Origin of the sequence: Bacillus sp. PSXD-155, assembly GCF_049310765.1 — a bacterium.
In the GTDB taxonomy this organism is placed as follows: Bacteria; Bacillota; Bacilli; order Bacillales; family Bacillaceae_G; genus Bacillus_A; species Bacillus_A cereus.
The window spans coordinates 57672-114903 of the sequence record NZ_JBMOWC010000016.1 but is presented as its reverse complement, the minus strand read 5'-3'; the positions used below and the strand labels follow the sequence as shown (position 1 = coordinate 114903).

The window sequence follows — 57232 nt, the reverse complement described above, 5'->3', positions numbered from 1 at the left end:
TGAAGTGAGGTATTCGGATTTGAAAAGAAAGAAATTAGTAATTGGTAGCATTTTAATGGGGATGACGTTATCTTTATCTGCATGTGGTTCATCAGATAATATTGTAACTACAAAATCAGGAAGCATTTCAGAAAGTGATTTTAACAAAAAATTAAAAGAAAACTATGGTAAACAGAATTTATCTGAAATGGTAGTAGAGAAAGTATTAAATGATAAGTATAAAGTTACGGATGAAGAGGTAACGAAACAACTGAAAGAATTAAAAGACAAGATGGGCGATAATTTTAATACATATATGGAATCTAATGGTGTGAAAAATGAAGATCAATTGAAAGAGAAATTAAAGCTTACTTTCGCTTTTGAAAAAGCTATTAAAGCAACCGTAACGGAAAAAGATATTAAAGATCACTATAAGCCAAAGCTTCAAGTTAGCCATATTTTAGTGAAAGATGAAAAGACAGCAAAAGAAATTAAAGAAAAATTAAATAGTGGCGAAGATTTCGCGGCATTGGCTAAACAATATTCAGAGGATCCAGGTTCTAAAGAAAAAGGTGGAGAACTATCTGAATTTGGACCAGGTATGATGGTGAAAGAATTTGAGGATGCTGCATATAAGTTAGAAGTTGGTCAATTGAGTGAACCTGTTAAATCTTCTTTCGGATATCATATTATTAAGTTAACGGATAAAAAAGAGCTTAAACCATATGAGGAAGAGAAAGAGAATATTCGTAAAGAATTAGAACAACAACGTATACAAGATCCTCAATTCCATCAACAAGTTACTAGAGATCTGCTTAAAAATGCAGATATAAAGGTATCTGATAAAGACTTGAAAGATACCTTTAAAGAGTTAGAAAAATAATAAATGGAATGTAAGACAATCGATAGAAATATCGGTTGTCTTTTTCTCTATTTTTCCGGCTATTTGCCGGGCAGTAAGACCCCAAAACTCAAAATTCAGCGGAAGCAAAGAAGTTAGGTGTGGGCCCCGCTGCCCGTAAACGCCCGATTGGTGAGGGCTCACTTTATATAGAAGCTGGGAGTGGGAAAATACTTTCACACCTGTATTGAATTTTACTTAACAAGAAATCTTTGAGTTTCTCAACTATTATATAAAAATAAAACTGAATTTTCAGTTATTTTGTTATATAGTAAAAGAGAACGAATAAGGGGAGGGAACATTTTGAGTAAAAAGAAAATGGCAATTACACTGTCAGCAATGCTATCTGCAACAATTATACCTAGCTTTACTATGGATGTGCATGCAGAGAAGAAAGAAGAGACTAAAAATACGAAAATTGAATTAGAAAATGGGATGACAAAGCCGATTTATTCTCTCGATGAAGCTATTATCGAAAATTTATATGTAGAGACAGAAGTTGATAGTGATCGCGACGGTAAGAAAGACAGAGTATCGATAAAAGTTATGCGTCCAAAGACAGATTCGAATGTGAAGGTTCCTGTTATTTATGAAATGAGTCCATATCGATCTGGATTAAAAGATGTTCCTGTATATAATGTAGATGAAGAATTGTATGCGTATGAAGGAAAACCGTATGGAGCGGTTAATCTTGGTTCGTATGGGAACTATTACGTGCCAAGAGGTTATGCAGTTATTCTAGGCGAAAGTATCGGTACTGGAAAATCAGATGGATGCCCTACAACTGGAGATGAACAAGAAATACTCGGTACAAAGTCTGTTATTGATTGGGTAAACGGTCGCGCGAAAGCATTTACAGAACAGGGTGAGGAAGTTCAGGCAAATTGGTCTACAGGAAATGTAGGTATGACTGGAGTTTCTTATAATGGTACACTACCAAATGCTGTTGCGACTACTGGAGTTGAAGGTTTAAAAACAATTATTCCAATCGCAGCAATTAGTAGTTGGTATGATTATTATCGTGCAAATGGTGCAGTAATTGCGCCAGGCGGATATCAAGGAGAAGATACAGATAATATGGCAGAAGCAGTACTGACAAGGGAAAATCCTGAAGTTTGCGGACAAGTTATAAAAGAGTTAACGGCTGGACAAGACCGAAAAACGGGTAATTATAATGATTTTTGGGATAAACGCAATTATGTAAAAGATGCTAAAAATGTAAAAGCAAGCGTATTTGTTGTTCATGGTTTAAATGATTGGAATGTTAAGACGAAGCAGTTCGCGCAATGGTGGGATGCACTCGGAGAAAATAATGTTCCTCGTAAAATGTGGCTACACCAAGGTGGTCATGGTGGGACATCAAGTAATAACTGGCAGCAAACACAAAATAAATGGTTAGATTATTGGTTGTACGGAATTGAAAATGGAATTATGGATGAACCAATGGTTGATGTGCAAAGAGAAAATAAATCGTGGCAAAAGATAAAAAATTGGCCAGATCCAGCGGCTGTACCTTCAAAAATCCGTATGTATTTAAGTAATAAATCAGTCAATTTTCCACTACGTATGGGATCGGCTAATAAAGTTTTCTCATTCTTAGATGATGCACAAATGAAATCAAATCAATTAGTAGCAAACCCAGAATTAGAAGTAGCCAATCGATTAGTATATACAATGCCTGTACTTCAAAAAGATACACGCATAAGTGGTACACCAAAGATTTCAATTACAGGAAATATTGATCGATCTGTATCAAATTTAACAGCATTACTTGTTGACTATGAAGGAACGAAGCCGGAAATCGTAACGAGAGGCTGGATGGATCCACAAAACTTAAATAATATAGAAGATTCAACAGCGATTCAACCGGGCAAAGATTATACATTCACATGGGACATGCAGCCAGATGATTATGTCTTTAAAGCTGGACATCAAATAGGGGTCGTTTTAATTGCTAGCGACTATGATTATACAATTAGACCGAAAGCGGGCACGAAACTTACAGTGAAATTAAGTGAAGTGACATTGCCGATTGTGAAATAAATATTTTTTCCAAAGAGCTTACTAAAGTAAGCTTTTTGATTTATAGTCTGAATTTTTAATTTTATATTTCAAATTGGAAGGTTATAGAATACAATATCATTATATTCTATGGAAAGTGAGTGATATATTATGACAGTCAGCTCTTTCGAAAGCGCATTAAAATTAGAGGTACGAGAAGATTAGTTGAATTGGAATCTTCCGTACGTAAAAGCGGAGGAGAAAATAAATGTTTAGTTTTTATAGTACACTTTGTACGGAACTGTATGATTACACAAAACCAGTCGGTTATTCTTTAAATGGTGATATTGATTATTACAAAGAACGTTTAAAAGATTGTAGAGGTAGAATTCTCGAAGCTGCAGTAGGTTCAGGGCGTGTCATCATTCCGCTTCTAGAGGCTGGTTTTAAAGTGGATGGGATAGATTATTCACCTGAAATGCTTGATTCTTGCCGTAAGCGGTGTAAAGAGAGAGGCTTACATCCTAATTTATATGAAGGAAGCTTGCAACAATTTTCACTTCCGCATAAATATGAGGCAATTATCATTCCTACTGGATCTTTTTGTTTAATTGAAAATCGTGTGGATTCTATAAACGCATTGAAATGTTTTTATGAACATCTTAATCCAGGCGGACGATTAATCGTAGATATTATGCTTCCGCATGACTGGAAGACTGGGGAAATTCATACATCGACTTTTTCTTTGCCGAGTGGAGACGGAATCACATTAGAAAATAAATCAATTGAAATAGATTGGCTGAACCAAGTTACTGTATCATATTTGAAATATGAAAAGTGGAGTAAAGGACAGCTAGTACAAACAGAGTTACAACGTTTTGCGCTGCGCTGGTATGGAATAGTAGAGTTTAAACTCCTTTTAGAAAGTATAGGTTTCTCTAACATTACTTGCTCTGCTGAATATGTTTATGAAAAAGAACCGTCAAATGCAAATCAAATGATTACTTTTGAAGCTCTGCGAAACGAAAAATAGAGAACTATCTATGGAAACAAGGCAGTCAATACAAAATCGACTGTCTTGTTTCCATTGTCCAAGCATTCTCCTACTAACTACATATACTATTTATGTTAAAATCGGTCACTATTTTAAACAGGACTGCTATTTTAATATATATAACTATTTAGGCAAGAGGGGAGAATAAATTTGGAAAACGAAGAACAAGGTAGAATTGAAAATCAAGTGTATTCAAATCGTGTAGTAAGATCAGAATTTGATGCGAATTGGGAAACTTGTATATCAAAGAGTGGTTATGTAATTTATATAGCAACAAGTAATAATGCTGAAGTAATAGTACTTCTTGCAGATGGTTCAAGTAAATTATTAATTTTCGAAAAAGGTGGTAAAGTAGTAGTAGGTGGCGGTGGAACAAGTCATTACAGTAAGCCACATATTGCAAGAAATATTTAAGGTAAAACATGTTAATTGAGAAGAAGCTGAAAGACGGTTAGTCATTCATATTTAGAGAATGACTAACCGTTTTTAAATGTAGTTTTTGAAGAATTATATATGTTATAGTATAATAGTGTTTTAAAACAATGTTATTTTAATATATTTCAAATTTTGTTATGTATTATTTTTATATTAAATTAGCACCTAAAGTATTTTTTTATATAAGGAGTAGTAATTAGAGAAATGAAAAATATAGACTTTATACTAGAAAGTGATGAGGCATTAAAACCGTCTGAACGATTAGTACTATTATTATTAGAGAAGCATAGAATGTTATATACGAACGATCTATTGGCATTATCAAATTTATCATATAAAACATTAACAGATTCATTAACGGCGCTTGTTTTAAAATCGTATGTGTTAAAGGAAACAGGTAAGGGAAGAAGACAGAATTGCTATAGATTAGTATGATAAGGCAGCTGTTTTAGAGATTTTTACATATGTTTTTTAATCGTAAGGCGAAAATGTGTTTTTGGTTTTCAAACGAAAAACTTACTATAAGAGGGGCTAAGATAGTAGTATTTCATTTTTGTAAGTGTAATTATTTCGTCATTGAAAATGCAAAAATAAAATAAACCGCATAAAACAGAAATAAAAAAAACAATCCATTTTTAAATGGATTGTTTTTTTATTGGAATAATATTATTTGATATGTTGAAAGCATGAATAGCAGAATAAACATTACCTGTTTTAGTTCATGCAACTGAACGACAATTAAAAAAACTATACACATAGTTTTTTTAATTGCTTTTTTCAGTAACTCTAATGAAATCATAGTCTTTATTGTTTAAAGGTATTATTTTAAACATTATTGCTATTAAACATTAAGTACAAAAGTGATTTATAATATTATTATGTAAACTTAAGTTTTTAAAAGGAAAATGTAATAATTAATAGAACATGTAGAAGGGGATGCTTAAATATTTTGAAGGATAGGAGATTATTATGGAGCATTTACAATCAATAGCACAAGCTGTTTTAAGTGGTCATAAGGAAAAAGTAGTGGAGTTTATAAAGGCGAGTCCAAGTATTGTTAACGAATGTAGTGAAGATGGATGGACACCACTTCATTTAGCAGCTTATTTTGGACAGAAAGAAATAGCGAGTTTTCTTTTAGAAAGCGGTGCAGATATACATAGTAGAGCGAAAAACGAAAATGAAAATACGCCTTTGCAAGCAGCAATTGCGAACAAGCAAAGTGAACTTGTTGCTTTCTTAATTGAAAAAGGATCAGATGTAAATATTATGCAAAGTGGTGGCTGGACAGGACTTCACGAAGCGGCATTATTAGGAAATGAAGAAATAATTATGTTACTCCTTAAAAATGGAGCTAATAAGATGATAAAGAAAAATGATGGGAAAACAGCGTATGATATTGCATTAGAAAAAGGATATGATCATCTATTACATCATTTGAAACAGGAAGTGAACTTATGATGAATAAATGGAGTGTTGGTATATTTTTATTTAATGAAGTAGAAGTGTTAGACTTTGCAGGGCCATTTGAAGTTTTTTCTGTAACTGAGGTGAATGAAGAAAAACCATTTACTGTTTATACAGTTAGCGAGAATGGGGAAATGATTACAGCAAGGAACGGATTGAAGGTACAGCCAGATTATAGTATTGAAAATTTACCACCAGTGGATATTTTAATAATTCCGGGTGGGCTAGGTGCTAGAGAATATGAAATAAAAAATGAAATAGTAATAAAATGGATTCGCCAACAAATGAAAGAAGTAAAGCTGATGACTTCAGTTTGTACAGGAGCGCTATTACTGGCGAAAGCAGGTTTACTGGAAGGTTTAAAAGCAACAACACATTGGGATAGTATTGAAAAGTTTAAAAATGAGTTTCAAAATGTTGAAGTTATAGAAAATGTAAAGTTTGTAGATGAAGGACATATTATAACATCTGCCGGAATTTCAGCTGGAATTAATATGGCATTTCATATTGTGAAAAACTTGTTAGGTATGCATGTTGCGGAGGACACAGCGAAGCGAATGGAGTATGATATTAGTTTGCCAAATTAAAAAGCTCGGATTGGGCTTTTTATATTGAATGAATATAGTTAAGCTCTTCATCACTTAAAATAGGGCGAACAGATGCATTTGCATTTTCTTGTGCTTGCATTCCGGTTTTGGCACCAGGAATTACAACACTTACTGCCGGATGAGAGAGTACATAGCGAAGTGCAAGTTGCCCTAGGGTCTGATTTTTATTTGAGAGCAACCGAAGTTTCTCTACGGTTTGTAAGTCTTCTTGAAACCAAGTTTCATTTGGCCAATCTTTGCGTAAATCTCCATCTGGAAAAATTGTTTTATTTGTGAATTTTCCAGTTAAAATGCCCATTTTTAATGGACCACGAATAATAGCTCCTAGATTTTTCTCTTGTAAGAATGGTAATATATCTTTTTCAGGTTTTCGATTTAATATATTGTAATCAAGTTGTACGATATCAATTTCGTTGTTGTTATTGAAATGATGAATGTATTGTAAATCATGAGTCGAAACACCGACTGCCCTTACTTTTCCATCACGTTTTAATATGTCAAATGCACGTAGAAATGCTTCTGTTTCTCTACGATTATGCCACCAAATATGACAAAAATAAAGATCAATATAATCTGTTTGAAGACGTTGTAAACTTGTTTCAAATACGGCGATGATTTTTTCGGGAGTATCATATACAGGAACTCCATTAGGATCGTAGTGGTGTCCGATTAAACCACCTTTCGTTGATAGGATAATATCATTACGATGTCCTTTAATCGCGGTAGCCACCAACTTTTCACTATGTCCTAAACCATACACATCCGCAGTATCAATAAAATTCACACCACACTCAATTGCTTTTTTTATAGCAGTTATAGATTGTTTATCGTTAACAGGTCCCCATTCATCACCACCGATTGCCCATGCCCCAAAACCTATTTCAGAAACAGTTATTCCAGTTTTACCTAATGTGCGGTAATGCATATTTCCCCTCCTTGTAAGCATGTTATAACATGGATATGTGGGGTAAGAATTTTGTGTGTGAAAAAACTCTTCTACAATAGTAGAAAAAGAATTACAGAAACTACTATTTTATAGCAGCATGTATAAAAAAAAACGGTGTAAATGTAGAAATGTCGTCGAATGCTATCTTTAATTGGTTAATTTATGGGATATTTTTGTGAAGGAGTTTATTTTATAAGAATAGAATTTAGTTTAGTAAGAAAACGTGCCGATGGTAGTGAAAAATATGGGTTAGGGGGATTTGAATGAGGAAACTCAAACGAGTAAATGTTCCTAATATACCAGAACAATCATCACAACCTAGTGACAAGCGTAAGATAAATAAAAAGAAGTTAAGGCGTCTTATTTTAATGGTCCTTTTTATTGCGGCAACTACTCTGTACGTTCAATATATTTTAACGAAACAACAAGAAGTAATTGATAAAAAGAAAGATACGATTACGGATCAAAAGAAACAATTAGTATCTTTAAAGAAAGATAAAGGTTCTTTAAAGACTAACATAGAAAATTTAACAGACGATGAAGAAGAAATTTTGAAGTTTGCGAGAAAAGAGTATCAATTTTCTAAGTCAAATGAAACTATATTTGTGATGCCAAAGTAGTAAAAAAACAGCTAGCCATTGAACTGCACCTCCAATTGTTAGACACCGTCTAACAATTGGAGGTGCAGTTTTTTATGTATGAATGTCATGGTACAAGGAACAATCACATATTGTAAAAATGAAGAGTTTAAGCTATTTGCATAAATATGGAATATGCACTAAAATAAATGTTGTTAAAATTCTGTCAATTATATTATAATACAAGGTAAGCGGATACATTTTTTAATCAACGTTGAGTTCCTCGCTCATACGACTATTAAGAAACCCGTTATCCTCGTATAAGAAAGGAAGATAGCTGTGTACGCTTCAAATACAATTTATATCGTAGGGGATGCGAAAGCACCTCAAAATAATCCCATTACTGAAAAGTTTAAAAGCTATTTCGTAGCATTTGTACTTGTTAAGGATACAGGGGAAATTGTAGATGCAGACTGCTCAGCGACAATTGCATTAACATCTCAATTTGTTAAATATTTATTTCTACATAAAAATATAAATGACCCGGCGTTAGTAATGGAAGTAAAGAACCGATATTTCGGCTCTTCTCAAAAAGCGTTACTTGTAGCGCTAAAAGATGCACAGAAAAAATATAATCAGATTGCTGCTTTGTCTACTCAATCATAGACAAAATCCAGCCGTAAGAATCATTCTTATGGCTGGATTTTTTTATTTCACATTATCGTTCTACATCAAAAGTAAACGAAAACAAAGTAGAGTGATAGAAGAGTAAATGCCCAATAAGTTTACCTAATAATTCGTGGGTATAAATCTCCGGTGGATTAAGATTTCACTTCATTGGAGAACGAAAGGATGAACAAAATGAAAATTACAGATGTAAAAGTAAATCGTAGACGTGTAAAACTTCATACACCGTTTAAAACCGCGCTTCGTACTGTAACAGAAATTGAAAGTATAGATGTTTATATTCATACAGACGAAGGAGTGATTGGTAAGGGGGCTGCAGCCGCAACGCCAGTTATTACGGGTGATTTCACCAGTGGAATGGAAGATGCGATTTTAGGACCGATGCGTTCATGTTTAATTGGTCAAGATATCATTCAGTTTCAGCAGTTACTACAGCGCATTCAAATGAGTTGTATTGGAAATTCAAGTGCGAAAGCAGCGGTAGATATCGCTCTATATGATGTATATTGCCAATATCAAAATGTGCCGTTATATGCATTGTTAGGCGGGAAGAAAGAAATTTATACCGATATTACAGTGAGTGTGGATGAGCCTGTATTAATGGCAAAAGAAGCGAAGAAACATATAGAAAAAGGATTTCAAACATTAAAGATTAAAGTGGGTAAGGAGGCGCATTTAGATTTGGAACGTATTGAGGCAATTCGAAATGTAGTACCAAGAAATACGACATTACGTTTAGATGCGAATCAAGGTTGGAGTCCAAAAGAAGCGATCTCTATCATTCAAGAGATGGAAAATCGTAATTTAAATATAGAATTTATTGAACAACCAGTACACGCGAAAGATTGGGATGGGTTAAAGTACGTCAAAGATCGTGTGCAAACGCTAATTATGGCCGATGAAAGTATATTTTCAGCAAGTGATGCATTAAAGCTCGTTCAAGGAAGATACGCAGACTTAATTAATATTAAATTAATGAAATGTGGTGGCATACGTGAAGCATGGCGTATTGCAGATATCGCAGAAACGGCTGGTGTGAAGTGTATGGTGGGAAGCATGATGGAATCTTCACTTTCCGTTAGCGCTGTTGCACATTTAGCGGCAGCACATCCTAATATACATTATTTTGATCTTGATGCACCGCTTTGGTTAATGGAAGAGCCAGAAGGAATGACTTATTCTGGATCAAAGGTAAACCTTCAATCGACAGTGAATAGTAAGTCTTAGGAGAAGAGACTAGTAAACTATTTTTTTAAGGGGGATATATATGAAAAAAGTAGGAACTGCATTTTTAACAACTTTATTTATATTTTCATCGTTTACATCGGCAAATGCTGAAGAAAAGAAGGATAATAAAGCATTTATAGATGTATCTGCTGCAACGTTATGGACAGCACCTGATTCATTAAGGTCAATCGATACACCGAGTGCAACAAATCCAGTGGATCTTTGGAAATGGACGAAATCAATGACACTTGACGAGAAACTATGGTTAACAAATGCAAATAAATTAGAAACACAAGCGTTACTCGGTCAAGAAGTAACTGTTATTGATAAGAAAGGCGAGTGGGTGAAGGTATTAGTGCATGGACAGCCAACACCACGAAATGAAGAAGGTTATCCGGGCTGGATGCCTGAAAAGCAATTAACATATAATCAAGAATTTGCAGATAAAACAAATGAACCTTTTGTGTTAATAACAAAGCCAACAGCGATTTTATATATAAATCCTTCTGAAAAACATAAATCACTTGAAGTCAGTTATAATACAAGACTGCCGCTATTAAGTGAAGACACAATTTCATACCGTGTATTGTTGCCAAATGGTCAGAAAGCATGGCTACGAAAAAATGATGGAACAGTTTACCGTTCTCAAACTGATATTCCAAAACCGACAGCTGATGATTTAATTAACACAGGGAAAATGTTTTTAGGTTTACCGTATATATGGGCTGGTACAAGTGGTTTTGGATTTGATTGCTCTGGCTTCACGCATACGATCTATAAATCGCACGGCATTACAATTCCGCGAGATTCTGGACCGCAATCAAGAGCAGGAATTGCAGTTGATAAAGAAAACTTACAAAAGGGAGATTTAATTTTCTTTGCACATGATCAAGGGAAAGGTAGTGTCCATCACGTTGCAATGTATATTGGTGATGGCAATATGATTCACTCACCAAGAGCTGAAAGGTCGGTAGAGATTATACCGCTAAATACACCAGGATATATAGAAGAATACGCTGGTGCTCGTCGTTACTTACCTTAAAAATAGAGGGGGGTTTTTAAATGAAAAAAGTTGTTCGTTACTCATTAGTTAGTACTCTATTAGTTTCTTCATTTTTAGTTGGCTGCGCAAAAGAAAAAACTGCAACAAAGCCGAAAGATGAAAAGAAAGTATTACAGTTACTAGAAACGGGTGAAATTCCGTCGTTAAACTCAGGGAAAGTCACAGATGCAGTCTCGTTTAACGTTTTGAATAACGTAATGGAAGGACTATTCCGTCTATCGAAAAATGATGAAGTAATTGAGGCAGGCGCACAAAAATATGAAGTGAGTAAAGATGGAAAGACATATACATTTCATTTGCGTGATGCGAAATGGTCAAACGGAGATCCAGTAACCGCTCATGATTACGTATACGCTTGGAAGCAATTGATTAATCCAGATACCGCTTCTCAATATGCATACATTGCGTACGATGTGAAAAACGCTAAGAAGATAAATAAAAAACAACTAGGTCTAGATGAATTAGGAGTAAAAGCGAAGGATGATAAAACGTTCGTCGTAGAGCTAGAACATCCTGTACCGTATTTTACGAAATTATTAATTTTACCATCCTTCTATCCAATTAACGAAAAATATGCGAAAGAGCAAGGTGATAAATACGGATTAGAAGCAAATAAAGCGGTATATAATGGACCATTTACATTATCAGAGTGGAAGCATGAAGCTAGCTTTACAATGAAGAAAAACGATAAGTATTGGGATAAAAAAGAAGTGAAGTTAGATGAAGTAAACTATCAAATTGTAAAAGAAATTTCAACTGCGGTAAATTTATATGAAACAGATAAAGTTGATAGAGCTGTTATTTCTACAGAATTCGTGGATAAATATAAAAATAATAAAGAGCTAAAACAATATACAGATCCAGTTATGTACTTCTTCCGATTTAATGAAAATGTACCGATTCTTAAAAATAAAAATACACGTCTTGCGCTAAGTACAGTTTTTGATAAGAAAGGACTTGCGGATTCATTTTTAAATGATGGTTCGGTTGCTGCAAACTATTACGTACCAAAAGGATTTTTAAAGGGACCAGATAAAAAAGATTTTAGAAGTACGGCAGGTGAGTTTAATAAAACTGATGTAAAAAAAGCGAAAGAATATTGGGAAAAAGCAAAGCAAGAAACAGGTACAGATGAAGTGACGTTAGAACTATTAAATTATGACTTAGAAAACTTTAAAAAAGTTGGAGAGTACATTAAAGAGCAGCTTGAGAAAAATTTACCAGGTTTAAAAGTGAATGTGAAATTGCAACCACATACGCAAAAATTAGCACTAGAGAAGAAGAAAGAATATGAAATGTCGTTATCACGCTGGTTACCGGATTATCCAGATCCAATGACTTACTTAGAAGTATTCCTTTCTGGAAGCAGTGTTAATAATACAGAATATGCAAATCCAGAATATGATGCGTTAATTAAGAAGATTAAAACAGAATTAGGTAATGATGAAAAGGCTCGCTGGAAAGCAATGCAAGAAGCTGAAAAAATGCTACTTGATGATGCAGTAATTGCACCGGTATTCCAGCGCGGATTATCTTACTTACAAAAACCGTATGTGAAAGATTTATATGTACATCAATTTGGTCCAGCTACAAGTTTAAAATGGGCAGATGTACAAAAATAAAAGAATGGGGAAACAGACTTCACGTATGTGATAGTCTGTTTTTTTGTACAGTTCCGAATGAAATATAGACATTTCATATGTTTTTTTACGACTTAATAATAAAATTATTACTAAAATTCCAGTGTGAAATTTATGTAGAATCCTGTATAATTAACGTGTTTCTATGGAAACATTTTCTTGCGCTATTTATATAGGGCTTAATAGAACAAGTAAGGAAATACATACATGTATATAATAGATAAATAGAATGGAACATGTATAGAGAAAAAGGAGAGAAAAGATGACGTGTCAAAAACAAGGGTTACAATTTAATACCGATAGAAAGAGGGACAGCAGATGAAAATGAAGCATGCTTTTGGTCCGATAATTTTAGCGTGTGTGCTTTTTTTCATTATCATTCTAATCCCATCGAAAAGTTTAGTATCGCTTATTAGTGATAAGAAGGTAGAAGATGCGGCAACTTCTTTACAAAAAGAGAAATTACAAAGTGTTTTCTTACAGCAAAAAATGTTAGAGAATTCACAGTATTTACCGATGTACGGTTCATCAGAGTTTTTACGAATGGATGCATATCATCCGTCTAATTATTTCAAAGTAAATCCAGCTGGTTTTACACCGTTTTTAATTGGAACTGGCGGTACACAAAGTTTAGCTCATATTTTAAATATGACATCTACTATGGATGAATTAGAAGGTAAAAAAGTAGTCTTTGTTCTTTCACCACAATGGTTTACAAAGACTGGTGTTTCACAAGGGGATTTCACTAATAATTTCTCCAAACAACAAGCATATTATTTTATTTTTAATGATGAGATAAATCCAGAAATGAAGAAGCAAATCGCGAAACGGCTATTAGATTATAAAGTTGTTCAAGAAGATGATATATTAAAAAATTCATTAGAAGGTATTGTATATAATGATACGAAACATAACATTAAAGCAGGTTTAGCTAAACCACTTGCTTATATGCATCGAAATATTTTAGATCATAGAGATTTATTTAACTCTTTATTTAAAATCGAACCGATGAAAGAGAAAACAGATATCGGACTTCGTTCAATTTCTTGGGAAGATGCACGTAAACACGCGGAACAAGAAGGGAAAGCTGAGTCTACTACAAATACATTCGGAATTGAAAATCCTTATTATCATAAGAATAATCTGAAGAAAAAACTAAAAGGTTTAAAAAACTTTAGAGCAAATGAAACATATGATGAATCACCAGAATATGATGATTTGCAAATTATTTTAGATTTATTTAAAGAGAAAAATGTCAAACCACTCTTTATTTCTGTACCTGTAAATGGGCCTTGGTATGATTATACTGGCTTCCCGAAAGAACGCCGTGAAGTGTATTATAAAAAAATTCGAGAACAGGTTGAGAAAGCAGGATATCCAGTAGTTGATTTCTCTGGTCATGAATATGATAAGTATTTCTTAAAAGATACGATTCATTTAGGCTGGAAAGGTTGGATTTATTTTGATGAAGCAGTGCAGAAATTTTATTCTGAGAAATAAAGTATAGAAATCGGAATGGCTATGAGCCGTTCCGATTTTTTTAGTATAGAGGATTTTGGTGAGGGCAATTTGGGAATGCATGTATATCTTGAACCTGTCTATAATCATAATGTTTCATTGCGAACTGAGCTTGATAAAGGTATTCATACACATATAATTGTCCATCATGCGCTGAACATAATACACCTGAAGTTCCTTGCCCATTTATGAAGGAAATACCGATAGGGCGTCCAATCAGGTATGGTATTTTTTGCTGCCAATGCATAGGGGAATCACTCCTTTTTGAGATAATATACGAAAAGAATGATTGAATGGTTGCTTATCCATATAAATGTAGATGGAAAGGTGTTTATATAATTCCTGAAGATTAATTCATATATAAATAAAAAACCGCTATAATTTCGAATGAATTTATAGCGGTTTTTATTATATTCTTAAGCAAGATTTTTATGCTTTTTTGTCCATTTTTTTATAACGAAGTATAAAAGAATGAGTACGACGCCACCAATTGCGAATGATTTCACATACGGACCAGCAATATCGTTTATATTCTCCCAATTTTCACCTAGTTTTTCACCTAGATAAATGAAAATGATTGACCAAGGGATAATAGCAAGTGCTGTTAATGTAGTGAAACGTAGTAAAGGCATTTTTGTAATACCAGCAGGAATTGAAATCGCATGACGCACTACTGGAATGAAGCGTGCTGTAAAAATGACGCCAGTTCCGTAACGATTAAACCAATCTTCTGCAGCATCTATTTGTTTTTTATGTATGAAAATATATTTTCCATAACGTTCTAATATAGGTCGTCCGCCGTATCGTCCAAGCCAATAAATAAAGATTTGGGCAATAACACCGCCAATTGTACCGAATACAACAGCACCTATAAATGAGATACTTCCATTGAATACTAAGTATCCTGCATAAGCAAGGACAATTTCACTTGGGATAATCTCAATCATAAGTCCAAGCATAATGCCCCAATAACCTAATCCTTCAAAAAACGTTAATACTGAATGAATAAAACTACTTAACATTGTTGCACCTTCTAGTTTATGAATTTTTGAGTATAAGAACCTTTTATTTAATGACATAAAAGGTTCACTATATGTAGATTATACCTTATTTACATAGGGGATTGCTATTTCTATTCTTTTATGTCTCTCATAAGTATTATAGTAAAGGATATAAGCCACGTTTTCATGAAGGGTTAATGAAAAGGTTATTAAAAATTTCTCCTAAAAAAATAGAAGCATTTCTGCTCCTATATTTTAAGGTTTCACATCTAAGTTCTGTAAAAATAAAGTTGCTGTTACGTAACGCTTTGCTAACATTTGTACATAAGCGGTATGTACAGAAAGGGTCGCAATGATAATAGCGTTACGAATTGCTTCGCGTTGTTCGTTATTAATTTGATCGAACTTGCTTGCGATTTTATCAGCTTTTTCTTTTACGATGTTTTCAATTGTATGAACGGTATCTGTTGCATTTAATTGTAAGCAATTCCCTTGATTGAGTTCTTCAAATAGAGAAGAGTATGCTACATATAAATGAACAGGATTGATTAAATCATCACTTCGATCGGCTGGGTCATTAACGATAAGGCGTAATAGCTTACGAATTGATTCAAAATCAAGTGCTGTTTTTAAATCTTCGACAATGAACAGTAAGGCTGCTTGTTCAATCGAATATTTTTTCCCTTTTTGAGGAGAGCCAATCATTTCTTTTATATCTCGTTTCACCCAGTTTTGCATAGCAGTTACAGAGAAACTTGTGTTTTCAATCTGATTGCCAAGCGCAACTATTTCATTTAAAGAAAAACCGACATCAGTATCGTCAATTTTAATCAGCTTTTCAAAAATAGGTGAAAGTGCGGTAGTAATAAAAGCTGTAACGCTTTGTCCGCTTTCAATATCTTTTTTATGTGACTTTGCCCAAGCTTCTTGTAAAATACCGAGAGGCTTTTTCGTATTCCATCCTCTTAGTGATAGAAGAAGGGTAGCCATTTCGTTTCGTGTGAGATGAAATGTTTCCATCTTTTCACCTCCAAAATAATAAAAAGTTCTTATGAACTTATAATATGTTTTGTTTCATTTAAAGTCAATTCTGTTTTGCTTAATTTTTCCTTTGTCACCAAACTGTCGGAAGTAAATAATACTTGCATATTTCGACAAAAGTTCATATAATGAGTTCATAAGAACCTTTAAAATGTTCTTAAAAACAAATCTATCATTCTGAATTTACTAGAAAGATAGATTTCACATATATCTATATAAAAGGAGAATGGATATAATATGTTGAAAAAACTTGTAGCAGTAATGACAGCATTTATGGTTATCTTTGGGGCTAGCAGCTTTATGTTCGTAGATCATGCAGCAGCGAAAAGTTACAAATCTGGTAAAAAATCATTTACACCAAGTTCAGGTCAAAAGTCAAAAGTTGATTTAAACAAAAAAGACTCAAATGTAAATTCTCAAAAAACGACTCCAGATTCAAAAACGAAAGCAACAAACACAGCACCAAAAAGTAATAAAGGAAGCTTTATGAAAGGTTTATTACTAGGTGGTCTTGGTGGTTTACTAATGGGTAGCTTATTTGCAAATATGGGAGCTCTTGGTTCTGTATTAGCGTTTATGGTAAATATGTTAGTAATGGCTGGTATCGTAATGTTAGCAGTTCGTGCATTTAAATACTTCAAAGACCAACGTAAGAAGAAGGCAGATGAAGTAGCATGGAAACAATAAAAATTTCTGAACAAGAATTAATAAATGCGCTTTGCGTATATATAGCTGAAAAAAGACAAGTGGGTCCAGAAGAAGTGTTAGTTGAACTCATGTATGACGATGACTACGGTTTCTCTGCGGAAGTAGAGGTAAATGGTCGCCAGCAAATTTTAATTCAAGCAAACTTAATCGAAGCATTACGCTTATTGCTTGACAGAGAATATAATGTCAATTCATTCGCAGCGAGATTACAACTTGAATTAGATGATGAAGAAGGTATTTACGCATTAGCGAAATTTAATAACTTGGATGAGTAGAGAAAAGAGCTGTTGAGAATAATCTCAGCAGCTCTTTTTAGTATGTGCATATGTAGAAGAATAATCACGCCAAATTTCATTCATCTTTCGTCTACCGATATCTACCATCGGATTAAACTGAATTGCAGCTTTTTGACGAACAGAGTGAACGTTTTGAATGGCGTGATATAATTGTTGGTCGACTATATCATGTTTTTCACCTGCGTATTTAGCAATTGATAGACCTGCAACTGTTCCTTGCGCCATCGCAATTTTTCCGCTTTCAATGCCTGTAATATTGCCAGCTACAAATAAACCAGGAAGAGGGGTTTCCATTGTTTCGGAATGGAGAGGAACATGTCCGCCTAATTCTGAAATGTAATGGAAGGGACAACCAGCTACAGCTGCAAGTTCGGCAAGTGGATATAATCCCCCGGCAATACAAACAAAATCTGCTTCATATATTTTCTCTGATCCATTAATAACATTTCCTTTAGAGTCAATATTAGCAATACGTACACCTTCAACTTGATCTGTTCCGATAATTTCAAGAGCTGCTTTCCGAAGGTGAAGTGGCGTTCTGTTTATTTTCATTCCGCTGTTTGGATAGAATGTTAATCCAGCTTTTCGAATCCAATCATATTTCATAAAGTGGCTACCTATTCGTAAAATAGCAGAAGGAGCGAGATGTGCTGCATTTAAAAGAGAGTTTAAAACTTCTTCAGGTTCACCAGCTTTTTGACTTAACTCGCTTTTTTCAGGGAGTACAATATGATCTACTTTAATTCCCGCTAATTGCAATTCACTTAAAATGGCGAAAGACAAAATGTTAGCACCAATAATGATTCCTTTTTTTCCAACTTGCACGCGATGAACATTTGTCATAACTTGAGCTGCTCCAATTGACATCACTCCTGGAAGTGTCCAGCCTGGAAGGGGAATAGAATATTCCGCAGCACCAGTAGCAAGTAGTACGAACGGTGCTTCTAACGTACCGATATTAGTATGTACAAACCAATTGTTTTCATCTTTATCTAAATTATAGACCGAAACACCGCACCTAATATGTACTGAAAGTGATTCTGCTTCTTCATGAAGTCGCTTCGATTCTTCTATTCCGTTCCACCATTCTCCAGTAGGCTCTTGATGCAACTGTCCTAACAATCTCCCGCCCGGCTTCATAAATTCATCAATAACGAGCACTTTTAGTCCGAAACGAGCACAAGAGATAGAAGCAGATAATCCCGCTGGTCCTGCACCAATGATAATTACATCACTCATCGTTTTTTCACCATCTCTCTCACGATATTTGGATGCTGTTTCCCGCTTTCAACAACCATGTTTTCTTCTACAACAGTTAAGCATGCGCGTACATTTGTTTGATTATTTACTGTCACGCGGCATTCAGAACAGTGCCCGATATTACAATAAATACCTCGCGGTGTCCCGCTATCTTCATGAACTCTTAATGTCCGTATTTCATTTGCTAACAGGGCAGCAGCTATCGTTTCATGTTCATATGCTTCGTATTGATGACCGTTAAATTGAAAAGTAATACGCTCACTACTTTGTAAAGTACCTAAAATAGGGTGATGTGTAATTCTACTCATTTACTTTCACCTACCGATCCAAAAGTAACTGCACGTATTGGTGGTTGATATTTTAACGGTAGTTCATTAAGAGTTACGTCAGGATTCGCATTTTCAATCATTCGATCTATCATTATTCTGCATGTGCGACCACCGCAAAATCCCATGCCAGCACGTGTTCTTAGTTTTAATTCTCTTGCCGAGCAGTTATATTCAGCAATTGTCGATTGAAGTTGTCCGTATGTAACCTCTTCACAACGACAAACGATTAAGTTGTTTTTATTGGTCATGTGTATTCCTCCTCTAGTTCGGTTTGCACAAATTATATATGCAAAAATCATGCCAATATAGAGGAGGGAGAGAGAGAGCTACCTGTAAACGCCTAATCGGTGCATACTGCTTCTTTATTGAAGTCCAAGTTTTTTTAAACGGTTATATAAAGTAGCCCTTGTTACGCCAAGTTGTTTTGCACATTCTAATTTATTCCCATTTAAAATTCGTAAAGCCCTTTCAATAACTTTTTTCTCATGCTCATCCATCTCTTCTTGTAAAGAAAGGATTGTATTATTGTTGCTGAGTAATAGGGAATGAGCTGTATGGTTGTCTAAAGTTTCAGTCGTATGAAATGGTAAATATTCTTGTTTTATAATTCCGTCTGTTGCGAATACCACAAGTCGTTCAACAACGTTTCGAAGTTCGCGAATATTACCTGGCCAATTGTAATGAAGCAGTTCATGCATAATGCTTGAAGGTAGGTCACGAATTGGTCGGTTATAGTTGATCGAAAAATCGTTTAAGAATGAGTATGTGAGTTCGATAATATCCTCTCGTCTTTCACGCAGCGGTGGAATATGCAGGCTAACTACATTTAAACGATAATATAAATCTTCTCGGAAAGTTCCTTTTCTCATTTCTTCTTGTAAATCCCGATTTGTAGCAGCGATAATGCGGAAATCAATATTAATTTCTTTTTCTCCGCCAACTCGGTAATACTTTCGTTCTTGTAGTACACGTAACAGTTTTACTTGCATATCGAGCGGCATTTCGCCAATCTCATCGAGGAATAAAGTACCGCCTTGTGCGAGTTCAATTTTACCTTTTTTCCCTTTACTATTAGCTCCAGAAAACGCCCCACGCTCGTAACCGAATAATTCACTTTCAAATAACGCTTCTGGAATTGCCCCGCAGTTAATCGAAATAAAAGGCGCCTTCGCTGCTTCACTTGCTTCATGAATTGCTTTCGCAAATACTTCTTTTCCAACTCCGCTTTCCCCAAGTATTAAAACAGTTGATTTCACCGAACAAACTTTTCTAGCTAATTGTATCGTTCTTTGTATAACAGGACTTTTTCCATTCATCGCAAGGAAAGGATCAGATTCATCTTTATACTTTGCCACTTCTTGTTCTAAACGGTGCATTTCATGTGACATATTAAATAGTTTTTCATTTAAAGCGACTTGATTTGTAACATCTGTTTCTGAAACGACTGCTCCTATAATTTCATCATTACAATAAACTGGATTTGAATTAATTAATACGAATAAATCGGGACGAGGCTGATGGAACTGAGCGACTATGCTTTTTCCATCATGTAAAGATTGTAAAATTTCCAAGTCTTTATAATCAAAAAAACGAGTAATCGGTTGCCCAATAATTTCATTATGGTTGACTGAAAATATTTTTTCAGCACCATCTGTCCAAGTTCGAACGCATTCTTTACTATCAATGACTGTAACAGAAGAGTCAGTTGTTAGTATTACGGTGTCATAAAATGCCTGTAGTTCATTGTAGGACTTATAAAGAAATGGAATCATTTGCTGAGAAGTTATACAGCATTTCGGCTCATCGTTTTCGTTAAGGATGATAACAGCTAATTCATAAGAAAAAGCGTCAATTAGTGCAGTGAATGAGTCATCTACATAAATAATGGCGCAATTATATTCTTCTGTAGTAGAAGGGAGATAATAAAACCTTTCGTTTACTTGCTTAATGTGATTAAGGCTACATGTATGATCGATTAAAATACTTTCCAAAAACTCTTGTATAGTCGGAAATGAAAATGCCATAATATCCTCCCGTTATGTATAAAAATTTTGACAGTGATAAAAAAATAATACACCTATTTACTATAAATTTGAATTATTTTTACAAATAAAAATATTGTTTATGGAAATTGTATATGTGCAGAATTGGCACGTCAATTGCATAAAAGAAAGTGAGAGGTTTAGGGAAAGGAGGAGTATATTGTGAGGCACTGCGACGTTTTAATTATAGGTGGTGGAATAATAGGGTGTTCTATCGCTTATTACACTTCAAAATACGGAAGAGACGTAACAATCATTGAAAAAGGAGAATTTGTCAGCGGGACGTCTTCACGGTGTGATGGGAATATTTTGGCCATTGATAAAGACCCAGGGTTTGATAGTCAAATGTCTTTAGTAAGTCAAAAATTAGTAACTGATTTAAGTGAAGAATTAGAGCATTCATTTGAATATAGGGCACCAGGAAGTATTCTCGTATGTGAGTCAGACGAAGAGATGGAGGCTGCACAGCAATGGGTAAATCGGCAAAAAAAAGCTGGATTACCGTTTCGAATGCTTGATAGGCAAGATATAAGAGAAGAGTCGCCTTTTTTTGCTGATGATTTATTAGGCGGTTTAGAATGTGCGACGGATTCAACTGTGAATCCATATCTCCTTGCTTTCTCGCTTCTGTCAGAGGCACAAAAGTTTGGCGCAAAAGCCTTTAAGCAGACCGAAGTAAAGAGTATGAAAATAGAGACGAATGGTTCATTTGTTGTAGAAACTACGAATGGTACTTTTACAGCAAAACAAGTTGTAAATGCAGCCGGTGTGTGGGCTCCTAAGATTGGTCAGATGTTAAATGTAAATATACCAATTGAACCGAGAAAAGGGCATATTATAGTAGCATCAAGGCAACAACATGTAGGATGCCGTAAAGTAATGGAATTCGGTTATTTAATTTCTAAATTTGGCGGAAAAAGAAAAGTAGATGCTTTAACTGAAAAATACGGGGTTGCGCTCGTATTTGAGCCTACTGAAAGTCAAAATTTCTTAATTGGAAGTAGTCGTGAATTTGTAGGGTTTCATACGAGAATAAACAATGAAGTCATTAAATGTATCGCAAATAGAGCGATTCGCTTTTATCCGAAAATGGCAGATATGATGGTAATTCGTTCTTACGCTGGTTTACGTCCGTGGACAGAAGATCATTTACCGATTATTTCACGAGTGGAACATATTCCGAATTATTTCATTGCCGCTGGACATGAAGGGGATGGGATTAGTCTTGCAGCAGTTACTGGGAAAGTAATTGAAGAGTTATTAAATGAAAAAGAGACAATTATTCCTATTGAACCACTTCGTTTGAGTCGTTTTACAGAAAGGGTGTTAAACGGATGAGGTCACAAAGAGTCTTTACGACTATTGATACACATACGGGCGGGAATCCAACGAGGACATTAATTAGCGGACTTCCAAAGTTGATTGGAGAGACGATGGCAGAGAAGATGTTACATATGAAAAAGGAATATGATTGGATTCGAAAATTGTTAATGAATGAACCGCGTGGTCATGATGTAATGTCAGGGGCATTATTAACAGACCCATGTCATCCTGAGGCTGATATAGGTGTTATATACATAGAGACAGGTGGATACTTACCGATGTGCGGTCACGATACAATCGGTGTATGTACAGCGTTAGTTGAATCAGGTTTAATTCCAGTAGTTGAACCGATTACTTCTTTAAAACTAGATACCCCGGCTGGCTTAGTGGAAGTAGATATTGCTGTTCAAGATGGAAAAGCAAAAGAGGTATCTTTCTGTAACATACCAGCTTTTTTATTGAAAAATATTACTGTACACGTCAAAGACATTGGAACTGTAGAGGCTGATATTGCGTATGGAGGGAATTTTTATGCCATTATTGATGCGAAGTCAGTAGGCCTAGAATTAGTACCAGAAAATGCATCTACAATCATCGATAAGGCGATTCATATAAGAAACACAATTAATGAGAAGTTTGAAATCATTCATCCAAAGTATTCGTTTATTAGAGGATTAACACATGTTGAATTTTATACAGATGCTACTCATGAATGTGCGCATGTGAAAAATACAGTTGTTGTACCACCAGGCGGAATAGATCGATCCCCATGCGGTACAGGAACATCTGCGAAGCTAGCTGTATTATACGCTCAGAAAGAAATCAAAATTGGTGAAGAGTTCATTCATGAGAGTATCGTTGGTTCTTTATTTAAAGGATATGTCGTGAATACGACACATGTTGAAAATATTGAAGCTGTCATAACGAAAATTACGGGATCAGCTTGGCTTATGGGTATGCATAAATTTTTTTACAATGAAATGGATCCACTCAAAGAAGGATTTTTGCTAATTCCGCCGATGGAACATGAAACGGAGGATATAAAATGAACATTCAAAAAATGTATACAGCAGTAGACGTACATGTAAATGGCGAGGCATTTCGTGTAATGAAAGACGTACCATGCAAATACTACTACAGTTTGGAGCAATTAAATGAACAATTTTCAGGTGAATTAGCAGAAGAGATGAAGCTTTTATTAAATGAACCACGTGGTTTTATCGGTTTGAATGGGTGTATTGTCGTTCCATCTATCCATAATGAAGTGGATGCAGCTGTATTATTTTTTAATCATGAAGGTTCGATTCCGCTTCATTATGGGGGCATTGTTGCGGTAATAACGATGTTACTCGAAAGTGGGTATTTAAAAAAGAGAGAGTCCAATCAATACAAAATTGAAACGTTATCTGGAATATTTTTAGTTCATGCGTATGTAGAGAATGATGAAGTTATATCTGTTTCGTTTGAAAGCAAACTTTGCTATTTGATTGAGGAAAATTTACAGGTTGGTAATGTAAGTTATTCTCTCATACAAGCAGATAAAGTATATGCAGTTGTAGAAAAAGGTGCGTATTCGCCAGAAATTCGTGTTGAAAACATTTCAGAATTGAAAAGATGGGGAGAAGCTACACTGCAGGCTATACAAAAACAGTCGCTAATAAAAAGGCTTATTTTAGTAGATCCTTCGCAAAAAGAAAAGAACCATATAAAGTCGATTACATTTCATGAAGATAACTTTATCGTACGTTCGCCAGGTTTTGTTTCTACTATCGTTTCCTATGTTCATGCATTATTTAAAAATGATTATATGGCGGATAAACCTTTTAAAAATGAAAGTATATTTAATAGTTTTATAACTGTGGAAAAAGTGAAGAAGGAGGAACTAGGATACATTTTCCGTTTTGAAAGTAGAGGATTTATTACAGGGATGCAGACGTTTCTATTAGACCCTACGGATCCGTTTCCGGCAGGATTCTTATTAAAATAAAATGTGATAGGGAGAGATAAATATGCAAAAAATTAAAGGGGCATTTCCAGTATTAATAACACCGATGGATGAATTTCAGGAAATTAATTGGGATGGGGTAAAACAAAATGTAAATTACTTTATCGAACAAAAGGTTGCAGGTATTATCATTAATGGAAGTACAGGAGAGTTTGTAAGTTTATCAAAAGAAGAACGATTTAAAATGGTAGAAACTGTGTTGAAAGAAATTGATGGCCGTATTCCAGTCATTGTTGGAACTGCAGCAGAGACCACAAAAGAAACAATTGAATATACGAAACATGCAGAAGCGCACGGAGCGGATTGTGCATTAATTATAAACTCTTACTATTGTAAACCGAAGGAAGAGGAGATTTATTTTCATTTTAAAGAAATCTCAAACTCTGTAAATATACCAATTATGCTATACAATAACCCATTTACTTCTGGTGTCGATATGAGTACAGAGCTAATGCTCCGTATTGGAAAAGAGTGTGAAAATGTTACACATATTAAAGAATCTAGCGGAGATATTCGAAAAGCGAGAGATTTAGTAAGACAAAGTGAAGGGGCTTTCCAAGTCTTCTGTGGTTCTGAAGATTTAGTTATGGAATCATATTTAGTTGGTGCTTCGGGATGGGTTTCAGTAGCAGGAAATATCGTTCCCGGTCTCGTTACAAAAATGTATGAGCATTTTCAAAATGGTGAATTAGAAAAGGCGTGGGAAATAAACGATGCTATTTTACCACTTTGCGAGTTTCTTGAAGGATCAGGGAAATATGTTCAAATCGTTAAACGTTCCATGGAATTACATGGGCAAGCGGGAGGACCTTCTCGCTATCCAAGACTAGGATTAACTGTTGACGAAGATCAAAAGCTTCAAACGATTTTATCAAATATTGCAGCTCATGCAGCTGTTTAAATAAGGAGGAGAACATAATGTTAAAGACAAATATTGAGCTGAAACCAAAAGTGGAAGCGTTTTTAAATGAAGAAATTAAAATGTTTATTAATGGCGAATTTGTTTCTGCTATTGGCGGAAAGACGTTTGAAACATACAATCCAGCAACAGAAGATGTTCTAGCAGTCGTATGTGAAGCGCAAGAAGAGGATATTGATGCTGCAGTAAAAGCAGCAAGATCTGCATTTAAATCTGGTCCGTGGGCAGAAATGACTACTGCTGAAAGAGCGCATCTTATTTATAAATTAGCAGATTTAATTGAAGAACATAGAGAAGAATTAGCGCAACTAGAAGCTTTAGATAATGGAAAGCCATATCAAGTAGCACTTGATGATGATATTTCAGCGACTGTAGAAAATTATCGTTATTACGCAGGATGGGCTACAAAAATTATTGGGCAAACAATCCCAATTTCAAAAGATTACTTAAATTACACGAGACATGAACCTGTAGGTGTTGTAGGTCAGATTATTCCGTGGAACTTTCCGCTCGTTATGTCTTCTTGGAAAATGGGAGCTGCACTGGCGACAGGTTGTACGATCGTATTAAAACCAGCAGAGCAAACACCTTTATCCTTACTATATACAGCAAAACTCTTTAAAGAGGCTGGATTTCCAAACGGTGTTGTAAACTTTGTACCAGGCTTTGGTCCTGAAGCAGGAGCAGCAATTGTAAATCATCATGACATTGATAAAGTTGCTTTTACAGGATCTACTGTTACAGGAAAGTATATTATGCGTCAGTCTGCAGAAATGATTAAGCATGTAACGTTAGAGCTTGGCGGCAAATCACCAAATATCATTTTCGAAGATGCGGACTTGGAAGAAGCAATTAATGGTGCATTCCAAGGTATTATGTATAATCACGGTCAAAATTGTAGCGCAGGATCACGTGTATTTGTTCATCGTAAACATTATGAAACTGTAGTAGATGCACTTGTGAAAATGGCGAACAACGTAAAACTTGGAGCAGGTATGGAGAAAGGAACGGAAATGGGTCCACTCGTATCCAAGAAACAACAAGAGCGTGTGTTAAATTACATTGACCAAGGGAAGAAAGAAGGTGCTACAGTTGCGGCTGGTGGCGAACGTGCGCTTGAAAAAGGTTATTTCGTTAAGCCAACTGTATTCACAGACGTTACAGACGATATGACAATCGTTAAGGAAGAAATATTTGGACCAGTTGTTGTTGTACTTCCATTTGATTCGACAGAAGAAGTAATTGAACGAGCGAACAACTCATCCTATGGCCTTGCTGCGGGTGTATGGACGCAAAATATCAAAACGGGTCATCAAGTGGCAAATAAATTAAAAGCAGGAACGGTGTGGATTAATGATTATAACTTAGAAAATGCAGCTGCACCATTTGGTGGATACAAACAATCTGGTATTGGCCGCGAATTAGGTTCATATGCGCTTGATAATTATACAGAAGTGAAAAGTGTTTGGGTAAATATAAAGTAATAGGGTGTTTTACTGACAAAAATTGAGGGATGAAATAATGAAAGATGCGGACAACTAGAAAGTTTGATAATAGTTGTCCGTTTTCTTATATACAAAATTGCTTTTCCAAAGAATGATAAGGGGGATTTGGATGGAGAATTTAGTAGAATGGTTAGTAGGGCAAGTGTGGAGTATCGGTTTAGTTGTTTTTGCATTAGGGGCAGGCGTATATTTCACGATTGCAACACGTTTTTTGCAAATTCGTTATTTTAAAGAGATGATTAAACTATTATTTGAAGGAAAGAGTTCCGAGACGGGAATATCATCTTTTCAGGCATTTTGTTTAGCCTTATCAGGAAGAGTTGGAATTGGTAATATCGCAGGGGTAGCGACAGCGATCGCTTTCGGCGGGCCTGGAGCTGTATTTTGGATGTGGGTAATGGCTTTGTTAGGGGCAGCGAGTGCGTTTGTTGAATCAACATTATCTCAAGTATACAAAAGTAAAGTAGGGAATGAATATCGCGGCGGTACTCCATATTTCATTGAGAAAGGTTTAAAAATGAAATGGTTTGCAGTCATTGTAGCGGTAGTTGTAACACTTTCATATGGCATGTTATTACCAGGTATTCAATCTAGTAGTATCGCAGTTGGATTCGAAAACTCTAATGGTATTAACAAATATATAACTGGTATATTTTTAGTCGTGTTACTAGCAGCAATTATTTTTGGTGGTGTAAAGAGAATTGCTGGCGTTTCTCAAATGCTTGTTCCATTTATGGCAATTGGTTATGTAATTGTTACATGTATCATATTAATTGCGAATGTAACGGAGATTCCAAGTATGTTTGCTTTAATTTTCTCTAGCGCATTTGGTGTAAATGAAATGTTTGGTGGAATTGTTGGTGCAGCTATTGCATGGGGTGTAAAACGCGCTGTATTTTCAAACGTTGCTGGTGTCGGAGAAGCGACGTATAGTTCGGCTGCTGCTGAAGTATCGCATCCTGCAAAACAAGGATTAGTTCAAGCGTTTTCCGTATATATCGATACAATTGTCGTATGTACAGCGACAGCTCTTATGATATTAATTACAGGTATGTATAATGTTATACCTGAAGGGAAAAGCGCTATTGTAAAAAACATAGGAAATGTGGAAGCAGGTCCAATTTATACGCAACAAGCAGTTGAAACTGTGATGACAGGGTTTGGTCCAATATTTATTTCAATTGCAATTTTCTTTTTTGCATTTACAACGTTACTCGCTTATTACTATATCGCTGAAACGACACTTACTTATTTAGATCGTCAATTGAAGTATGGCTGGTTAAAACCAGTTTTAAAATTTGGATTTTTAATTATGGTTTACATCGGTAGTGTTGAATCAGCGTCGCTTTTATGGAATCTCGGAGATTTAGGAATCGGTAGTATGGCATGGTTAAACTTAATCGCGATTCTATTATTAAGTAAAATCGCATTAAAAGTGTTAAAAGACTATGAAACGCAGAAAAAAGAAGGGAAAGATCCAGTATTTAATCCTAAAAATGTGGGGATTGAAGGATTAACATTTTGGGAAGAAAGAAGTAAAGAGGTTGAAAGAAAAAGTTCTAGAGAAAAAGTTATTGTAGATGATAATTTAAAATTATAACGTAAATTAACTGAAAATTCTTAATTTAAAAGAAGGTATATTGCCTCCATTTCATCGCATACTACAATAGGTATGGATAATATGACTGGAGGGAATAAGATGGAACATGAGCAACATAGTTCGATAAATGATATTCTACATCATTATAAAGAAGGTATAGGTAGTTTTACAAATCAAATTCCTGAAATCGCTGAGACATATAATGCGTTCACGCAAGCTTGTTTTCAAGAGGGTGCTTTAACAAAAAGAGAAAAACAACTTATTGCATTAGGAATTAGTTTAGCAACGCAAGATGAGTATTGTACAATTTATCATACAAAAGGTTGTCTTGATCAAGGATGTTCGGATAAAGAGATTTTGGAAGCATGTGGTGTTTCAGCAGCATTTGCTGGCGGAGCTGCGATGAGTCAAGCGGTAACTTTAGTGCAAGAGTGTTTAACAGAACTGAAAAATCAAAAGCATTGAATAAAAAACGTTTTAAACTTTATGTTTAAAACGTTTTTTATGTGAAATTAAATTTGAGTATAAAAATTATCTAGGATGGGTTCAATTTTTATCGTTTTCAATTTGTATTCAATTTAATATTCTATATCTTCATAAATAGATTTCCCTACATCAGGAAGAATTGTGTATATACTCTTACCGATTAAAGCTTCTAATTCTTTCTTAATCGCATAAAACCCTTTCCAATGTAAAGATGTATGAGATGTTGTACCATGACGCAAACCAACGGAAATTAATCTTCTTTCCAGCGTAGTAAAGCCATCTGCGTCAGCAAGAGCGTCACAAAGAGTAATTACTTTATTATATAAGTCGTAGTTACTATGTTCATTCAATATTGCAACTAACCGGCTTTTCATATGGTCAGGAACGAGACTCCATTCCGCTGCGATATCTATATGTTCATTTTTACAGGGAAATGAGTGTGTCACACAAATAATGGCGTTTCCTGTATATCCTAAATCATTCATATACATATAACCATCATAGGAATGAATGACCGATTTGGTAAAACCTTTGTATCTTCCGATATCATGCAAAAGGGCAGCGTTATATGCTATGTCAGCATCTAGCTTGTACCCTTTTTTTATAAGTTCTATAATTATGTTTTCAGTTGCATGAGCAACATGTAGTGAATGTTCAAACCAAGGGCCCGGGTTTTGTTCATATGCCCATTCGAGTAATTCTTTTGCGTACGTTCTATCTAATATATATTTCATATCGTTATCCTTTCAAAAAAAATCATATCTTAATATAAATTCATCTTATTATTTCATTATTCCTTCTTTAAAAATTGTTACAATGAAACAAAAGGGGGAAAAGTAATGCGAAATTTAGTAATTGAAGAAATTAAGAAACTAGAAAATGATATGGAAGAACTTTCGAAACTTTTGAAAATGGTTGTAAATGATGGGGCATCAATTGGTTTTTTGCCTCCACTGGAACAAAAAGACGCAACAAAGTATTGGCAAACAGTATTAGCGCCAGAAGTGATATTGTATGTGGCTAAAATAAACAACGAAGTAGCAGGGAGTATTCAATTACAATTAGTTACAAAGCCTAACGGAATTCATAGAGCCGAGATTTGTAAATTAATGACTCATCCAAACTTTAGACGTAACGGTATTGGACGATCGCTTATGCAAAAAGCAGAGGAACGAGCAAAGCAAGAAAACAGGTCTCTTTTAGTATTAGATACTAGAGAAGGAGATCCTTCCAATAAATTGTACAAATCACTAGACTACCAAGAAGTTGGAACAATACCAGGGTATGCAATTTCTCCGAATGGAAAGTTAGATGCTACGGTTCTTTATTATAAATGCATATAAATTGTGATTAAAAGGTTATCATACTGAATAATAAGAAACTATTTTAACACCGTCTATATTTTTCTGGCGGTGTTAAAATAGTTAATTATAATCTAATTAACGCACTAAATGAATTTGAGAAAGTTTTTAGAGGGTTCTTTTAGTAATGATTCTCGTCTTATAATAAATGTAGAGAAGATGACTAGGCAACTATAGTTATTTTCGCTTTATTATTGGAAGGGGATGAAAGAATGAAAAAGAATAGTTTACAAAAGATGAAGAAAGTTATTTTAAGTGGTGGCGTATTACTTACGGGATTATTAACATTTGGATTTTCAGAAAAGGCTTCAGCTCATGGATATGTAGAATCACCAGCGAGCCGATCTTATTTATGTAAGCAAGGGGTAAATGTAAATTGTGGACCGATTCAATATGAACCACAAAGTGTAGAAGGGATAGGTGGATTTCCGCAACTCGGACCTTCTGATGGACAAATTGCAGGGGCTGGTCATTTTCCCGCTTTAGATGTTCAAACTGTAGATAGGTGGAAGAAAGTTACGTTAAATGGCGGAACGAATACATTCAAGTGGAAACTAACGGCTCCTCATAGTACAAAAGAGTGGAAATATTATATTACGAAAAAAGGTTGGAATCCAAATAAACCTTTAACGCGATCAGATTTAGATTTAGTGCCATTCTATGTGAAAAATGACGGTGGAGCTAGACCAGGGACAACAGTAACGCACGAAGCAAATGTACCAACTGACCGTAGTGGATACCATCTTATTTTAGCTGTTTGGGAAATTGCAGACACTGGAAATGCGTTTTATCAAGTTATAGATGTAAACCTTGTGAATAATGGCTTAGCTTCAAATTTCGCTTTTAACAACGTAGTGCAAACTCCTACACTATTTTAATTGAAACATATATTTCGATCATCTAATTCATTTTAGATGATTTTTTTTATGAAAATGATGAAAAATATAGAAGAAAGTACAATTATTTATAAAAAAATATGCTTTAAATATTGTCATATTTGCTTCTTTAAGATATCCTTTTCATGAAGAGGTGGAAAACATGGAAAAAGTACTAGTTTTCGGGCATAAAAACCCAGATACAGATGCAATTTGTTCTGCAATTGCTTATGCAGAATTGAAAAAAGAATTAGGAATGAATGCTGAGCCTGTACGTTTAGGCGAAATCAGCGGTGAAACTCAATTTGCGTTAGACTATTTTAAAGTAGAAGGACCGCGTTTTGTTGAGACAGTAGCAAGCGAAGTGGACAACGTTATTTTAGTTGACCATAACGAGCGTCAACAAAGTGCTAACGATATCGAATCAGTTCGTGTGTTAGAAGTTATTGACCATCACCGTATTGCTAACTTTGAAACAAGCGATCCTATATACTATCGTTGTGAGCCAGTTGGATGTACAGCTACAATCTTAAACAAAATGTACAAAGAAAATGGCGTTACAATTCGTAAAGAAGTTGCAGGTTTAATGTTATCTGCAATTATTTCAGATTCTTTACTATTCAAATCTCCAACTTGCACAGAACAAGACGTAGCAGCTGCTCGTGAATTAGCGGAAATCGCTGGTGTAGATGCTGATAGCTACGGCTTAGAAATGTTAAAAGCTGGTGCTGACTTAAGCGGAAAAACAATGGAGCAATTAATCTCTCTTGACGCTAAAGAATTCCAAATGGGTAATGCGAAAGTTGAAATCGCACAAGTAAACGCTGTTGATACAAACGACGTTCTTGTACACCAAGCGGAACTTGAAAAAGTAATCTCTGCAGTAGTAGAAGAGAAAGGTTTAGACCTATTCTTATTCGTTGTAACTGATATCTTAACTAACGATTCTGTCGGTCTTGCGATCGGTAAAGCAGCAAACGTTGTTGAGAAAGCATACAACGTATCACTAGAAAACAACACAGCTACTTTAAAAGGTGTTGTATCTCGTAAAAAACAAATCGTACCAGTATTAACAGAAGCATTCCAAGCTTAATTTTATTGAGTACACATAAACAGCAAGGACAAGTAGTCAGATTGGCTACTTGTCCTTTTTTATCTCTAAAAAACAGAAAATTAAAAACGGGAGGATTGTGTATGTTGAATGATTTGGAGAGTAAATTACAGTCACTTTTAGAGCGAAATATTACGTCGGTTTCAGAATTAGAGAGCTGGCTTTCGGAGGAGCTGCGTTTAAACGCAGAAATAGAAGAAGAGTTAACGATCAATTTAATCGCTATGTATAGAGATACAAAAGATAGTAATATACGTGATATACATATGTATAACCAAAATGAAATTCAGCCACTTTTAAAAAGATACAATGCAAAATTTGACCAGAAATTTAGAGATTGTCCGTTTTCTGATTTATTAGATGAGCAGAAATATGGATTTATGAAAAAAGCAAGATTTGTGAAGAGTGAAATGTTTAATGAAAAGAACATAGCGCTTTCCGTTAAAGAGCAAGAACTTATTACGAAATATAGAGAAATAATGTCTAACATATCTATTAATTGGGAAGGCGAGCAAAAGACGTATGCATACGTAAAAGCAAGGATAGATAACCCAAATAGAGCTATTCGTGAAAAAGCTTGGTACGCTTTATGCGAAGCAAGAAGTATAGTAAAAATAGAAATAGATTGTATTATGAAGGAACTCGTACAATTGCGGAATCAGATGGCTTTAAATGCAGGGTTTAATAATTATAGTGAGTATGCCTTTAAACAAAAAAATAGAGATTACAGTATTGAAGATTGTTATAAGTTTCATGAGTCGATAGAAAAGTGTGTTGTACCAATTTGGAAACAGTTAGGAAGTCTTTTTAAAAAGAATCTTGATGTAAAAACGTATCGTCCTTGGGATCTTGCTCCTTGTAATTTGCAAAAATCCTCATTTGAAAATTACATTGATTTATTGGATGGGGTTGAAGAAATGTTTCGGAAGACAGATTCATGTTTTCATGAGGAATTTACTCATATAAGGGAAGCGGGATTAATTGACGTACAAGAACGGAAAAATAAAGCATCAGGAGCTGCTTGCTTTACCTTACCTCATAGTAAAGACGTTTTTATTTATTCTAATTTTAGTCCTTCATTTTATGCAATTCATGCATTAATACATGAATTGGGGCATGCATTACATTTTTATAAACAATTTAACAATGAAAGTAGTATGCAGGAAAGATACCTTCGTGAAGAGGTGGCGGAACTTTATTCCCTTAGCCTGGAGTTATTATTAATGGATAAGCTTACTATTTTTTATACGCAAGAGGATGATTATAAAGAAGTACAGCGAGTTCAATTATATCGTACTTTATCGTTATTAATATCGTCAGTTTCAGGAGATGTATTCCAGCACTGGCTTTATACAAATCCAAATCATTCACCAGAAGAGCGAAATGAGAAATATATTGAACTATGTAAAAGGTATCAATATTCATCAGTTGATATTGCAGGAGTAGAGAATGAAATTGGTTCTAGTTGGTTCGAGTCATTTCACTTTGTTCAGTTTCCTTTTTATAAAATTGAATATGCAATTGCGCAAATAGGAGCGATTCAATTGTTTCAAATTTATCGAGAGAATCCGGAACAAGCGATTACTTTCTTTAAAGAGGGAGCGAGTTCAGATTGGAATTTATCTATACAGGAAATATATAAAAATACAGGTGTTGCGTTTGACTTTTCGGAAGAAAGGATACAAAGTACTGCAAGGGCTATTTTAGATTTGATTAACAAATTAAAATAAGGATAGCGTTAGCTATCCTTATAATTGTTTATTCGTAAGATTTTTTCTTGTTTATATAAAATGTGATTATCGCAGTAATGAAGAAAATAGGTATCGCATACACTTGCCCAACAAATAACTTCCAGCCGACATAATTGTATCCTTCAGATGCTGGTATGATAACGGAAATAACGCAAACGATAAAATAGACTAATAGTGCAGGGATAATATTTTTCATTTTTACGAACCTCCTTTTTAACTTTATTCGTACATCATAATATTACAATTTATTTTTTATTATTTTGAAGAAAAAAAGAAAAATTTTTATGGTATTATAATATTTACATTGAGAGTGATCCATAGTACTTATATGGTAAAATGTGTAATTAAAACTTTCAGAATTATTATATAGTATTTCGAGAGAAAAATGTACAAAATAATGGATTTTATTTATTGAAGTTAAGGGAGTAGAAATATATATGAAAAGGCTATGTATAATTCCATGCGGAAAAAAGAAAATTTGGGATAAGCATTCAAACTACGGACCGATGGAAGCAAAAGATGTATATATTAGTCCGTTCGGAAAAGCATGTCAGGCGTACGCATCCATGTTTTTCGAAAACTGGGTTATATTATCAGCGAAACATGGATTTTTAAGGCCAAATGATATTGTATTAAAAAACTATGATCTTGCATTTGATTCAAAAAGCGATGAGGTAATAAGTATAGAGAAATTACAAAAACAGATGGTAGATAAAAGTTTACTACAGTTTGACGAAATCGTCTTACTAGCAGGGAAGAAGCATAAAAAAGTAGTGACAAAGTTATATCCAGAAGAAATGATTACATATCCGCTAGAGGGGTGTAAAGGAATTGGGTATATGTTGCAGAGGTTAAAAGAGGCAGTGAAGGAGGAGGCGGAAATATAGGTATAGTTTCGGTCACCATGATCTTAAACTTTATTTAGGGAACTAAAAGTAAAATAGAGTTTTTAAGCATCGCCAAAAAGGTGATGCTTTTTTGTTCGTGTTACCATTCAAGTTAATACAATTTAGAGAATAAAGAATCCGATTTGTGAAGTGACATCTCTTTTTTTAATCGAAAACGAATTGCCTTCACTTTTAGAAAATGTATGACGTATTGGTGCAGTTAAGATTGTAAGTGGGAATAGCAATGAGACAAGTTTTGAATAGGATATTAAGAAAGGAGATGTTGATGAATAATGGCCAGATATAGTTTGCACGGAGGACACAATAGTATTGTTCAAGGTGCTAATTTTGGGAATCGGAGAGAACACGTTCTGGATAGGCAAGTTAAAGATGCTGTGGCGGCTAAGTTAAGAGCCTTGGGACACACGGTTTATGACGATACGGACGAGGTAGGGACAACTCAATCACAAAATTTAATTAATATTATTCGTAAAAGCAATTCCCATGCTGTGGATTTAGTTATTTCTTTTCATCTTAATGCGAGCAATGGAAATGGACAGGGTGTTGAGGTTCTGTATTATGATCAGAAAGACTTGGCGGCTAAAATCTCAGCTCAACTAGCAAAAGATATTGGATGGCGTAATCGAGGTGCGAAACAGCGTACAGATTTAGCGGTATTAAATGGGACGAAAGCACCTGCTATTCTTATAGAATTGGGGTTTATTGACAATGAATCCGACATGGCAAAATGGAATGTTGATAAAATCGCTAATTCTATTGTATTTGCTCTTACAGGACAAACTGGAGGAGGTGCAGTGGATTTGCTCAAAGTAAAAACTGGCGGTGTAGCATTTAGTAATTTACAAGCTTTGGCTCAAGCGATGGTTGATGTGGGTATTGATGGACAAATTGTCGTTCAGAAAGATGGCATTGGTTATGCTATAACGAATGGTTACCCGGCTGGAAATATCGATAAATTTACAGCTTGGTTAGATTCACGTAAGTGGTACTATGAGTATGTGAGATAAGACTAATTTTTATGTAATCTTCTAACTCTACTTATGTTATGGAGAAAATAGACTAATATACAAGCCTTTGTATACTTTCAAACATAGAATATGATGAATTCTATTTAGGAGGAAGTATATTCATGGGGAATACTTGTCATTGTGCGCATTCCCGAAATTGCAATAAATTTTGGGATGATTTAATGTTTGGGAGATGTAGATGTAAACGCAGAGATTTTCACGAATGTTGTTGCAAAGAGAAACCGAAATGTGAGTGTGAAAAATGTCATTGTAAAACAAAACCGAAATGCCATTGTAGGGATGAAGAGGAAGGGGATTAATAATAAAAAAGAGTACGATACTGAACTGCACCCCAATTGTTAGACACAGTCTAACAATTGGAGGTGCAGTTCATACGTACTCTTTTTTTGGGGGGAATTATAATCCATCTTGAACAGATTTCTTTACAATTACCCATGTGTCTTTCTTTTTAACCGTTATAGCTACATTAGTTCCATTAGATTCCTTATAAAAGATATATCCATTGTTTGAGTTTACATATGTTACTGGTTCGCCTATGCAATCTCGCGAGCAGGATTTGTTGACCAGTTCAATTAGGGATAGTTCGCTTGGATCGGTTTTACTTGCTTCTATAACAGCATCAAGGCTTGTTTTTCGATAACCTTGCAAGTTTATATGAAAAAGCTGCTCTATTTCTCCTGTAATGCTAGTATTCATTACTTCTACTGAATTCTTTTTTTCTTGAAGGAATCCGTTTTCATAAAGTAATTTTGTATATCCAATCCATGCTATTAATACTAGCATGAAAAACATACCCGTTAGTTTAAGTATTCGAAGTCGTTTGCTTATAATTGTTTCTGAGTATTTCATTCAGTCTAATCCTCCAATGTTTTTAATTTAAAATATGCTTGGATACGTATTTTTAGAAGAGGATGAGGGTGAATGAGTTTTCAATAAAAAAGAAAACATCTAGAGTTAGATGTTTTCTTTTTTGTATTTTTCGCTATCTGTTAGTTACATGTTTCATAAGTGGTCTTATTTCTTTAACCGGTGGTTTCTTATCATAGGCATCAACGTAAGAAAAGTAGTAGTTTAAGTTTCTTAGAAGACCTTTTCCTATTTTTGCACTTAAGAAAGGAAATACTTGTCCGGTATAATCATCGAGAGATTTACAGTAATATTTTTCGTCTAAATATATGCTGTATTTACATGTTAGTTCTACTAAAGAATTACCTTCATCATCAAATACTTCTTTAGAATCAATAATATCTATTAGTGCAAATTTTTCATTTAGGTAAACTTTCTTTTTTTTCTCGTGTTTATTTGTGAGTATAAAAACGAGACCAATGGCGTTAATCAAACTATTTCCTCCTATAAAAAACGGATATTAATAAAATATATCGATATAAGCTAAATGTAAAGAGGAGAGGTGAAATATCATGGATAAAAATAAGTCGATTTATGTTGGGAAATCGACTTATTTTTATCCAGTATTAATGAGTAGTAACCTACTCTGATTAAAGTTTCACTTTATTGAAATACTTGTGGGAATTGTTTTACGATTGCGTTTGTTATCATGTCGGCCATTTCTAATGCTTCTTTTTCAATTTTATCGTAAAGTTTTACTCCTGCTTCATAATCTTTGTTTAGGAAGGCAAGTGCTTCTGCTTTCGTTAGTGCTAAATGTTCATAAAACATTTTTCTAAATTCTTCTTTATCTATATATGGGTTGATACTGTTAAGAAATTGAGTAATTTCATCACCATTAGCGTACCATTTTTTCTCTATAGCGGCCGCTGCATTTTGATCACCAGCTTTTGCGGCTTTAACAAGATCCGCTGCAATTACTAAGTGATCTTTAATTAATGCACTATATTTTTTCACTGCATCCTCACCGTAAAATGGTTCAAGTGATAGACCCATATGTGTTGCGTTTTGTAGAAGCCGTCCAACAGTAACGTTAACATCTGGTAAATTAAATACAATACTTATAATAGCCAATCTCGTCCAAGCGACGTGTTGTTCCCATAAAGAACGCATATACCCTTTTAAAAAATTCTCGTTTTTACTAATTCGGTAGTTACGTACGGATAAATCATAGTTTACATAAGGGTTATGGTAGGGGGAGTAATACGATTGCCAATAAGAATACATAAATAGTAACACTCCTTTGAACATGTATAACTCAAAGTATGATAAATATTTATTTTTAGTTACGTGTCCTAGATTATTTTTAGGGAATTTGAAATGGAGAAATTCAACGAATGATGTTGTGGCATATATGAATAAAATGAATATAAAGTAAAAGAGGGTCTGCAAGGGAAGTTGCAGACCCTCAAAAGGGTATTGCCGAGATGTCGGACTCGACTACGTAATGTTATCATAAAATTCTTTTGAAAAAACCTGGTAAATGTGTCCAAATGAAATTGGTACCGTCATAAAGTCAAAGGGACCTGCTTCCCGCGGCAGGCCCCATTAACTAGATAATGTCGATGAGCAAAAACTCATCTGGAGTACTTTTATAGTAACAAGTAAAATGTGTTTTGTGTATTGAGAAAGAAGAATTGCATAATTATATGTGAACAATTTAAATCCCAACAATTTATGATTATCATTAATTGTTGGGATTTAAATATAGTTATAAAATGGAGAAAAGACTTGGAAGTGGGATTGAAGTGCACAGAAGTATGTAATCATGAAAAAGACCTGCTAATATAAGCAGGTCAACTTAAGGGATTTATCCAACAGATTATTATATATGGTAACAACTGAATTGTAGTAAGTCTATACGTTTAATATTGAGAAAACTTCTGTGAATGATACATTTTTTGCGCATATATTAACGTCTAAAAAGTTGAGAAAGAAAATGTAAAAGCTTTTTATAAGAGAGTAATGGCTGGTACTTATAGTATGATTCATATTTCCACGCTTCATTATTTGAGAATTGGAGTTGGTTCGATACCGTTTTCTGTTTGATGGAACTAATATTACGGTGCTTCATATAGTAACCCCCTGAATTCATATGTATAAGATTAGTAGTATTCAAGGAGAATTAATAAAATGTGTATTTATTTTGAAATTCGTTATAATTGCTAATCATTCTCAAAAACGTAAAGAAGCATAAAATAATGAAAAAGCAGGCTGTTAGTCATGTATTCATCACTTTCATGATGCATAAGAGATGATATAATAGGAGTAGATGAAAGATAAAGAAAAGCAGGTGACTCTTTTTTGTTTACTAAAGCACAAGAACTTTTAGCGTCCTACTTTGGTTATTCTTCGTTTCGAAGAGGACAAGATGAAACAATTAAAAATGTACTAGATGGGAAAGATACAGTTTGTATTATGCCAACGGGTGGCGGTAAGTCAATTTGTTATCAAATTCCGGCATTAGTATTTGAAGGAACGACGTTGGTTATATCTCCTTTAATATCACTTATGAAGGATCAAGTAGATACATTGGTACAGAATGGCATTTCAGCTACATATATTAATAGTTCTATTTCTATTGCTGAAGCAAATCAGCGAATTCAATTAGCGAAACAAGGACATTACAAATTACTTTATGTCGCGCCTGAGCGTCTTGATTCGATGGAGTTTGTTGACCAACTTATCGATATGAAAATCCCTATGATTGCGATTGATGAAGCACACTGTATTTCACAGTGGGGACATGATTTCCGTCCAAGTTATTTACATATACATCGCATATTAGATTATCTTCCAGAAAAGCCGCTCGTATTAGCATTAACAGCAACAGCAACACCGCAAGTACGTGATGATATTTGTAATACACTTGAAATTAATAAAGAAAATACAATTATGACAACGTTTGAGCGTGAGAACTTATCGTTTTCTGTCATTAAAGGGCAAGATCGAAATGCATATTTGGCGGATTATATTCGTCAAAATCAAAAGGAATCTGGGATTATATATGCAGCTACTAGAAAAGTAGTCGATCAGTTATATGAAGATTTAATGAAGGCAGGAGTTTCTGTATCAAAATATCACGCTGGTATGAGTGATAGTGATCGAAATGAGCAACAAGAACTCTTTTTACGAGATGAAGTAAGTGTAATGGTAGCAACATCTGCATTCGGGATGGGTATTGATAAATCGAATATTCGTTACGTAATTCATTATCAGCTTCCAAAAAATATGGAAAGTTACTATCAAGAAGCAGGACGTGCTGGTCGTGACGGATTAGATAGTACATGTATATTGTTATATTCTTCTCAAGATGTACAAGTACAGCGTTTTTTAATTGATCAATCAACTGGAGAATCACGTTTTTCAAATGAACTTGAAAAATTGCAAAATATGACCGATTACTGTCATACAGAACAATGTTTACAATCATTCATTTTGCAATACTTTGGAGAAGAACCGAAAGAAGATTGTGGACGCTGTGGTAATTGTACAGACAATCGCGAGAGCATCGATGTGACAAGGGAATCACAAATGGTTTTATCATGCATGATTAGAACGAACCAACGCTTTGGAAAGCAAATGATAGCGCAAGTATTAACTGGGTCGAAGAATAAGAAAGTTATTGAATTTAATTTTCATACTTTACCAACGTATGGGCTTTTATCGAACCGTAGTGTAAAAGAGGTCAGTGAGTTTATTGAGTTTTTAATTTCAGACGAGTTAATTGCAGTTGAACATGGCACTTATCCGACGTTAAAAGTAACTGAAAAAGGGAAAGAAGTATTACTTGGTAAAGAGAATGTTTTACGAAAAGAACGAGTAGAGACAAGACAAATTGTTCAAGACCATCCTTTATTTGAAGTGCTTCGTGAAGTACGTAAAGAAATTGCACAAGGAGAAGGTGTACCTCCGTTCGTTATTTTCTCTGACCAAACATTGAAAGATATGTGCGTGAAAATGCCGCAAAGTGATTCCGAATTGTTGACGGTAAAAGGTATCGGAGAACACAAACTTGTGAAATATGGCTCGCACTTCTTACAAGCAGTTCAGCATTTTATTGAAGAAAATCCAAATTATGCTGAAACGATTAAGACAGAAGTAGTTTCAGAGCGTAAAAAGTCAGGAAAAGCGTCCGCAAATTCTCATTTAGAAACGTATGAAATGTATAAACAAGGTATTGATTTGAATGAGATTGCAAAAGAACGCAACTTATCAAGACAAACAATCGAAAACCATTTAATTCGCTGCTACGAGGATGGAATGGAAGTAGAGTGGCAAAGTTTTGTTCCATCAGAGTATGAATCTCTTATTGAAACTGCCGTTCAAAATGCAGAGGGTGGTCTGAAATCTATTAAAGAACAGCTTCCGAATGAAGTGAGTTACTTTATGATTCGTGCTTATTTACAAATAAGAAAGTAGAGACATATAAAGGGGATAAGAATTTATGTATCATGTTTTCGTTTATGGCACGTTAAGAAGAGGACAAACGAATGCTCATTATATGCTAGGTGCAACATGCATTGCCGACAGAGCTTGGACATATGGAAAATTATTTGATACGAACGAAGGATATCCGGCCATGACTTATTCGATTGAAGAAAAGGTGTATGGAGAAGTTTATGTAGTAAATGATGAGATATTGTGTAAGTTAGATGAACTAGAAGAATATACAGGTAATGCGGAGACTGATTTATATGATCGAATCACGCAAACAGTACATGTTGCTGATAGGAAAATAGAGGCATATGTGTATATCGCTCAAGATAAAAAGATGTTAAAGAAAGTGATAGAATCTGGTGACTGGCTTATGTATCAAAAAATATAATAAGGTAGTTTTAAAAATTGGAAAGCAGATAATGACGAATTCATTATCTGCTTTTTATTGTGTGAATAATTGTCGTTCTCTTTTTATTCTTATAGTTCTTAGTACGGTTCCAATTCCGAGAAATAAAACAGTAGCAGCGACCCCGCTAGTAGGATTTAACCAAAAATCACTACTGTTTGTAAGAGTAATAATCCCTGTTATTGTAACTAAAACAGTAGGAACAGCATCCTCGATCGCATGCATGATAACACATGGCCAGACGGATTTTGTAAGTCTATATATTTCAACATACATAATTGACCAACAAACCATAAGGATACAGCCAGATAGAAGCATATTTAATCTTGAGATAGATTCAAAATATTCATTTGAAGAGCCTCCTTTACTTTTATTTATCCTACTATTTATGGGCAGTAAAACGCCCATTGATTAAATTCTTTAATTTTTACAATGTTTTTTAATAGATAAATTAAATAGGAGACAAATAGAAAGTAGTATCTTTTGCATGCATCATTATACTATATGTGTATTTGTGTGATTTAGATGTTGCATATTCTTTTTAAATTAGAAAGATGAAAAGTAAGTTTTTTCGGAAAATTTAAATGGAAACTATTGACTTTATGATTGGATTTTTAATACAATGATAATTCGACTGAAAAATTAGAACGGACAGGAGGGAATCGTCGAAATGAGCAACATATTTGAAGATGAGTTACAAAAAATGAAGGATACTTTACATACGATGGATGAGCAATTGGATAGGCTTGAAAAAATCCCGGTTTATTATGGAGAAGATTTTAAAGAGCAAATTCTTGAAAGTATGAGAGAGTCTAATAGACAAAATTTACGTATTGGTGTGCAAGAGCCGTACTTTGGAAGGTTAGATTTTCAGGAAGATGGTAAAGAAGCAGTTATGCCGATTTATATTGGAAAAGTAGGGGTTTCGGATATGGACACGATGAAACCAATCATTATTGATTGGAGAGCACCTGTCGCAAGTATGTTTTATTCTTTTACCGGTGGAGAAGAATTAGCATTTTATCAATCACCAGATGGGTTAGTAGAAGGTGATGTGTATTTAAAACGAAACATTTCTATTCGAAAAAGAGAACTTGAACGTGTTGTTGATACATATGTAAAAGGAAATGAAGATGTATCGCATGCCGATGATTTTCTTCTATATCGATTAGGTGAGAATAAAGATAATAAGCTAAAGGATATTGTTTCAACGATTCAATCGGAACAAAATGATATTATTCGAGCGGAAAGAAATTTACCATTACTTATTCAAGGGGTTGCAGGGAGCGGAAAGACAACAATCGCTTTACATCGCCTTGCTTTTTTGATTTATGAATATCGTGAGCAGCTAGAAGCTGAGAGAATGATCGTATTTGCGCCGAATAGTCTGTTTTTAGACTATATTTCGAGTGTACTTCCTGAATTAGGTGTAGGGAATATTAGTCAAACAACGTTTTCGGATTGGGCATTACGTACGTTAGATGATTCAGTGAAACTAAAGCAGACAGAAGAAAAATTGAAAGAAGCATTTTCAATTAATCGTGATGAAAAGAAGGTAATGCTAGGTAAATTAAAGGGTACGTTGGAATTTAAGACGTTTATTGAAGAGAGAATGATCCAATTTGAAAATGAGTTAGTTCCGACAAAAGATTTTGAGGCGTGGGATAGAGCGATTATTCCAGTAGAAGATGTTAAAAAATGGATGCAAGTTGAATATAAACATTATCCTTTACAGAAAAGAAGAGAACGATTAGTAGGACGAATGAAGCGCTGGATTGAAATTGAACTTAAAAAATTCGGGGAAACAAACGAGAAAAAATTACTTAAAAAAGAAGCGACTAAGAGACTGAACGCATATATGAAGTTTTGGCCGAAAATGAGTGCTCTTTCACTGTATAGTTCAATAGTAAAAAGTAAAGAAATACTTGAGGTATTACCTGAAGAACTTGTTAAAGAAACAGAAAAGAGTTGTCGTAAAAAAGAAGTGTGTGTAGAAGATTTACCAGCTTTAATATACATACATCATCGTATAACAGGGATCGAAATCGGGCAGAAGTTTCATCACGTTGTTATTGATGAAGCGCAAGATTTTTCGCCTTTCCAAGTTTATGTATTAAAAGAAATTACATTAGGTAATTCTTTCACTATATTAGGTGATTTATCGCAAGCGATTTATGATTACCAAGGAATTGAAGATTGGAATGCTTTTAAGGAAGTATTCCAAGAAACCGGTTATTATGAATTGACAAGAAGTTATCGTTCTACAAAAGAAATTATTGAATTTGCAAATGAAATAATTAAAAATGCAGAAATCCCAGTAGGACTCGCAACACCAGTCTTCCGCAGTGGAGAAGATGTGAAAGTAATTCATGCAGAAAATCAATTTACTGAAATTGTGAAGACGGTAAAACATTTGCAAAATGCAGATGTGAAAACAATTGCGGTAATCGGAAGAACAGAAGATGAATGTCGTGATATATATATGAAATTAACAAATGCAGGATTAATGGTAAACGTAATTGAAGCAAACCAAAGTAAATATGAAGGTGGTATATCAGTAGTACCTGTCTATTTAGCGAAAGGTTTAGAATTTGATGCGGTGCTTTTAATTGATGTGGATGAAGAACACTACAAAAACACAAAACATGATGCAAAGTTACTATATGTCGGATGTACGAGATCACTTCATGACTTATGGATTTTCCATAGTGGGGAAGCGTCACCTTTAATTAAAGGATTAAAATAAAGTAAAACTATAATCAGTGGGGAGTTTTACTGCAAGCTAATGTGGGATAAATATAAAAAGAGGATTTTCTAGTACAGTATGAAGATCCTCTTTTTTATATTGAAATGGTAGACGAATTAATGACTTGAGCTGTTGTTTAAATGATATACGATGCTATTTTCTAATTTCTTAGTTTGTTCTTTTTCCCATGTACGAACAGCATCTACTGGAGTTTGTGTATGTTTTAACCAATCTAGAATAAGGTGTAGTTGTTCTTGTATTTGCCCAATGTTTTGCTCCTTTATGTTCTTATTCTGAATTCTATTAATTAATTGCAGCATATAGGGAAGTTTTTCTATACATTCGCCTAAATCCCCGCAATAACCTGACGGTAATTCATGTGTACCAAAATCTAAAGTATTGATGTAATTAGAAACTAGGTATATCATGGCTTCTTGTTCGGTATCACCACCTAATTCAATCGCTTTTCGAAGGGATTTTTCTAAATCGTCTTCTTTATTGCTAGAGTCCATATAAATTCCTATCCATCTAAAAGGTCTTGAATCAAATGGGGTGTTTTCTGTCCATCTATATAGAATGTCAATTAGAAAACTATTTAGTGAGAAAGTTAACACCTCATCTTTTTCGTTTGATGCATCTAAAATAGTAAACAGTGAAATGGCAAACTCCTCTTGATCTTTTGATTCCCATTTCTTTGCATTTGTAATAAATGTCTCTAAATGTTTATAAGCTAATTTTCGAAGTCCCGCTTCGCGATGCTGACAGTAACAAATAAAATCATGCCAATGCTCAGTTGTATTCATATGTATAATAATAGTTTGTAATGCAGTGAGAGGTTTATCCATTATAAGTCCCCAATCTATTAAGCACGTGTTGAAAATTTAGTGTTATTATATCATTACATAAATTAAAAAGGGAGAGTTACTATGATTACAAAAGTAATTACGAAAAGTAATTGGGAAATCGCAAAAATAATTGGAGAAATTAATGAAGCTTCCCTTATAGAAGAGGGATTTATTCATTGTTCATTAGTAGATCAAGCTTTAAAAGTTGCAGAAAAATATTTCAAGCATGAAGAAGATGTTTTATTACTTACAATTGATCCAGCTCTATTAAAAGCAGAAGTAAAATATGAACTTGCTTCTAACGGTCAAGAATATCCGCATGTTTACGGAGTAATTAATGTTGAGGCGATTGTAGAGGTTGTTCCATTTTCTAAAGAAAAAGGGGAATTTATATTACTTAAATCAGTTCGACTTTAGTAATAGGCGATGGAGTTCGCTATATATAGCTAATGAATCCTATTGAAAAACGAGATTTTTTTGTTTATCAGTAGGATTTTGAATTTTATTCGAACGGACTTAAAAAGAGCACATTTGAATTGTGCTCTTTAAGAGAAAAGTGAATTAGGGTTTTTAACTTCTAGATAATGTATGAGTGATTCATCATAATGTGACGATGAATCACAAAAGAGCAGTTAGAGTGGGAAGAATTTAAGGTGGATTTTATTGGTCACGGGATCCAATCGATTGGTAATGTAGCGGTTCTAACAGGACTCATTATTGACTTTGAAGATGAAACGTAAAAAAGTTATTATGTTTATCTGAATATTGAAGGAATACAAGAATTTTATTTATTTAATTTTTAGAAAAAATAGACTACAACATTAATAAATGGTATAATTTCCTTGTTATTGGAATTAAAAAGAAAATATTTGAAGAAAAAGGATAGGGTTGGTTTTAATGGGGGATTCTGATCACAAAGAAACAAAGGCAATATTAAAGTTATGGTTTATTTATATACCACTTGCATTTGGAGAATTTGTCTTTTCGAATATCATAGATTATTTAAAAAAATAAAGATTTTGCATTTGAAAAACAATTAACCTAATTTAATTGTTTTTTTATTTTTCTCTAATAAACCAAACAAAAATAAAGATTTTGAACAAGATGAAGTTTATGAAGGAAGTAACGTTGATTAGGTGCTGAAAACGGTGTGAAATCAACAGCCGATAAAGAATAAAACAGGAATCATTCAACCATGGTAATTTAGTAGTTAAGGTTGCTACCTTTTAGTGTGCTATAGATATATATAACTTAGCTAAAAAAGCACAAATCATATAATTTGCGCTTTTCATTATCTGTTTTTGGTAAAAAATTATAGTTTTTGTCACATTAATACTGTACGATACATAGTATAAAATACATACTGTATGACATATAGTAATGGAAATGAGGTGAGTAAATGGATACTTTATTAAACTCGTTAATTACTGAGTTAAGAAGAGGGACATTAACGTTAGCCGTTTTAAGTCAATTAAGAACGCCGCAGTACGGATATTCACTTGTCCAGTTATTGGAGCAATCAGGGATTACAATTGATCAAAGTACTTTATATCCGCTACTTCGCCGATTAGAAAAGCAGGAATTAGTGACGAGTAGTTGGGATAAAACGGAGAGTAGACCTCGTAAGTATTATGTTTTAAGTGATTATGGATTAGAAATATTTTTGCAGTTGAAAAAAGAATGGATAAAGGATTCGAAAGAACTTTATAACTTATTAAAGGAGGAGGAAGAGAATGAATTTAATTGATCTCTATATCCAAGAGGTTGCGAAGAGATTACCTGAAAAAAATAGTGAAGATATTACACTTGAACTAAGGTCAACTATAGAGGATATGTTACCTGAAGATTATAGTGAGGAAGATGTAAAGAGCGTTCTCAAAAAATTGGGGAGTCCGGTTTCATTGGCTAATGGTTATTTGGATAGACCGATGCATTTAATTGGACCACGTTATTTTGATGTATATACAACGTTGTTAAAAATGATTATACCAATCGCAGCTGTCATTGCACTCATATCAATGGTTGCAGAAAATTTTATAGGCTATAGTGGTGATCAAGCGGTATTAAATGTTATTTTGCAATTGATAGGTAAAGGCATTGGGGAAATTTTTGAAGTGGGCCTCCATGTATTTTTCTGGTTGACACTTGTGTTTGTTATTTTAGAAAGAACAGATAAAGACAAAGGTATCGAGCCGTTGACGACAAGTTTAAAAAAATGGACACCAGATGATTTGAAAAACATCTCGTATATCCCAAAGAAAAAAGCAATCTCGAAGTTTGAAGTTTTTGCAGGTTTAATGTGGACAGCAGTTTGGGCTACACTTTACTTTTATGCGAATCATCTTGTTGGCGTATATAACGGTACGGCAAATGGACTGAAGTTTGTTTCGCCAACTTTTAATCAAGATGTTTTATTGCAGTACTGGCCAATCGTTGTAATTATGATCGTTTTTGAAATATGTATATCCCTTTATAAATTAGTGCAGGGACAATGGACTCAAAGATTGGCGATTGGGAATGCTATTCTTCAAATAGCTGGGACGATAGTATTCATTGTAATTGTAGTAAATCCACATGTATTTAACGCAGGGTTTATTACGTATTTGGCAAATGCATTTACTATTTCCCCAGAGGGATTTAAAACGTGGTTAGTTGGCGGTGGAATTGTAATTTACACATTATCTGCTGCAATAAATATATTTGATGGTTTCCGAAAAGCTAGTATTCGTATGTAGATAAAAATCGGAAATTTCGATAAAATAAAACTATTAAAAAGATAGTGAAATAAGATGAACATGATGAAAGGAAGAAAACAATGATAAGGGAAGCAAAGAAAAGAGATTTAGCATACATTTTAGATATTTATAACGATGCGATACTTTATACAACAGCTGTATATGCGTATAAACCTGTAACCCTTGAAAATAGAATAGATTGGTATGAACAAAAAAAGGCTGAAGGGTATCCAATTTTCGTATGTGAATTAGATAATAAAGTAGTAGGATTTGCGACATTCGGCCCATTTAGAGCGTGGCCTGCTTATAAATATTCAGTTGAACATTCTGTGTATGTAGATAAGGCATATAGAAAAAATGGCATTGGGTCTTCATTAATGAAAGAATTAATCAAAATTGCAAAGGAAAGAGAGTATATGACCTTAATTGCTGGAATTGATGCAGAGAATGAGAAAAGTATTGCCTTGCATCAAAACTATGGATTTATTCATGCAGGAACAATAAAAAAAGCTGGTTATAAGTTTAATAAATGGCTAGATTTAGCTTTTTATCAGCTGGAACTTAACGGTCCTGAAAATCCTATAGAAGAATAAATATTTTTCGGTAGCAAGAAAAAATTCATGCTACCTTTTTCTTATTTTAATAGCTGATATGAGCTGCCGAAAAGTTTTTTTATATTCGATATTGAATTTATTGGTATAATAGGAATGTTTAACGAATTTCCGCTTCTTTATGTGATGGGGGGAAAAGCTTTACCGAATCGACGTGAAAATAAAGAGGTAGATGAAGCTTTTGCAGCAGTTTTAAAGTACATATACAAAGAATATAGTGAAAGCATGCTAGGAGTGAGCGATTGAAAAGAAACTTAAAGACTTCAACAATCATTATTTTAATTTTAACGATTATTGCTCTTGAAGTTGGAATCGCACTATATGATCACAATTTGTCATTAGATACAATTTACTTTGCAGCGATCCTTATTTGTATTGTATTGCTTTTTGGCACACGTGTTTCTGAAGAGAAAGAAAGTACATCGAAACGAGGACGAAGAAAAATAGCTGTTATATTTTGGCCATCTATTTTATTGTCTATCGCTTGTTTTGCAGTTATAAGTTACATAAGGGTAGGCTATGTCTCTGTACCAGGGATAATTGGCTTTTCATGCTTTGTTACATATGGTGGACTCGTTTTGATTAGTATTTTAAAGGGGAAAAATAAAATGTAGCTTACTAAGTTGAAAGGAAGCAATGTATATGAAACATATAGAGAACGGTACACGTATTGAAGGAGAATACATTAAAAATAAAGTTATTCAATATAATATGTCCATCTTAACAGATGAAGTAAAACAGCCGATGGAAGAAGTAAGCCTCGTAGTAAAAAATGAAGAAGGAAAAATATTTGGTGGTGTAACAGGTACGATGTATTTTTATCATCTTCATATCGACTTTTTATGGGTTGATAAATCAGTTCGTCATGACGGTTATGGTAGCCAACTTTTACATAAAATTGAAGAAATTGCGAAGGAAAAAGAGTGCAGATTAATATTGCTAGATTCATTTAGTTTTCAAGCGCCAGAATTTTATAAAAAGCACGGTTACAGGGAGTATGGTGTCGTTGAAGATCATCCGAAAGGTCATAGTCAGCACTTTTTTGAAAAGAGATTATAATAGTATTATGTATACTGGTTGATGGGAGAAAGCATATGTACACGTATAAATTGCAACAAGAACAACCAATCTGTGCAGAAAAAATAAAGAAGCTTTATGATTCTGTCGGTTGGTGGCCAGAAAGAAAAGAAGTCGATATTGAAAAAATGTTAAAGAATAGTATAGCCATTGGAGTATGGGAAGAAAATGAATTAGTTGGATTTGCTAGAGTCGTTTCTGATGGTGTTTTTCGAGCATACATTGAAGATGTTGTCGTACATGAGAGTGTAAGAAATAAAGGTATTGGAGAGAAAATGCTTACAATATTACTTCGAGAAATATCTCATATTGATATTGTTAGTCTATTTTGCGGTGAGAAGCTAATAAAGTTTTACGGTGAGCAGCAATTTCAAGCAACGAAGCAAATTGTGATGCATCGTAATCAAACAGGGAAAGAATAAGAGGTGCCAATTAAAATGAATGCAACAAGAGCGTACTGTTTATCGAAAAGAAAAGCGACAGAAGATTCTCCAGATGGCTGGAGTGCAACATGTATGAGGCTTAATAATAAAATATTTGCGATAGTAAATCATGAAGAAGGCGAAAAAGCTGCGATTACATTGAAGTGTGATCCAGAAGTCGCATTAAGAATAAGAGAAGATTATCCAGAAACAATTATTCCAGGGTATCATATGAATAAAAAACATTGGAATACCGTTTATATTCATAAGGGTATAGAGCAGGAGCAAATTAATAAAATGATTGATTGGTCGTATGATCTAGTACTACAATCATTTTCAAAGAAAAAGCAGCAGGAGTTAATGGATTAATATGTATTAGGAGTGTGTGTAATGAAAGATTCGATTAAAGATACGTATGATAAATTAGCGAGTACATATAAAGAAAATCTAGATTTTGCAAATCCATATAACAGTTATTATGAAAGACCGGCGATGATGGAGCTTATTCCAAGGGAACTAGAAGGAAAAAAGATATTAGATGCTGGATGTGCAGCTGGATGGTATACTTCTCAATTCATAGGAAGAGGAGCAAATGTTACAGCAATTGATGTAAGTCCTGAAATGGTAAAAGCAGCAAAAGAAAATATAGGAGAAGAAGCAATGTTCCTTTGTCATGATCTGCAAGAAACATTGCCATTTGAAGATAATACGTATGATGTGATTGTAAGTTCGTTAACTCTTCATTACTTAGAAAATTGGAATCAAGTATTTCAAGAATTTCGTCGTGTATTGAAGCCAGGTGGGGAACTTATTTATTCTATTCATCATCCTTTTATGGATTTCACAAAGTTTCCATGTGAAAATTATTTTGAAAAACAGTTATTAATAGATACTTGGGTTAAACCGAATATTACTATTGAAGTCAAGTTTTTTAGAAGATCATTACAAGACATACTAAATGAAACTACAAATTATTTTGTATTAGAAGAGATAGTAGAACCGAAGGCAATTGAAAAAATGAAAGAAGTAGACGAAAAATCATATTATTATCTAAATACGAATCCACATTTTCTTATCATTAAAGCAACTAATAAATAGCTAGTAAAATAACTTTGTTTTACTAGCTATTTACAGTTTTACATTACATATTAGGGGACTTTAAAATGAATACGAAACGAAATAGAGTAGTATATGCACTATTTACTATAGTTATTATTATTTTAGGTCTTAGCTCAAGAAAGTTTGCTTTTGCACTACCACATCTATTAAATGATTATTTAGGTGATGCTTTATGGGTATTAATGATTTTTACTGGCTTTGGATTTTTGTTTCCTAAAACAGAGACGAAGAAGTTGGCTTTTATTAGTTTAATGTTTTGCTATGGGATTGAAGTGAGCCAATTGTATCATGCAAATTGGATAGACAGCATTCGTGCAACGACTTTAGGTGGACTTGTGTTGGGATATGGTTTTTTGTGGAGTGATTTAGTGGCATATACAATTGGTGTTGGAGTGGGAATACTGTGTGAGGTTATTTTTCGGAAGAAATAAGAATTGCAAAAGGGGTATTTGTAAATGGAACAAGCACTGGAAATTGCAAAGTTTTGGTTTCAAAATGAACATGTCACAGCTACTGTAATGCAACCAAAAGTAGCGAAGGTTTTATGCAAGAATAAAGAGTACATTTTAAAGAGAACGGGATCGATAAAGCAACTTCTAGTTGAATTCGATGTTTTGAAGCAACTGTATGAAAAGGGAATTAAAGTACAGAAAGTAGTAAAGACAGAAAATGATGAACAATATGTATTATATAAAGAAAAATATTATTGCTTATATGAGTATGTTGCCGGAAGTGTTTTAGAAATAAAAGATACGAATAAGCTGGAAAGGCTAGCAAGTACAATTGGAGAAGAAATAGCTAATCTGCACAAAGCATTACATTCGGTGAATAGTGACCATGAGTTAATAAAAAGAGATTTATATAAGATAGTATTTGAATGGGCTATACCGATTTTAGAAAAGAACGAGCATGCTCATCGAGAGGTAATTCAAAAGATGGAGCGAATGCACACAGCTTTCAAGGAAACGGTCCATCCATTACCGAGACAAATTATTCATCGTGATATGCATCTATCAAATGTAATCTTTAAAGATGATAAACTGGAAGGGTTTATAGATTTCGAGATTTTAGAAAATAATGTAAAAATATTTGATTTATGTTATTGCTGTACAAGTGTATTAAGCGAGCTATTTAGTGATGAAAGATTAAGAGAAAAATGGTTACATATCGTTAGCAAAGTCTTTGAAGGTTATTATAAACAAAATGATTTAACGAAAGAAGAACTAAAAGCTATTTGGTATGTTATGCTTTCAATTCAAATTATCTTTATTGCTTATTTTGTCCAGTTACCAGATTTATTAAAGTTAAATGAAGAAATGTTCTTCTGGATTTTTGCTAAGAAGGAAGATATTGAAGAAATTATAGAAGGTATCGTAAAGGTATGAAAAAAATAATATTAATTGGTTCTGGTGGTTCAGGAAAATCTACATTAGCAAGGCAGTTAGGGAATAAATTAAATATTAAGGTGCATCATCTTGATGCATTATTTTGGAACCCGAATTGGGAAGGTGTTCCGAGAGAAGAACAAATAACAGTTCAAAATAACTTAATTAAAGATGAGAAATGGATTATTGATGGGAATTATGGCGGGACGATGGGTATAAGACTGAATGCAGCTGATACAATTATCTTCCTTGATATTCATAGAACAATTTGTGTTTATAGGGCTTTTAAAAGAATTGTAAAATACCGAAATAAAACAAGACCAGATATGGGCGCGGGATGTGAAGAAAGATTTGATTTGCAATTTTTTAAATGGATATGGGAATATCCTAATGCTAAACGACCTACAATTTTAAAAGGGTTAGAGCAATTTCCCGAAGAGAAAAAGGTTATTGTTTTAAAATCTCCAAATGAGGTTCGGAAATTTTTAGAGCACATATAATAATAGAATGTAACAAAACAATTCTTTGTAGATCTTACCGATTAGTTTAATAAAACTAATCGTTTTTTATTATGAAAAATTTAACGCATTTTGAAAATTGTATTTTGTAATGAGTATATGACTATAAGTTCATATAAAATGAACGTTTGGAGGAATAGAAAATGACTAACGATTTAATTCAACTAATCGATTCATTAATGGTCAATATTCCAGCTGGAGAGGTAGTATTAAGAGATGATCGAATAAAAAAAGAATGGCTAGTACAAATTCAACCATTTCTTCTTGCAAAGTATGCTGTAACAACGGAACTATATGATGCTATTACAAATAGTACATTAAATAATTTTGAAAATAATCATAAACCAGTTGTAAATATTTCATGGAACGATGCCATTGCGTTTTGTAATGTACTTTCAAAAAAAGCGGGATTAAAAGAATATTATTCTATTAGTGATGGTGGTCAAATTGTTAGATGTAAGTTAGATTCAAATGGCTACCGATTGCCATCTGAGGCAGAGTGGCAATATGCATGTAAAGCAGGTACAACCGGATATACATACGGGAAACTTCATGATATAGCATGGTATAATGAAAATTCAAATGGACATATTCATGACGTTGGCCAAAAGGAACCGAATGCATGGGGACTCTATGATATGTTAGGGAACGTTTGGGAATGGTGCTATGATTTGTATGATGAAAAAGTATACGGAACATACCGCATTTTTCGTGGAGGTAGTTGGGCTGAAGCAGCGAGAGGTTGCGGCGCTACTTGTCGTCGCCGAAGCCATCCTACATTTCATATAGAAGATCTCGGTTTTAGACTTGCTAGGTCAATTTAGCAGGAATATGATACGAAGGGGATCTATACTCTTGCCAACATAGGAATGATTTAACGTAAGGAGTGTTTATAATGGCGCGTGTTTTATTTATTAACGCTGGATCAGAAGGACATATAAATCCAACTTTGCCAGTTGTAGAAGAGTTGATTTCTCGCGGTGAAGAGGTCGTTTATTTTTCAATAGAAGCTTTTAGGGAACGAATTGAGAAGACAGGTGCTACTGTACGAACGATTGACGATCAAAAATTTATAAAAGCGTTTCTATCTGGAGGCAGAAATTATTTACAGGAAAGAATAAACGCTCTTCTACATACAGCAGATGTTGTTATACCTAGTGTTCTAGAACAAATTGAAGGTGAACATTTTGATTACATAATTCATGATTCTATGTTTGGCTGTGGGCACTTAATTGCTCAAATTCTTAAATTGCCATCCATAAATTCATGTACATCTTTTGCGCAGGATGAAAAATCTTTTGAGCAAATGTTAGGTCATCTGTCAAAAAATATCCCAGTAGAAATTCATGATAAAATACAGAATGATTTTCAAAACTTAACGAAGGGAATTGCTGAAAAATATGGTGTTGAAATAAAATCATCGTATGAAGTTTTCTGTAATCCTGCACCCCTTACTATTGTGTATACAATTAAGGAGTTCCAGCCTTTTGGTGATACGTTTGATGAAACATATAAATTTGTAGGACCATCTATCTCTGCACAAATGAAAAACAGAGACGTTTATTTTACTTCAATTGAAGAAAAAAGTCCGATTTATATTTCATTAGGTACTGTTTTTAATGAAGCGATTGACTTTTATAAACTGTGTATGAAGGCCTTTGAGAATAGTGAGCATACAATTGTTATGTCTATTGGTAATAAAACAAAAATAAGTGATCTAGGCGAAATCCCTAAAAACTTCATTGTGAAAAACTATGTACCCCAAACTGAGCTGCTTACATATACGAAACTATTTATTACACACGGCGGGATGAACAGTGCGCATGAAGGACTGTATAACGGGGTTCCGCTCGTTGTAATACCGCAAAGTGCAGATCAGCCAGTAGTCGCAAAGCAAGTGGAGAGTCTTGGAGCAGGAATAAAATTACAAATGCAAGGATTAACTGCGGATCAACTAAGTGAAAGTGTAGAAATGGTATTAAATAATCCGTCATTTAAAGAAGTTGCTTTGAATTTGAAGGAATCTTTCCAAAAATCAGGTGGATATAAGGAAGCTGTTGATGAAATTTTTATATTTGTAGGTCAGTGAAAAAAATGAAATTATACATTAGAAAAGCATCTAAATAGGATGCTTTTTATTTAACTTTATAATTCTTATTTTTAATATCTAGTATGGTTAAAACTAAGGCACTGAGAGATATAAGTATAAGAATAAAAGTTAACCAGTTAAATGTATTGTTAATTATGAAGTAAAGATGATAGATAAATATATTCAAATTGTATTTTAAAATGTTAGGACTTAGTTTTACATGTTAGTAATAATTTCACTATTTCTGCACAACTTCTGCACATACTCAGGTAATTTCTATGTCATGATATATTCATAAAGTGAAATATTTCACAAGAAAAATATAATTTCACTGCGGTGTATGCATAATTAACACATACATCGGTACAAGTTTGTCTCTTGTTATTCTTTTACATCAAAGCCCACATTCCACTACAAAGTATAACAAGAAGGAGACATGAGCATGAATAATCGATTTTTAAAACAACTACAAAATATGAAAATGAACAAAAAAAGTTTAGGAGCTGTAGCATTAACAGCTGGAATTATTAGTACGACACTTATTCCTCAAAATGCTTATGCGCACGGTTTTGTTGAAAAGCCCGGTAGCCGATCCGCTTTATGTAGTTCAACTTATGGTGCGCTAAATGTAAACTGTGGAAGTGTTATGTATGAACCACAAAGTTTAGAAGCTCCAAAAGGGTTCCCACAAAGTGGTCCAGTAGATGGACAAATTGCTTCAGCAGGCGGAAAATTTGGTGGTATTTTAGATCAACAAACAGCAAATCGTTGGTTTAAAAATACAATCACTGGTGGGGAAAATACATTTACTTGGAAGTATACTGCGCCTCACTTAACGAGTAAGTGGCATTACTATATTACTAAAAAAGGATGGAATCCAAATAAAGCGCTAACAAGAGCAGATTTTGAACCAATTGGAACTGTACAACATGATGGTTCTGCAGCTTCAAATAATTTAACTCATAAAATCAATGTACCTACTGATCGTAGTGGATATCATGTGATTTTAGCAGTATGGGATGTAGCTGATACAGCAAATGCATTCTATAATGTAATTGATGTTAATCTTATTAATGATGTGAAACCAGACATAGAAGCGCCAAGTATTCCAAATGGACTTCAGACGCAAAAAGTAACAGCAAATAGTGTAGAACTAACATGGAACGCTTCTACGGATAATGTAGGGGTAAAAGGATATCAAATCTTCCGTAACGGAGAGATGATTGATACAGTAATAGGCACTCATTTTATTGATAAGAAATTACAACCAAGCACAGAATACTCTTATACTGTAAAAGCAATTGACGCAGCTGGCAATGTATCGAAGGAAAGTACAGCGCTTACAGTAAAAACAACAGTTGAGATTCCTGATACAGAACCACCAACACAACCAAAAGGATTACATAGTATGGGAACGACAGCGTCAAGTGTGGATTTAATGTGGAGTCCATCTGACGATAATATTGGTGTAGACCATTACGATATTTATAGAGAAACAGAAGGATCAATGAAAAAGATTGCAACATCCAATACAACTTCTTATATGGATAAAAATCTGCTCGCTAATACTACTTATAAATATGTAGTAAAAGCTGTTGATGTAGCTGGAAATGAATCCGTACAGAGTGATATATTCACAATTACTACAAAAACCGAAAGCGCTTCATATGAAGCGTGGGATGCAAAAAAAGCATATAAAAAGGGAGATAGAGTTCTACACGAAGGAAAAGTATATGAAGCAGTCCAGAGTTATCAAGGAAATGGTGATCCGAACTGGATTTATGCATTATCATTATGGAAAACAGTGTAAGCTTTACCTAGATATGAACTAAGAGATGATGGGCTTTGATTTCAAAAGAGAATCTTGAGAATTCACTTTTCTATTAATAATAAAGGGTAGTGTATGAATACATAAGATTCATACACTACCCTTTTTATTATGATAACATTTTCGTCATAAGTATATGCGGAATGCCATCTTCCATAAATATATCAGAAGAAGTTTCATAACCTAATTTTTTATAAAATCCTTCAGCTTGTGTTTGCCCGTGTAGTTTCACTTTTGTAGCTTGTTCGTTACGAGCAATTTCTTCTAACGTTTGAATGATGACTTTACCTAATCCGTATGTACGATAATCTTTTAAAATGCAAATACGTTCTAATTTTCCGACGCCATCAACAAATCGTATACGCCCTGTACCTACAGGAAGCTCATTATAATAAACTAAAATATGTTTACATTGCTCTCCGATTTCATCGAATGTATCGAATTCATCTGCA

Annotated in this window: 64 protein-coding genes and 1 pseudogene (1 of these 65 running past the window's edge); 48 read left to right on the top strand and 17 right to left on the bottom strand. The window is 34.1% G+C overall.

What is annotated here, in order from left to right; translation table 11 throughout:
• The first annotated feature begins 19 nt into the window (after positions 1–19).
• The 7 genes from ACO6VI_RS18710 to ACO6VI_RS18680 all read left to right on the top strand — a co-directional run bounded on the left by ACO6VI_RS18710 (position 20) and on the right by ACO6VI_RS18680 (position 6424).
• A complete protein-coding gene (locus tag ACO6VI_RS18710; RefSeq protein WP_001987511.1) occupies positions 20–862 on the top strand; it encodes a peptidylprolyl isomerase PrsA in 843 nt (280 codons plus the stop codon).
• Between the two features lie 321 nt (positions 863–1183).
• Entirely contained in the window at positions 1184–2923 is a 1740-nt protein-coding gene (locus ACO6VI_RS18705; RefSeq protein ID WP_065484058.1) for a Xaa-Pro dipeptidyl-peptidase, read from the top strand.
• Positions 2924–3149: 226 nt separating this feature from the next.
• A complete protein-coding gene (locus ACO6VI_RS18700; protein WP_161519849.1) occupies positions 3150–3914 on the top strand; it encodes a class I SAM-dependent methyltransferase in 765 nt (254 codons plus the stop codon).
• Between the two features lie 171 nt (positions 3915–4085).
• Entirely contained in the window at positions 4086–4349 is a 264-nt protein-coding gene (locus ACO6VI_RS18695) for a hypothetical protein (protein ID WP_000426646.1), read from the top strand.
• Positions 4350–4574: 225 nt separating this feature from the next.
• Positions 4575–4805, top strand: a complete 231-nt coding sequence (locus ACO6VI_RS18690) for a hypothetical protein (RefSeq protein WP_000789031.1) — start codon at positions 4575–4577, stop codon at positions 4803–4805.
• 534 nt (positions 4806–5339) lie between these two features.
• Complete coding sequence (locus ACO6VI_RS18685) at positions 5340–5831, top strand: ankyrin repeat domain-containing protein (protein ID WP_065484052.1); 492 nt, start codon at positions 5340–5342, stop codon at positions 5829–5831.
• A complete protein-coding gene (locus ACO6VI_RS18680) occupies positions 5828–6424 on the top strand; it encodes a DJ-1/PfpI family protein (protein ID WP_063547565.1) in 597 nt (198 codons plus the stop codon). The genes ACO6VI_RS18685 and ACO6VI_RS18680 overlap by 4 nt, the downstream gene beginning before the upstream one ends.
• Positions 6425–6443: 19 nt before the next feature.
• On the opposite strand, the gene ACO6VI_RS18675 is transcribed toward ACO6VI_RS18680, so the two are convergent.
• A complete protein-coding gene (locus tag ACO6VI_RS18675) occupies positions 6444–7370 on the bottom strand; it encodes an aldo/keto reductase (protein ID WP_029442568.1) in 927 nt (308 codons plus the stop codon).
• A gap of 284 nt (positions 7371–7654) precedes the next feature.
• Here ACO6VI_RS18675 and ACO6VI_RS18670 point away from each other — a divergent pair, with 284 nt between their 5' ends.
• The 6 genes from ACO6VI_RS18670 (at position 7655) to dltD (ending at position 14086) form a co-directional block, all read left to right on the top strand.
• A complete protein-coding gene (locus tag ACO6VI_RS18670) occupies positions 7655–8011 on the top strand; it encodes an FtsB family cell division protein (protein ID WP_001228739.1) in 357 nt (118 codons plus the stop codon).
• A gap of 297 nt (positions 8012–8308) precedes the next feature.
• The gene (locus ACO6VI_RS18665) at positions 8309–8635 is read left to right on the top strand and encodes a DUF3870 domain-containing protein (RefSeq protein ID WP_000271314.1); all 327 of its coding nucleotides are present in this window, start codon (positions 8309–8311) and stop codon (positions 8633–8635) included.
• A 186-nt stretch (positions 8636–8821) separates the two neighbouring features.
• Positions 8822–9883 carry a dipeptide epimerase gene (locus ACO6VI_RS18660; protein ID WP_161519850.1) on the top strand — a complete coding sequence of 354 codons (1062 nt, stop codon included), beginning with the start codon at positions 8822–8824 and terminating at the stop codon, positions 9881–9883.
• Positions 9884–9923: 40 nt separating this feature from the next.
• A complete protein-coding gene (locus tag ACO6VI_RS18655; protein ID WP_023522207.1) occupies positions 9924–10925 on the top strand; it encodes a C40 family peptidase in 1002 nt (333 codons plus the stop codon).
• Between the two features lie 20 nt (positions 10926–10945).
• Positions 10946–12568: a peptide ABC transporter substrate-binding protein gene (locus ACO6VI_RS18650; RefSeq protein ID WP_161519851.1), complete on the top strand. Its 1623-nt coding sequence runs from the start codon at positions 10946–10948 to the stop codon at positions 12566–12568.
• A gap of 336 nt (positions 12569–12904) precedes the next feature.
• Entirely contained in the window at positions 12905–14086 is a 1182-nt protein-coding gene (dltD, locus tag ACO6VI_RS18645) for a D-alanyl-lipoteichoic acid biosynthesis protein DltD (RefSeq protein WP_161519852.1), read from the top strand.
• A 40-nt stretch (positions 14087–14126) separates the two neighbouring features.
• On the opposite strand, the gene ACO6VI_RS18640 is transcribed toward dltD, so the two are convergent.
• The 3 genes from ACO6VI_RS18640 to ACO6VI_RS18630 all read right to left on the bottom strand — a co-directional run bounded on the left by ACO6VI_RS18640 (position 14127) and on the right by ACO6VI_RS18630 (position 16125).
• Entirely contained in the window at positions 14127–14351 is a 225-nt protein-coding gene (locus ACO6VI_RS18640) for a hypothetical protein (protein ID WP_000558692.1), read from the bottom strand.
• Positions 14352–14520: 169 nt separating this feature from the next.
• The gene (locus ACO6VI_RS18635) at positions 14521–15126 is read right to left on the bottom strand and encodes a DedA family protein (protein ID WP_063547559.1); all 606 of its coding nucleotides are present in this window, start codon (positions 15124–15126) and stop codon (positions 14521–14523) included.
• A gap of 234 nt (positions 15127–15360) precedes the next feature.
• Positions 15361–16125, bottom strand: coding sequence for a DUF1836 domain-containing protein (locus ACO6VI_RS18630; RefSeq protein WP_000447231.1), 765 nt, complete (start codon positions 16123–16125; stop codon positions 15361–15363).
• Positions 16126–16383: 258 nt separating this feature from the next.
• On the opposite strand from ACO6VI_RS18630, the gene ACO6VI_RS18625 reads away from it, so the two are divergent.
• Together ACO6VI_RS18625 and ACO6VI_RS18620 are read left to right on the top strand one after the other, a co-directional pair.
• Positions 16384–16833: a hypothetical protein gene (locus ACO6VI_RS18625; RefSeq protein ID WP_000914478.1), complete on the top strand. Its 450-nt coding sequence runs from the start codon at positions 16384–16386 to the stop codon at positions 16831–16833.
• A complete protein-coding gene (locus tag ACO6VI_RS18620; RefSeq protein WP_023522202.1) occupies positions 16821–17129 on the top strand; it encodes a YxcD family protein in 309 nt (102 codons plus the stop codon). The genes ACO6VI_RS18625 and ACO6VI_RS18620 overlap by 13 nt, the downstream gene beginning before the upstream one ends.
• Before the next feature lie 24 nt (positions 17130–17153).
• On the opposite strand, the gene ACO6VI_RS18615 is transcribed toward ACO6VI_RS18620, so the two are convergent.
• The 4 genes from ACO6VI_RS18615 to ACO6VI_RS18600 all read right to left on the bottom strand — a co-directional run bounded on the left by ACO6VI_RS18615 (position 17154) and on the right by ACO6VI_RS18600 (position 20763).
• A complete protein-coding gene (locus ACO6VI_RS18615) occupies positions 17154–18389 on the bottom strand; it encodes an NAD(P)/FAD-dependent oxidoreductase (RefSeq protein WP_063547557.1) in 1236 nt (411 codons plus the stop codon).
• Positions 18386–18718, bottom strand: coding sequence for a (2Fe-2S)-binding protein (locus tag ACO6VI_RS18610; RefSeq protein ID WP_000087063.1), 333 nt, complete (start codon positions 18716–18718; stop codon positions 18386–18388). Before ACO6VI_RS18610 ends, ACO6VI_RS18615 begins: the two co-directional genes overlap by 4 nt.
• A complete protein-coding gene (locus ACO6VI_RS18605; RefSeq protein ID WP_000182619.1) occupies positions 18715–18987 on the bottom strand; it encodes a (2Fe-2S)-binding protein in 273 nt (90 codons plus the stop codon). The genes ACO6VI_RS18610 and ACO6VI_RS18605 overlap by 4 nt, the downstream gene beginning before the upstream one ends.
• A 114-nt stretch (positions 18988–19101) precedes the next feature.
• Positions 19102–20763, bottom strand: a complete 1662-nt coding sequence (locus ACO6VI_RS18600) for a sigma-54 interaction domain-containing protein (RefSeq protein ID WP_063547555.1) — start codon at positions 20761–20763, stop codon at positions 19102–19104.
• Between the two features lie 180 nt (positions 20764–20943).
• Between ACO6VI_RS18600 and ACO6VI_RS18595 the strand changes: the two genes are divergently transcribed.
• From ACO6VI_RS18595 to ACO6VI_RS18565, 7 genes are all read left to right on the top strand, one after another.
• Positions 20944–22119 carry an NAD(P)/FAD-dependent oxidoreductase gene (locus ACO6VI_RS18595; protein WP_063547553.1) on the top strand — a complete coding sequence of 392 codons (1176 nt, stop codon included), beginning with the start codon at positions 20944–20946 and terminating at the stop codon, positions 22117–22119.
• On the top strand, positions 22116–23153 hold the full coding sequence (locus tag ACO6VI_RS18590) for a proline racemase family protein (RefSeq protein ID WP_063547551.1): 1038 nt from the start codon (positions 22116–22118) through the stop codon (positions 23151–23153). Before ACO6VI_RS18595 ends, ACO6VI_RS18590 begins: the two co-directional genes overlap by 4 nt.
• On the top strand, positions 23150–24091 hold the full coding sequence (locus ACO6VI_RS18585) for a proline racemase family protein (protein ID WP_001025560.1): 942 nt from the start codon (positions 23150–23152) through the stop codon (positions 24089–24091). Before ACO6VI_RS18590 ends, ACO6VI_RS18585 begins: the two co-directional genes overlap by 4 nt.
• Positions 24092–24113: 22 nt before the next feature.
• Entirely contained in the window at positions 24114–25010 is an 897-nt protein-coding gene (dapA, locus tag ACO6VI_RS18580) for a 4-hydroxy-tetrahydrodipicolinate synthase (protein ID WP_001169449.1), read from the top strand.
• Positions 25011–25027: 17 nt separating this feature from the next.
• Positions 25028–26512 carry an aldehyde dehydrogenase family protein gene (locus tag ACO6VI_RS18575; RefSeq protein ID WP_063547549.1) on the top strand — a complete coding sequence of 495 codons (1485 nt, stop codon included), beginning with the start codon at positions 25028–25030 and terminating at the stop codon, positions 26510–26512.
• 130 nt (positions 26513–26642) lie between these two features.
• Positions 26643–28133: an alanine/glycine:cation symporter family protein gene (locus tag ACO6VI_RS18570; RefSeq protein WP_006920613.1), complete on the top strand. Its 1491-nt coding sequence runs from the start codon at positions 26643–26645 to the stop codon at positions 28131–28133.
• A 72-nt stretch (positions 28134–28205) separates the two neighbouring features.
• Positions 28206–28598, top strand: a complete 393-nt coding sequence (locus ACO6VI_RS18565) for a carboxymuconolactone decarboxylase family protein (RefSeq protein WP_001999958.1) — start codon at positions 28206–28208, stop codon at positions 28596–28598.
• Between the two features lie 113 nt (positions 28599–28711).
• On the opposite strand, the gene ACO6VI_RS18560 is transcribed toward ACO6VI_RS18565, so the two are convergent.
• Positions 28712–29353 carry an HD domain-containing protein gene (locus tag ACO6VI_RS18560; protein ID WP_063547547.1) on the bottom strand — a complete coding sequence of 214 codons (642 nt, stop codon included), beginning with the start codon at positions 29351–29353 and terminating at the stop codon, positions 28712–28714.
• Between the two features lie 105 nt (positions 29354–29458).
• Between ACO6VI_RS18560 and ACO6VI_RS18555 the strand changes: the two genes are divergently transcribed.
• From ACO6VI_RS18555 to ACO6VI_RS18540, 4 genes are all read left to right on the top strand, one after another.
• On the top strand, positions 29459–29962 hold the full coding sequence (locus ACO6VI_RS18555) for a GNAT family N-acetyltransferase (RefSeq protein ID WP_023522191.1): 504 nt from the start codon (positions 29459–29461) through the stop codon (positions 29960–29962).
• A 230-nt stretch (positions 29963–30192) separates the two neighbouring features.
• A complete protein-coding gene (locus tag ACO6VI_RS18550; RefSeq protein WP_016081274.1) occupies positions 30193–30858 on the top strand; it encodes a lytic polysaccharide monooxygenase in 666 nt (221 codons plus the stop codon).
• A 160-nt stretch (positions 30859–31018) separates the two neighbouring features.
• Positions 31019–31948: a manganese-dependent inorganic pyrophosphatase gene (ppaC, locus tag ACO6VI_RS18545; protein ID WP_000416871.1), complete on the top strand. Its 930-nt coding sequence runs from the start codon at positions 31019–31021 to the stop codon at positions 31946–31948.
• 101 nt (positions 31949–32049) lie between these two features.
• Positions 32050–33696 carry a M3 family oligoendopeptidase gene (locus ACO6VI_RS18540; RefSeq protein WP_098033224.1) on the top strand — a complete coding sequence of 549 codons (1647 nt, stop codon included), beginning with the start codon at positions 32050–32052 and terminating at the stop codon, positions 33694–33696.
• A gap of 28 nt (positions 33697–33724) precedes the next feature.
• On the opposite strand, the gene ACO6VI_RS18535 is transcribed toward ACO6VI_RS18540, so the two are convergent.
• On the bottom strand, positions 33725–33913 hold the full coding sequence (locus ACO6VI_RS18535) for a DUF4017 family protein (protein ID WP_000789485.1): 189 nt from the start codon (positions 33911–33913) through the stop codon (positions 33725–33727).
• Positions 33914–34154: 241 nt separating this feature from the next.
• Between ACO6VI_RS18535 and ACO6VI_RS18530 the strand changes: the two genes are divergently transcribed.
• From ACO6VI_RS18530 to ACO6VI_RS18520, 3 genes are all read left to right on the top strand, one after another.
• Entirely contained in the window at positions 34155–34604 is a 450-nt protein-coding gene (locus ACO6VI_RS18530; protein WP_000824876.1) for a DUF6884 domain-containing protein, read from the top strand.
• Positions 34605–34897: 293 nt separating this feature from the next.
• Positions 34898–35632: an N-acetylmuramoyl-L-alanine amidase gene (locus tag ACO6VI_RS18525; protein WP_063547543.1), complete on the top strand. Its 735-nt coding sequence runs from the start codon at positions 34898–34900 to the stop codon at positions 35630–35632.
• A gap of 186 nt (positions 35633–35818) precedes the next feature.
• Entirely contained in the window at positions 35819–35995 is a 177-nt protein-coding gene (locus tag ACO6VI_RS18520; RefSeq protein WP_176510579.1) for a hypothetical protein, read from the top strand.
• Positions 35996–36049: 54 nt separating this feature from the next.
• On the opposite strand, the gene ACO6VI_RS18515 is transcribed toward ACO6VI_RS18520, so the two are convergent.
• The 4 genes from ACO6VI_RS18515 to ACO6VI_RS18500 all read right to left on the bottom strand — a co-directional run bounded on the left by ACO6VI_RS18515 (position 36050) and on the right by ACO6VI_RS18500 (position 38633).
• Positions 36050–36502, bottom strand: a complete 453-nt coding sequence (locus ACO6VI_RS18515) for a hypothetical protein (protein ID WP_000877567.1) — start codon at positions 36500–36502, stop codon at positions 36050–36052.
• A gap of 133 nt (positions 36503–36635) precedes the next feature.
• Complete coding sequence (locus ACO6VI_RS18510; RefSeq protein WP_023522187.1) at positions 36636–36992, bottom strand: hypothetical protein; 357 nt, start codon at positions 36990–36992, stop codon at positions 36636–36638.
• A gap of 170 nt (positions 36993–37162) precedes the next feature.
• Positions 37163–37786, bottom strand: a complete 624-nt coding sequence (locus tag ACO6VI_RS18505) for a hypothetical protein (protein WP_000287723.1) — start codon at positions 37784–37786, stop codon at positions 37163–37165.
• A gap of 685 nt (positions 37787–38471) precedes the next feature.
• Positions 38472–38633 (bottom strand): hypothetical protein, encoded by a 162-nt coding sequence (locus tag ACO6VI_RS18500; RefSeq protein WP_000682734.1) that lies wholly within the window; start codon positions 38631–38633, stop codon positions 38472–38474.
• Positions 38634–38863: 230 nt separating this feature from the next.
• On the opposite strand from ACO6VI_RS18500, the gene recQ reads away from it, so the two are divergent.
• Positions 38864–40981 (top strand): DNA helicase RecQ, encoded by a 2118-nt coding sequence (gene recQ / locus ACO6VI_RS18495; RefSeq protein WP_000494263.1) that lies wholly within the window; start codon positions 38864–38866, stop codon positions 40979–40981.
• A 25-nt stretch (positions 40982–41006) separates the two neighbouring features.
• Positions 41007–41387 (top strand): gamma-glutamylcyclotransferase family protein, encoded by a 381-nt coding sequence (locus tag ACO6VI_RS18490; protein ID WP_078993758.1) that lies wholly within the window; start codon positions 41007–41009, stop codon positions 41385–41387.
• Positions 41388–41441: 54 nt separating this feature from the next.
• On the opposite strand, the pseudogene ACO6VI_RS18485 reads toward ACO6VI_RS18490, so the two are convergent.
• Positions 41442–41756: pseudogene (locus ACO6VI_RS18485) on the bottom strand (CPBP family intramembrane glutamate endopeptidase); the annotation flags it as partial.
• A 319-nt stretch (positions 41757–42075) separates the two neighbouring features.
• Here ACO6VI_RS18485 and ACO6VI_RS18480 point away from each other — a divergent pair.
• Entirely contained in the window at positions 42076–44151 is a 2076-nt protein-coding gene (locus tag ACO6VI_RS18480) for a HelD family protein (protein WP_161519854.1), read from the top strand.
• A 116-nt stretch (positions 44152–44267) separates the two neighbouring features.
• Here the strand turns inward: ACO6VI_RS18480 and ACO6VI_RS18475 are convergent, their stop codons facing one another.
• Positions 44268–44996, bottom strand: coding sequence for a hypothetical protein (locus ACO6VI_RS18475; RefSeq protein ID WP_098377108.1), 729 nt, complete (start codon positions 44994–44996; stop codon positions 44268–44270).
• Between the two features lie 81 nt (positions 44997–45077).
• Between ACO6VI_RS18475 and ACO6VI_RS18470 the strand changes: the two genes are divergently transcribed.
• The 16 genes from ACO6VI_RS18470 to ACO6VI_RS18395 all read left to right on the top strand — a co-directional run bounded on the left by ACO6VI_RS18470 (position 45078) and on the right by ACO6VI_RS18395 (position 56762).
• Entirely contained in the window at positions 45078–45413 is a 336-nt protein-coding gene (locus ACO6VI_RS18470; RefSeq protein ID WP_016122662.1) for a DUF952 domain-containing protein, read from the top strand.
• Between the two features lie 982 nt (positions 45414–46395).
• Positions 46396–46743: a PadR family transcriptional regulator gene (locus tag ACO6VI_RS18465; RefSeq protein WP_063547529.1), complete on the top strand. Its 348-nt coding sequence runs from the start codon at positions 46396–46398 to the stop codon at positions 46741–46743.
• A complete protein-coding gene (locus ACO6VI_RS18460) occupies positions 46730–47731 on the top strand; it encodes an HAAS signaling domain-containing protein (protein ID WP_065483996.1) in 1002 nt (333 codons plus the stop codon). The genes ACO6VI_RS18465 and ACO6VI_RS18460 overlap by 14 nt, the downstream gene beginning before the upstream one ends.
• Positions 47732–47811: 80 nt before the next feature.
• Complete coding sequence (locus tag ACO6VI_RS18455) at positions 47812–48324, top strand: GNAT family N-acetyltransferase (protein ID WP_097987248.1); 513 nt, start codon at positions 47812–47814, stop codon at positions 48322–48324.
• 114 nt (positions 48325–48438) lie between these two features.
• Positions 48439–48588 carry a hypothetical protein gene (locus ACO6VI_RS18450; RefSeq protein ID WP_176546605.1) on the top strand — a complete coding sequence of 50 codons (150 nt, stop codon included), beginning with the start codon at positions 48439–48441 and terminating at the stop codon, positions 48586–48588.
• Positions 48585–48956, top strand: coding sequence for a hypothetical protein (locus ACO6VI_RS18445; RefSeq protein ID WP_065483991.1), 372 nt, complete (start codon positions 48585–48587; stop codon positions 48954–48956). The genes ACO6VI_RS18450 and ACO6VI_RS18445 overlap by 4 nt, the downstream gene beginning before the upstream one ends.
• A 28-nt stretch (positions 48957–48984) precedes the next feature.
• Positions 48985–49401: a GNAT family N-acetyltransferase gene (locus tag ACO6VI_RS18440; protein WP_000680416.1), complete on the top strand. Its 417-nt coding sequence runs from the start codon at positions 48985–48987 to the stop codon at positions 49399–49401.
• Positions 49402–49436: 35 nt separating this feature from the next.
• Positions 49437–49841 (top strand): GNAT family N-acetyltransferase, encoded by a 405-nt coding sequence (locus tag ACO6VI_RS18435; RefSeq protein WP_017656469.1) that lies wholly within the window; start codon positions 49437–49439, stop codon positions 49839–49841.
• Between the two features lie 15 nt (positions 49842–49856).
• Positions 49857–50210, top strand: coding sequence for an MmcQ/YjbR family DNA-binding protein (locus ACO6VI_RS18430; RefSeq protein WP_000994622.1), 354 nt, complete (start codon positions 49857–49859; stop codon positions 50208–50210).
• A 21-nt stretch (positions 50211–50231) separates the two neighbouring features.
• A complete protein-coding gene (locus ACO6VI_RS18425; RefSeq protein WP_161519855.1) occupies positions 50232–50939 on the top strand; it encodes a class I SAM-dependent methyltransferase in 708 nt (235 codons plus the stop codon).
• 65 nt (positions 50940–51004) lie between these two features.
• Positions 51005–51391: a DUF2809 domain-containing protein gene (locus ACO6VI_RS18420; protein WP_161519856.1), complete on the top strand. Its 387-nt coding sequence runs from the start codon at positions 51005–51007 to the stop codon at positions 51389–51391.
• 24 nt (positions 51392–51415) lie between these two features.
• Positions 51416–52345 (top strand): phosphotransferase enzyme family protein, encoded by a 930-nt coding sequence (locus ACO6VI_RS18415; RefSeq protein WP_086388224.1) that lies wholly within the window; start codon positions 51416–51418, stop codon positions 52343–52345.
• Positions 52342–52845, top strand: a complete 504-nt coding sequence (locus ACO6VI_RS18410) for a DNA topology modulation protein (RefSeq protein WP_422423796.1) — start codon at positions 52342–52344, stop codon at positions 52843–52845. The genes ACO6VI_RS18415 and ACO6VI_RS18410 overlap by 4 nt, the downstream gene beginning before the upstream one ends.
• 161 nt (positions 52846–53006) lie before the next feature.
• A complete protein-coding gene (locus ACO6VI_RS18405; protein WP_063547515.1) occupies positions 53007–53687 on the top strand; it encodes a formylglycine-generating enzyme family protein in 681 nt (226 codons plus the stop codon).
• Between the two features lie 71 nt (positions 53688–53758).
• Entirely contained in the window at positions 53759–54952 is a 1194-nt protein-coding gene (locus ACO6VI_RS18400) for a macrolide family glycosyltransferase (RefSeq protein WP_063547513.1), read from the top strand.
• 442 nt (positions 54953–55394) lie between these two features.
• Complete coding sequence (locus ACO6VI_RS18395) at positions 55395–56762, top strand: lytic polysaccharide monooxygenase (RefSeq protein WP_088020228.1); 1368 nt, start codon at positions 55395–55397, stop codon at positions 56760–56762.
• Positions 56763–56889: 127 nt separating this feature from the next.
• On the opposite strand, the gene ACO6VI_RS18390 is transcribed toward ACO6VI_RS18395, so the two are convergent.
• Positions 56890–57232: the 3' portion of a GNAT family N-acetyltransferase gene (locus tag ACO6VI_RS18390; RefSeq protein ID WP_043935622.1), read on the bottom strand. It continues 92 nt past the right edge of the window; 343 of the gene's 435 nt are visible here — the last part of the coding sequence; its start codon lies off the right edge, out of view — the gene reads right to left on this strand; the stop codon is at positions 56890–56892.

Coding starts and splice junctions, on each gene's coding strand:
- ACO6VI_RS18660 (WP_161519850.1), top strand. CDS start 8,822: ATGAACAAAATGAAAATTACAGATGTAAAAGTAAATCGTAGACGTGTA.
- ACO6VI_RS18610 (WP_000087063.1), bottom strand. CDS start 18,718: ATGAGTAGAATTACACATCACCCTATTTTAGGTACTTTACAAAGTAGT.
- ACO6VI_RS18685 (WP_065484052.1), top strand. CDS start 5,340: ATGGAGCATTTACAATCAATAGCACAAGCTGTTTTAAGTGGTCATAAG.
- ACO6VI_RS18550 (WP_016081274.1), top strand. CDS start 30,193: ATGAAAAAGAATAGTTTACAAAAGATGAAGAAAGTTATTTTAAGTGGT.
- ACO6VI_RS18655 (WP_023522207.1), top strand. CDS start 9,924: ATGAAAAAAGTAGGAACTGCATTTTTAACAACTTTATTTATATTTTCA.
- dltD (WP_161519852.1), top strand. CDS start 12,905: ATGAAAATGAAGCATGCTTTTGGTCCGATAATTTTAGCGTGTGTGCTT.
- ACO6VI_RS18570 (WP_006920613.1), top strand. CDS start 26,643: ATGGAGAATTTAGTAGAATGGTTAGTAGGGCAAGTGTGGAGTATCGGT.
- ACO6VI_RS18620 (WP_023522202.1), top strand. CDS start 16,821: ATGGAAACAATAAAAATTTCTGAACAAGAATTAATAAATGCGCTTTGC.
- ACO6VI_RS18505 (WP_000287723.1), bottom strand. CDS start 37,786: ATGTATTCTTATTGGCAATCGTATTACTCCCCCTACCATAACCCTTAT.
- ACO6VI_RS18480 (WP_161519854.1), top strand. CDS start 42,076: ATGAGCAACATATTTGAAGATGAGTTACAAAAAATGAAGGATACTTTA.
- ACO6VI_RS18490 (WP_078993758.1), top strand. CDS start 41,007: ATGTATCATGTTTTCGTTTATGGCACGTTAAGAAGAGGACAAACGAAT.
- ACO6VI_RS18395 (WP_088020228.1), top strand. CDS start 55,395: ATGAATAATCGATTTTTAAAACAACTACAAAATATGAAAATGAACAAA.
- ACO6VI_RS18640 (WP_000558692.1), bottom strand. CDS start 14,351: ATGCATTGGCAGCAAAAAATACCATACCTGATTGGACGCCCTATCGGT.
- ACO6VI_RS18425 (WP_161519855.1), top strand. CDS start 50,232: ATGAAAGATTCGATTAAAGATACGTATGATAAATTAGCGAGTACATAT.
- ACO6VI_RS18455 (WP_097987248.1), top strand. CDS start 47,812: ATGATAAGGGAAGCAAAGAAAAGAGATTTAGCATACATTTTAGATATT.
- ppaC (WP_000416871.1), top strand. CDS start 31,019: ATGGAAAAAGTACTAGTTTTCGGGCATAAAAACCCAGATACAGATGCA.
- ACO6VI_RS18535 (WP_000789485.1), bottom strand. CDS start 33,913: ATGAAAAATATTATCCCTGCACTATTAGTCTATTTTATCGTTTGCGTT.
- ACO6VI_RS18450 (WP_176546605.1), top strand. CDS start 48,439: ATGTTTAACGAATTTCCGCTTCTTTATGTGATGGGGGGAAAAGCTTTA.
- ACO6VI_RS18465 (WP_063547529.1), top strand. CDS start 46,396: ATGGATACTTTATTAAACTCGTTAATTACTGAGTTAAGAAGAGGGACA.
- ACO6VI_RS18635 (WP_063547559.1), bottom strand. CDS start 15,126: ATGTTAAGTAGTTTTATTCATTCAGTATTAACGTTTTTTGAAGGATTA.
- ACO6VI_RS18555 (WP_023522191.1), top strand. CDS start 29,459: ATGCGAAATTTAGTAATTGAAGAAATTAAGAAACTAGAAAATGATATG.
- ACO6VI_RS18675 (WP_029442568.1), bottom strand. CDS start 7,370: ATGCATTACCGCACATTAGGTAAAACTGGAATAACTGTTTCTGAAATA.
- ACO6VI_RS18670 (WP_001228739.1), top strand. CDS start 7,655: ATGAGGAAACTCAAACGAGTAAATGTTCCTAATATACCAGAACAATCA.
- ACO6VI_RS18605 (WP_000182619.1), bottom strand. CDS start 18,987: ATGACCAATAAAAACAACTTAATCGTTTGTCGTTGTGAAGAGGTTACA.
- ACO6VI_RS18625 (WP_000914478.1), top strand. CDS start 16,384: ATGTTGAAAAAACTTGTAGCAGTAATGACAGCATTTATGGTTATCTTT.
- ACO6VI_RS18540 (WP_098033224.1), top strand. CDS start 32,050: ATGTTGAATGATTTGGAGAGTAAATTACAGTCACTTTTAGAGCGAAAT.
- ACO6VI_RS18500 (WP_000682734.1), bottom strand. CDS start 38,633: ATGAAGCACCGTAATATTAGTTCCATCAAACAGAAAACGGTATCGAAC.
- ACO6VI_RS18405 (WP_063547515.1), top strand. CDS start 53,007: ATGACTAACGATTTAATTCAACTAATCGATTCATTAATGGTCAATATT.
- ACO6VI_RS18530 (WP_000824876.1), top strand. CDS start 34,155: ATGAAAAGGCTATGTATAATTCCATGCGGAAAAAAGAAAATTTGGGAT.
- ACO6VI_RS18470 (WP_016122662.1), top strand. CDS start 45,078: ATGATTACAAAAGTAATTACGAAAAGTAATTGGGAAATCGCAAAAATA.
- ACO6VI_RS18525 (WP_063547543.1), top strand. CDS start 34,898: ATGGCCAGATATAGTTTGCACGGAGGACACAATAGTATTGTTCAAGGT.
- ACO6VI_RS18680 (WP_063547565.1), top strand. CDS start 5,828: ATGATGAATAAATGGAGTGTTGGTATATTTTTATTTAATGAAGTAGAA.
- ACO6VI_RS18420 (WP_161519856.1), top strand. CDS start 51,005: ATGAATACGAAACGAAATAGAGTAGTATATGCACTATTTACTATAGTT.
- ACO6VI_RS18435 (WP_017656469.1), top strand. CDS start 49,437: ATGTACACGTATAAATTGCAACAAGAACAACCAATCTGTGCAGAAAAA.
- ACO6VI_RS18700 (WP_161519849.1), top strand. CDS start 3,150: ATGTTTAGTTTTTATAGTACACTTTGTACGGAACTGTATGATTACACA.
- ACO6VI_RS18460 (WP_065483996.1), top strand. CDS start 46,730: ATGAATTTAATTGATCTCTATATCCAAGAGGTTGCGAAGAGATTACCT.
- ACO6VI_RS18440 (WP_000680416.1), top strand. CDS start 48,985: ATGAAACATATAGAGAACGGTACACGTATTGAAGGAGAATACATTAAA.
- ACO6VI_RS18565 (WP_001999958.1), top strand. CDS start 28,206: ATGGATAATATGACTGGAGGGAATAAGATGGAACATGAGCAACATAGT.
- ACO6VI_RS18615 (WP_063547557.1), bottom strand. CDS start 18,389: ATGAGTGATGTAATTATCATTGGTGCAGGACCAGCGGGATTATCTGCT.
- ACO6VI_RS18690 (WP_000789031.1), top strand. CDS start 4,575: ATGAAAAATATAGACTTTATACTAGAAAGTGATGAGGCATTAAAACCG.
- ACO6VI_RS18415 (WP_086388224.1), top strand. CDS start 51,416: ATGGAACAAGCACTGGAAATTGCAAAGTTTTGGTTTCAAAATGAACAT.
- ACO6VI_RS18475 (WP_098377108.1), bottom strand. CDS start 44,996: ATGGATAAACCTCTCACTGCATTACAAACTATTATTATACATATGAAT.
- ACO6VI_RS18400 (WP_063547513.1), top strand. CDS start 53,759: ATGGCGCGTGTTTTATTTATTAACGCTGGATCAGAAGGACATATAAAT.
- ACO6VI_RS18585 (WP_001025560.1), top strand. CDS start 23,150: ATGAACATTCAAAAAATGTATACAGCAGTAGACGTACATGTAAATGGC.
- ACO6VI_RS18430 (WP_000994622.1), top strand. CDS start 49,857: ATGAATGCAACAAGAGCGTACTGTTTATCGAAAAGAAAAGCGACAGAA.
- ACO6VI_RS18410 (WP_422423796.1), top strand. CDS start 52,342: ATGAAAAAAATAATATTAATTGGTTCTGGTGGTTCAGGAAAATCTACA.
- ACO6VI_RS18600 (WP_063547555.1), bottom strand. CDS start 20,763: ATGGCATTTTCATTTCCGACTATACAAGAGTTTTTGGAAAGTATTTTA.
- ACO6VI_RS18515 (WP_000877567.1), bottom strand. CDS start 36,502: ATGAAATACTCAGAAACAATTATAAGCAAACGACTTCGAATACTTAAA.
- ACO6VI_RS18630 (WP_000447231.1), bottom strand. CDS start 16,125: ATGGAAACATTTCATCTCACACGAAACGAAATGGCTACCCTTCTTCTA.
- dapA (WP_001169449.1), top strand. CDS start 24,114: ATGCAAAAAATTAAAGGGGCATTTCCAGTATTAATAACACCGATGGAT.
- ACO6VI_RS18650 (WP_161519851.1), top strand. CDS start 10,946: ATGAAAAAAGTTGTTCGTTACTCATTAGTTAGTACTCTATTAGTTTCT.
- ACO6VI_RS18575 (WP_063547549.1), top strand. CDS start 25,028: ATGTTAAAGACAAATATTGAGCTGAAACCAAAAGTGGAAGCGTTTTTA.
- ACO6VI_RS18590 (WP_063547551.1), top strand. CDS start 22,116: ATGAGGTCACAAAGAGTCTTTACGACTATTGATACACATACGGGCGGG.
- ACO6VI_RS18560 (WP_063547547.1), bottom strand. CDS start 29,353: ATGAAATATATATTAGATAGAACGTACGCAAAAGAATTACTCGAATGG.